The organism is Ramlibacter algicola (genome assembly GCF_016641735.1).
Lineage (GTDB): Bacteria > Pseudomonadota > Gammaproteobacteria > Burkholderiales > Burkholderiaceae_C > Ramlibacter > Ramlibacter algicola.
This window is the reverse complement of record NZ_JAEDAO010000001.1, coordinates 3,211,926-3,265,504: the sequence shown is the minus strand read 5'-3', so window position 1 is coordinate 3,265,504 and position 53,579 is coordinate 3,211,926. Positions and strand designations below refer to the sequence as shown.

At 70.4% G+C, this 53,579-nt stretch carries 60 protein-coding genes (2 of these 60 cut by a window edge); 23 read left to right on the top strand and 37 right to left on the bottom strand.

From position 1 onward, the window contains the following. The 3 genes in view from I8E28_RS15965 to I8E28_RS15955 are tightly spaced (at most 14 nt apart) and all read left to right on the top strand, a layout consistent with a single transcriptional unit that may run on beyond the window. On the top strand, positions 1-311 hold the 3' portion of the coding sequence (locus I8E28_RS15965) for a DUF6984 family protein (RefSeq protein WP_200789087.1). 22 nt of this gene lie to the left of the window's left edge; 311 of the gene's 333 nt are visible here — the last part of the coding sequence; its start codon lies beyond the left edge, outside the window; it ends in the stop codon at positions 309-311. A 14-nt stretch (positions 312-325) separates the two neighbouring features. Continuing rightward, positions 326-724, top strand: a complete 399-nt coding sequence (locus tag I8E28_RS15960) for a VOC family protein (RefSeq protein ID WP_200789086.1) — start codon at positions 326-328, stop codon at positions 722-724. Continuing rightward, complete coding sequence (locus I8E28_RS15955) at positions 721-1,008, top strand: DUF1330 domain-containing protein (protein ID WP_200789084.1); 288 nt, start codon at positions 721-723, stop codon at positions 1,006-1,008. The genes I8E28_RS15960 and I8E28_RS15955 overlap by 4 nt, the downstream gene beginning before the upstream one ends. 6 nt (positions 1,009-1,014) lie before the next feature. On the opposite strand, the gene I8E28_RS15950 is transcribed toward I8E28_RS15955, so the two are convergent. Both I8E28_RS15950 and gloA read right to left on the bottom strand, forming a co-directional pair. After that, complete coding sequence (locus I8E28_RS15950; RefSeq protein WP_338050792.1) at positions 1,015-1,416, bottom strand: DUF1801 domain-containing protein; 402 nt, start codon at positions 1,414-1,416, stop codon at positions 1,015-1,017. Then, positions 1,413-1,799: a lactoylglutathione lyase gene (gene gloA, locus I8E28_RS15945; protein ID WP_239027255.1), complete on the bottom strand. Its 387-nt coding sequence runs from the start codon at positions 1,797-1,799 to the stop codon at positions 1,413-1,415. The genes I8E28_RS15950 and gloA overlap by 4 nt, the downstream gene beginning before the upstream one ends. A gap of 158 nt (positions 1,800-1,957) precedes the next feature. Here gloA and I8E28_RS15940 point away from each other — a divergent pair, with 158 nt between their 5' ends. Further along, positions 1,958-3,541: a hybrid sensor histidine kinase/response regulator gene (locus I8E28_RS15940; RefSeq protein ID WP_275403462.1), complete on the top strand. Its 1,584-nt coding sequence runs from the start codon at positions 1,958-1,960 to the stop codon at positions 3,539-3,541. A gap of 44 nt (positions 3,542-3,585) precedes the next feature. After that, a complete protein-coding gene (locus tag I8E28_RS15935; protein ID WP_200789079.1) occupies positions 3,586-4,356 on the top strand; it encodes a Crp/Fnr family transcriptional regulator in 771 nt (256 codons plus the stop codon). On the opposite strand, the gene xth is transcribed toward I8E28_RS15935, so the two are convergent. Continuing rightward, on the bottom strand, positions 4,308-5,120 hold the full coding sequence (xth, locus tag I8E28_RS15930; protein WP_200789077.1) for an exodeoxyribonuclease III: 813 nt from the start codon (positions 5,118-5,120) through the stop codon (positions 4,308-4,310). The two genes, I8E28_RS15935 and xth, sit on opposite strands and share 49 nt — an antisense overlap. Further along, positions 5,117-6,031, bottom strand: coding sequence for a nucleotidyltransferase (locus tag I8E28_RS15925; protein ID WP_200789075.1), 915 nt, complete (start codon positions 6,029-6,031; stop codon positions 5,117-5,119). Before I8E28_RS15925 ends, xth begins: the two co-directional genes overlap by 4 nt. A 178-nt stretch (positions 6,032-6,209) precedes the next feature. Here I8E28_RS15925 and I8E28_RS15920 point away from each other — a divergent pair, with 178 nt between their 5' ends. Together I8E28_RS15920 and I8E28_RS15915 are read left to right on the top strand one after the other, a co-directional pair. Continuing rightward, positions 6,210-6,983, top strand: a complete 774-nt coding sequence (locus I8E28_RS15920; protein WP_239027254.1) for a metallophosphoesterase family protein — start codon at positions 6,210-6,212, stop codon at positions 6,981-6,983. Beyond that, a complete protein-coding gene (locus I8E28_RS15915; RefSeq protein ID WP_200789073.1) occupies positions 6,980-8,641 on the top strand; it encodes a CHASE domain-containing protein in 1,662 nt (553 codons plus the stop codon). Before I8E28_RS15920 ends, I8E28_RS15915 begins: the two co-directional genes overlap by 4 nt. Positions 8,642-8,769: 128 nt before the next feature. Here I8E28_RS15915 and I8E28_RS15910 read toward each other — a convergent pair whose 3' ends face one another. After that, complete coding sequence (locus I8E28_RS15910; RefSeq protein WP_200789071.1) at positions 8,770-9,303, bottom strand: PaaI family thioesterase; 534 nt, start codon at positions 9,301-9,303, stop codon at positions 8,770-8,772. A gap of 55 nt (positions 9,304-9,358) precedes the next feature. On the opposite strand from I8E28_RS15910, the gene I8E28_RS15905 reads away from it, so the two are divergent. The 4 genes from I8E28_RS15905 to bla all read left to right on the top strand — a co-directional run bounded on the left by I8E28_RS15905 (position 9,359) and on the right by bla (position 12,563). Continuing rightward, the gene (locus I8E28_RS15905) at positions 9,359-9,817 is read left to right on the top strand and encodes a MarR family winged helix-turn-helix transcriptional regulator (protein ID WP_200789069.1); all 459 of its coding nucleotides are present in this window, start codon (positions 9,359-9,361) and stop codon (positions 9,815-9,817) included. Continuing rightward, positions 9,810-11,039: an MFS transporter gene (locus tag I8E28_RS15900; RefSeq protein WP_200789067.1), complete on the top strand. Its 1,230-nt coding sequence runs from the start codon at positions 9,810-9,812 to the stop codon at positions 11,037-11,039. The genes I8E28_RS15905 and I8E28_RS15900 overlap by 8 nt, the downstream gene beginning before the upstream one ends. Before the next feature lie 80 nt (positions 11,040-11,119). Next, entirely contained in the window at positions 11,120-11,698 is a 579-nt protein-coding gene (locus I8E28_RS15895) for a hypothetical protein (RefSeq protein ID WP_200789065.1), read from the top strand. 19 nt (positions 11,699-11,717) lie between these two features. Next, the gene (gene bla, locus I8E28_RS15890; protein ID WP_200789063.1) at positions 11,718-12,563 is read left to right on the top strand and encodes a class A beta-lactamase; all 846 of its coding nucleotides are present in this window, start codon (positions 11,718-11,720) and stop codon (positions 12,561-12,563) included. Between the two features lie 60 nt (positions 12,564-12,623). Here bla and I8E28_RS15885 read toward each other — a convergent pair whose 3' ends face one another. The 5 genes from I8E28_RS15885 to I8E28_RS15865 all read right to left on the bottom strand — a co-directional run bounded on the left by I8E28_RS15885 (position 12,624) and on the right by I8E28_RS15865 (position 17,881). Further along, entirely contained in the window at positions 12,624-14,339 is a 1,716-nt protein-coding gene (locus I8E28_RS15885; RefSeq protein WP_200789061.1) for a PDZ domain-containing protein, read from the bottom strand. Positions 14,340-14,423: 84 nt separating this feature from the next. Further along, positions 14,424-15,842 (bottom strand): COG3014 family protein, encoded by a 1,419-nt coding sequence (locus tag I8E28_RS15880; RefSeq protein WP_200789059.1) that lies wholly within the window; start codon positions 15,840-15,842, stop codon positions 14,424-14,426. Between the two features lie 35 nt (positions 15,843-15,877). Further along, complete coding sequence (locus tag I8E28_RS15875) at positions 15,878-16,726, bottom strand: hypothetical protein (RefSeq protein WP_200789057.1); 849 nt, start codon at positions 16,724-16,726, stop codon at positions 15,878-15,880. Positions 16,727-16,749: 23 nt separating this feature from the next. After that, the gene (locus I8E28_RS15870) at positions 16,750-17,232 is read right to left on the bottom strand and encodes a hypothetical protein (RefSeq protein WP_200789055.1); all 483 of its coding nucleotides are present in this window, start codon (positions 17,230-17,232) and stop codon (positions 16,750-16,752) included. A 13-nt stretch (positions 17,233-17,245) separates the two neighbouring features. Beyond that, entirely contained in the window at positions 17,246-17,881 is a 636-nt protein-coding gene (locus I8E28_RS15865) for a penicillin-binding protein activator LpoB (RefSeq protein WP_200789053.1), read from the bottom strand. 170 nt (positions 17,882-18,051) lie between these two features. Here I8E28_RS15865 and I8E28_RS15860 point away from each other — a divergent pair, with 170 nt between their 5' ends. The 5 genes from I8E28_RS15860 (at position 18,052) to I8E28_RS15840 (ending at position 19,759) form a co-directional block, all read left to right on the top strand. Further along, positions 18,052-18,321, top strand: a complete 270-nt coding sequence (locus I8E28_RS15860; protein ID WP_200789052.1) for a zinc ribbon domain-containing protein — start codon at positions 18,052-18,054, stop codon at positions 18,319-18,321. Positions 18,322-18,383: 62 nt separating this feature from the next. After that, the gene (locus I8E28_RS15855; protein ID WP_200789049.1) at positions 18,384-18,668 is read left to right on the top strand and encodes a DUF6958 family protein; all 285 of its coding nucleotides are present in this window, start codon (positions 18,384-18,386) and stop codon (positions 18,666-18,668) included. Beyond that, complete coding sequence (locus tag I8E28_RS15850) at positions 18,665-18,925, top strand: DUF1653 domain-containing protein (RefSeq protein WP_200789047.1); 261 nt, start codon at positions 18,665-18,667, stop codon at positions 18,923-18,925. Before I8E28_RS15855 ends, I8E28_RS15850 begins: the two co-directional genes overlap by 4 nt. A 61-nt stretch (positions 18,926-18,986) precedes the next feature. Continuing rightward, a complete protein-coding gene (locus I8E28_RS15845) occupies positions 18,987-19,448 on the top strand; it encodes a thioredoxin family protein (protein ID WP_200789045.1) in 462 nt (153 codons plus the stop codon). Positions 19,449-19,450: 2 nt separating this feature from the next. Beyond that, a complete protein-coding gene (locus I8E28_RS15840; RefSeq protein ID WP_200789043.1) occupies positions 19,451-19,759 on the top strand; it encodes a hypothetical protein in 309 nt (102 codons plus the stop codon). 15 nt (positions 19,760-19,774) lie between these two features. Here I8E28_RS15840 and I8E28_RS15835 read toward each other — a convergent pair whose 3' ends face one another. Genes I8E28_RS15835 through I8E28_RS15785 form a run of 11 tightly spaced genes read right to left on the bottom strand, consistent with a single transcriptional unit; the run spans position 19,775 to position 30,700 of the window. Next, positions 19,775-20,308, bottom strand: a complete 534-nt coding sequence (locus tag I8E28_RS15835; RefSeq protein WP_200789042.1) for a DUF1003 domain-containing protein — start codon at positions 20,306-20,308, stop codon at positions 19,775-19,777. Continuing rightward, positions 20,289-21,338, bottom strand: a complete 1,050-nt coding sequence (locus I8E28_RS15830) for an NUDIX domain-containing protein (protein ID WP_200789040.1) — start codon at positions 21,336-21,338, stop codon at positions 20,289-20,291. Before I8E28_RS15830 ends, I8E28_RS15835 begins: the two co-directional genes overlap by 20 nt. Positions 21,339-21,357: 19 nt before the next feature. Continuing rightward, positions 21,358-22,188, bottom strand: coding sequence for a TIGR04290 family methyltransferase (locus I8E28_RS15825; RefSeq protein WP_239027253.1), 831 nt, complete (start codon positions 22,186-22,188; stop codon positions 21,358-21,360). Beyond that, the gene (locus I8E28_RS15820; protein WP_200789038.1) at positions 22,185-23,267 is read right to left on the bottom strand and encodes a CgeB family protein; all 1,083 of its coding nucleotides are present in this window, start codon (positions 23,265-23,267) and stop codon (positions 22,185-22,187) included. The genes I8E28_RS15825 and I8E28_RS15820 overlap by 4 nt, the downstream gene beginning before the upstream one ends. Next, positions 23,264-24,355, bottom strand: coding sequence for a CgeB family protein (locus I8E28_RS15815; RefSeq protein ID WP_200789036.1), 1,092 nt, complete (start codon positions 24,353-24,355; stop codon positions 23,264-23,266). The genes I8E28_RS15820 and I8E28_RS15815 overlap by 4 nt, the downstream gene beginning before the upstream one ends. Before the next feature lie 14 nt (positions 24,356-24,369). After that, positions 24,370-25,482 carry a CgeB family protein gene (locus I8E28_RS15810; protein ID WP_200789034.1) on the bottom strand — a complete coding sequence of 371 codons (1,113 nt, stop codon included), beginning with the start codon at positions 25,480-25,482 and terminating at the stop codon, positions 24,370-24,372. Further along, on the bottom strand, positions 25,473-26,594 hold the full coding sequence (locus tag I8E28_RS15805) for a glycosyltransferase family 4 protein (protein ID WP_200789032.1): 1,122 nt from the start codon (positions 26,592-26,594) through the stop codon (positions 25,473-25,475). Before I8E28_RS15805 ends, I8E28_RS15810 begins: the two co-directional genes overlap by 10 nt. After that, complete coding sequence (locus tag I8E28_RS15800) at positions 26,584-27,570, bottom strand: Gfo/Idh/MocA family protein (RefSeq protein ID WP_200789030.1); 987 nt, start codon at positions 27,568-27,570, stop codon at positions 26,584-26,586. Before I8E28_RS15800 ends, I8E28_RS15805 begins: the two co-directional genes overlap by 11 nt. Continuing rightward, on the bottom strand, positions 27,567-28,520 hold the full coding sequence (locus I8E28_RS15795; RefSeq protein WP_200789028.1) for an MDR/zinc-dependent alcohol dehydrogenase-like family protein: 954 nt from the start codon (positions 28,518-28,520) through the stop codon (positions 27,567-27,569). The genes I8E28_RS15800 and I8E28_RS15795 overlap by 4 nt, the downstream gene beginning before the upstream one ends. A 12-nt stretch (positions 28,521-28,532) precedes the next feature. Further along, positions 28,533-29,588 (bottom strand): SDR family NAD(P)-dependent oxidoreductase, encoded by a 1,056-nt coding sequence (locus tag I8E28_RS15790; RefSeq protein ID WP_200789026.1) that lies wholly within the window; start codon positions 29,586-29,588, stop codon positions 28,533-28,535. Then, entirely contained in the window at positions 29,585-30,700 is a 1,116-nt protein-coding gene (locus I8E28_RS15785) for an NAD-dependent epimerase/dehydratase family protein (RefSeq protein WP_200789025.1), read from the bottom strand. The genes I8E28_RS15790 and I8E28_RS15785 overlap by 4 nt, the downstream gene beginning before the upstream one ends. A gap of 183 nt (positions 30,701-30,883) precedes the next feature. On the opposite strand from I8E28_RS15785, the gene I8E28_RS15780 reads away from it, so the two are divergent. The 3 genes from I8E28_RS15780 to I8E28_RS15770 are packed head-to-tail and all read left to right on the top strand — an operon-like array spanning position 30,884 to position 33,561. Beyond that, a complete protein-coding gene (locus I8E28_RS15780; RefSeq protein ID WP_239027252.1) occupies positions 30,884-32,032 on the top strand; it encodes an inositol-3-phosphate synthase in 1,149 nt (382 codons plus the stop codon). Between the two features lie 3 nt (positions 32,033-32,035). Next, on the top strand, positions 32,036-32,974 hold the full coding sequence (locus tag I8E28_RS15775) for a glycoside hydrolase family protein (RefSeq protein WP_200789023.1): 939 nt from the start codon (positions 32,036-32,038) through the stop codon (positions 32,972-32,974). Then, complete coding sequence (locus I8E28_RS15770; RefSeq protein ID WP_200789021.1) at positions 32,971-33,561, top strand: histidine phosphatase family protein; 591 nt, start codon at positions 32,971-32,973, stop codon at positions 33,559-33,561. The genes I8E28_RS15775 and I8E28_RS15770 overlap by 4 nt, the downstream gene beginning before the upstream one ends. Positions 33,562-33,594: 33 nt before the next feature. Here I8E28_RS15770 and I8E28_RS15765 read toward each other — a convergent pair whose 3' ends face one another. The 4 genes from I8E28_RS15765 to I8E28_RS15750 all read right to left on the bottom strand — a co-directional run bounded on the left by I8E28_RS15765 (position 33,595) and on the right by I8E28_RS15750 (position 36,707). Next, the gene (locus tag I8E28_RS15765; protein ID WP_200789019.1) at positions 33,595-34,179 is read right to left on the bottom strand and encodes a DUF1003 domain-containing protein; all 585 of its coding nucleotides are present in this window, start codon (positions 34,177-34,179) and stop codon (positions 33,595-33,597) included. Further along, positions 34,176-35,180, bottom strand: coding sequence for a glycosyltransferase family protein (locus tag I8E28_RS15760; protein ID WP_200789017.1), 1,005 nt, complete (start codon positions 35,178-35,180; stop codon positions 34,176-34,178). Before I8E28_RS15760 ends, I8E28_RS15765 begins: the two co-directional genes overlap by 4 nt. A gap of 10 nt (positions 35,181-35,190) precedes the next feature. Further along, on the bottom strand, positions 35,191-36,153 hold the full coding sequence (locus I8E28_RS15755) for a UDP-glucuronic acid decarboxylase family protein (protein ID WP_200789015.1): 963 nt from the start codon (positions 36,151-36,153) through the stop codon (positions 35,191-35,193). 122 nt (positions 36,154-36,275) lie between these two features. Beyond that, positions 36,276-36,707 (bottom strand): DUF1810 domain-containing protein, encoded by a 432-nt coding sequence (locus I8E28_RS15750; RefSeq protein ID WP_200789013.1) that lies wholly within the window; start codon positions 36,705-36,707, stop codon positions 36,276-36,278. Between the two features lie 82 nt (positions 36,708-36,789). On the opposite strand from I8E28_RS15750, the gene I8E28_RS15745 reads away from it, so the two are divergent. Continuing rightward, entirely contained in the window at positions 36,790-38,229 is a 1,440-nt protein-coding gene (locus I8E28_RS15745; protein ID WP_200789011.1) for an NAD-dependent succinate-semialdehyde dehydrogenase, read from the top strand. 176 nt (positions 38,230-38,405) lie between these two features. On the opposite strand, the gene I8E28_RS15740 is transcribed toward I8E28_RS15745, so the two are convergent. Further along, positions 38,406-40,553: a TonB-dependent receptor plug domain-containing protein gene (locus I8E28_RS15740; protein ID WP_200789009.1), complete on the bottom strand. Its 2,148-nt coding sequence runs from the start codon at positions 40,551-40,553 to the stop codon at positions 38,406-38,408. Between the two features lie 2 nt (positions 40,554-40,555). On the opposite strand from I8E28_RS15740, the gene I8E28_RS15735 reads away from it, so the two are divergent. Then, a complete protein-coding gene (locus I8E28_RS15735) occupies positions 40,556-40,714 on the top strand; it encodes a hypothetical protein (protein ID WP_200789008.1) in 159 nt (52 codons plus the stop codon). Here I8E28_RS15735 and I8E28_RS15730 read toward each other — a convergent pair. The 9 genes from I8E28_RS15730 to I8E28_RS15690 all read right to left on the bottom strand — a co-directional run bounded on the left by I8E28_RS15730 (position 40,707) and on the right by I8E28_RS15690 (position 50,567). Then, complete coding sequence (locus I8E28_RS15730; RefSeq protein WP_200789005.1) at positions 40,707-41,492, bottom strand: SDR family NAD(P)-dependent oxidoreductase; 786 nt, start codon at positions 41,490-41,492, stop codon at positions 40,707-40,709. The genes I8E28_RS15735 and I8E28_RS15730 overlap by 8 nt on opposite strands. After that, positions 41,489-42,115 carry a 2-dehydro-3-deoxy-6-phosphogalactonate aldolase gene (locus tag I8E28_RS15725; protein ID WP_200789004.1) on the bottom strand — a complete coding sequence of 209 codons (627 nt, stop codon included), beginning with the start codon at positions 42,113-42,115 and terminating at the stop codon, positions 41,489-41,491. Before I8E28_RS15725 ends, I8E28_RS15730 begins: the two co-directional genes overlap by 4 nt. Continuing rightward, the gene (locus I8E28_RS15720; RefSeq protein WP_200789003.1) at positions 42,112-43,020 is read right to left on the bottom strand and encodes a 2-dehydro-3-deoxygalactonokinase; all 909 of its coding nucleotides are present in this window, start codon (positions 43,018-43,020) and stop codon (positions 42,112-42,114) included. The genes I8E28_RS15725 and I8E28_RS15720 overlap by 4 nt, the downstream gene beginning before the upstream one ends. Continuing rightward, a complete protein-coding gene (locus I8E28_RS15715; protein WP_200789002.1) occupies positions 43,017-43,946 on the bottom strand; it encodes a sugar kinase in 930 nt (309 codons plus the stop codon). Before I8E28_RS15715 ends, I8E28_RS15720 begins: the two co-directional genes overlap by 4 nt. A 484-nt stretch (positions 43,947-44,430) precedes the next feature. Next, positions 44,431-46,170 carry an IlvD/Edd family dehydratase gene (locus I8E28_RS15710; protein WP_200789001.1) on the bottom strand — a complete coding sequence of 580 codons (1,740 nt, stop codon included), beginning with the start codon at positions 46,168-46,170 and terminating at the stop codon, positions 44,431-44,433. 150 nt (positions 46,171-46,320) lie between these two features. Further along, the gene (locus tag I8E28_RS15705) at positions 46,321-47,196 is read right to left on the bottom strand and encodes a carbohydrate ABC transporter permease (protein ID WP_239027251.1); all 876 of its coding nucleotides are present in this window, start codon (positions 47,194-47,196) and stop codon (positions 46,321-46,323) included. Further along, positions 47,193-48,047, bottom strand: coding sequence for a carbohydrate ABC transporter permease (locus I8E28_RS15700; RefSeq protein WP_200790422.1), 855 nt, complete (start codon positions 48,045-48,047; stop codon positions 47,193-47,195). The genes I8E28_RS15705 and I8E28_RS15700 overlap by 4 nt, the downstream gene beginning before the upstream one ends. A gap of 92 nt (positions 48,048-48,139) precedes the next feature. Continuing rightward, positions 48,140-49,453, bottom strand: a complete 1,314-nt coding sequence (locus tag I8E28_RS15695; RefSeq protein ID WP_200789000.1) for an ABC transporter substrate-binding protein — start codon at positions 49,451-49,453, stop codon at positions 48,140-48,142. 34 nt (positions 49,454-49,487) lie between these two features. Then, a complete protein-coding gene (locus I8E28_RS15690) occupies positions 49,488-50,567 on the bottom strand; it encodes an ABC transporter ATP-binding protein (protein ID WP_200788999.1) in 1,080 nt (359 codons plus the stop codon). Between the two features lie 139 nt (positions 50,568-50,706). Here I8E28_RS15690 and I8E28_RS15685 point away from each other — a divergent pair, with 139 nt between their 5' ends. Together I8E28_RS15685 and I8E28_RS15680 are read left to right on the top strand one after the other, a co-directional pair. After that, the gene (locus I8E28_RS15685) at positions 50,707-51,453 is read left to right on the top strand and encodes a FadR/GntR family transcriptional regulator (RefSeq protein WP_200788998.1); all 747 of its coding nucleotides are present in this window, start codon (positions 50,707-50,709) and stop codon (positions 51,451-51,453) included. Between the two features lie 200 nt (positions 51,454-51,653). Further along, entirely contained in the window at positions 51,654-52,427 is a 774-nt protein-coding gene (locus I8E28_RS15680; protein ID WP_200788997.1) for a transglutaminase-like domain-containing protein, read from the top strand. A gap of 37 nt (positions 52,428-52,464) precedes the next feature. On the opposite strand, the gene I8E28_RS15675 is transcribed toward I8E28_RS15680, so the two are convergent. Then, positions 52,465-53,112 carry a Rossmann-fold NAD(P)-binding domain-containing protein gene (locus tag I8E28_RS15675; RefSeq protein ID WP_200788996.1) on the bottom strand — a complete coding sequence of 216 codons (648 nt, stop codon included), beginning with the start codon at positions 53,110-53,112 and terminating at the stop codon, positions 52,465-52,467. 102 nt (positions 53,113-53,214) lie between these two features. Continuing rightward, positions 53,215-53,579, bottom strand: partial view of a DEAD/DEAH box helicase gene (locus I8E28_RS15670; protein WP_200788995.1) — the 3' end only. It continues 1,396 nt past the right edge of the window; only the last 365 of its 1,761 coding nucleotides appear in the window; its start codon lies beyond the right edge, outside the window — the gene reads right to left on this strand; it ends in the stop codon at positions 53,215-53,217.

Here is a 53,579-nt window from a genome sequence, read left to right as displayed (position 1 = left end):
AGCGTCCGCTGGTCGATGCGCTCTTCGAAAACGCGGGGCTGCTGCCGCCGGTGACCGCCACGCTGGTGGCGGAGCGCGACGACGGCGGCATGGGCAGCCTGGCCTTCGAGCCGCTCGGCCGCCGCCTGGGCGGCACGGTCTCCGAGTGCCAGTTCACCGACGCCGACGGCGTCCTGGTCTGCGCGGCGCTCAACGTGGACGACGCCGGCTTCCCGCTCGAGCTCGACCTGTGGAAGGTGGACTTCGAGCCGCTGTTGCGCTGGCCGGAGAAGGCGCAACTGGTGCGCTGGTCGTCCGAGACGGGTCGCTGAGGGGAGGAGCCGACATGTTCTCCCACATCTTCGTCGGCGTCCGCGATTTCGACCGCGCGCTGGCGTTCTACCGCCCGGTGATGGCGGCCCTCGGCATCCCCGAGCGATTCTGCGAACCCGACCGACCCTGGGCCGGCTGGCAGACGCCGGGGTCGGTGCGGCCCTTGTTCCTGGTCGGCAAGCCCCATGACGGCCAGCCGCACGCGGCCGGCAACGGGCAGATGGTCGCCTTCACGGCGGCGAACCGCGCGCTCGTCGACGAGGTGTACCGGATCGCGCTGGCGCGAGGCGGCACGTCCGAAGGCGAGCCCGGCCTGCGCCCGCAGTACCACGCGTCCTACTACGGCGCGTACGTCCGCGACCCCGACGGCAACAAGTTGTGCGTGGTCTGCCATTCGGAGCCCCTCCCATGAGCAACGCCTACCTTGTCGGCAGCATCACCGTGAAGTCCCCACAGCACTGGGCCGAGTACACCAGCCGGGTGCCGGGCACGCTCGGCCCATGGGGCGCCGAGCTCGTCTTCCGCGGCAAGCAGGTGGCCGTGTTCGCCGGCAACGCGCCGCACGCCGACATCGTCGTGATCCGCTTCCCGGACGCGGCCGCGGTGCAGGGCTGGTTCGCGTCGACGTCCTACCAGGCGCTGATCCCGCTGCGCGAACAGGCGGCGGACGTCGACCTCGTCTGCTACCAGGCCTGACAGCCGTCAGCGCTTCGGCGCGGCGTTCGCCCGCACGGCAGCCTGCACCAGCGCCTTGAACGCCGCCGCATCGACGCGATCGCCCTCGCGGATGTCGAGCGCGCGGCGCGCGTTGCCGTCCAGGCTGGCGTTGAAGACATGCTGCGGATCGTCGAGCGCGGCGCCCTTGGCGAAGGTGAGCTTGACCTTGTCCTTGTAGGCCTCGCCGGTGCAGAGGATCCCGCCGTGGGACCAGACCGGCCCGCCCCATTTCCACTCCTCCACCACGCCCGGATCGGCCTCGTGGATGAGCTGGCGCATGCGGGCCAATGCTTCGCCGCGCCAGCCGCCCAGGGCGGCGATGCGCTCGTCGATCAGGTCCGAAGCGGGGCGGCCGGGCGCACCAGCCTTGGGCGTTGCGGGGCTCACGCGTCGCGCTGGATCAATTCGATCTTGTAGCCGTCGGGGTCCTGCACGAACGCGATGATCGTCGAGCCGCCTTGCACCGGGCCGGCCTCGCGGGTGATCCTGCCCCCGGCCGCGCGGATGCGCTCGCAGGCGCCAGCGACGTCCGGGACCCCCAGCGCGATGTGGCCGTACGCCGTGCCCAGCTCGTAGCTCGACACGCCGTGGTTGTAGGTCAGCTCCAATTCAGCATGGTCGGGATTCGTGCCGTAGCCGACGAAGGCCAGCGAGTACTTCTGCTCGGGCCGCTCGGTCGTGCGCAGCAGCTTCATGCCGAGCACGCGGGTGTAGAAATCGACCGACCTCTGCAGGTCGCCGACGCGGAGCATGGTGTGGAGGAATCGCATGGGACCATTATGTTCAGCTTTGCATAGGGTGCGCATCCAGCGCAACCGAATCATCTCCGTGCTCATCGCGGCCGTTGTTCACTGAACGTAGCTGGCCGTTACGTTTCTGTGTGAATCAACGAACGGACGGCGCGGCCGTTTCGCGGCAGTGTCGAGGCATGACTTCCGTGAACCCTGTCTCTGCTGCCGCCGTCGAGCCAGGGCCCGAGGCTGGTTGCGGCAAGGAACCGGCACCCGGGCATCTCTCCTGCGTGCAGGATTTCGATGAGGCGCGATGCAAGGCGCTGATGCGCGTGCTGACCTCCATCGTGTGGGTGGCCGACGTGGACGGCAGCTTCAACGCGCCGCAGGCGTCGTGGTCGGCCTACACCGGCCAAAGCTGGGGCGAGCAGGCCGGCTTCGGCTGGATGGACGCGGTGCACCCCGATGACGTGTCCGTGCTGCGCGAGTGCTACGTGCGGGCGCGGGAGAGCAAGGCGCCGTTCCTCGCGTCGGGGCGGCTGTGGCACGCGGGCACGGGGGCGTATCGCTACTTCGAGGCGCGCGGCGTGCCCATCGTCGACGCCCGCGGCGAGATCCGCGAATGGGTGGGCACCTGCAAGGACGTCGAGGAGCAGCGCCGCGCCGAAGTCGTGCTGCGCGAGGCGGGCCGTCGCAAGGACGAATTCATCGCCGTGCTGGCGCACGAGCTGCGCAACCCGCTCGCACCGATCCGCACCGCCGCCCAGGTGCTGCGGCTGCGCGGCGACGACGACATGCAGCTCACCTGGGCGCGCGGCGTCATCGAGCGCCAGGTGCAGCACATGGCGCGCCTGCTGGACGACCTGCTGGACGTCAGCCGCATCGGCCAGCAGAAGCTGGAGCTGAACGTCACCCGCGTCACGCTCGACGCCGTGCTCAACGCCGCCATCGAGCAGAGCCGGCCGCAGTGGGAGCAGCGCGGGCAGAAGTTCGACCTGAACGCGCTCGCGGGCCCGATCTACCTGAACGCGGACGCACCGCGCCTGACGCAGGCGTTCTCCAACGTCCTGAACAACGCCGCCAAGTACACCGACCGCGGCGGCCGCATCTCGCTCTCGGTCGGCGTCGACGGCCACCACGTTGTCGTCTCGATCCGCGACAACGGCGTGGGCATCAGCGCCGAGATGTTGCCGCGCGTGTTCGACCTGTTCAGCCAGGACAGCCTGGCGCGCCACCGTTCGCAAGGCGGGCTGGGGATCGGCCTGTCGGTCGTGCGCGAAGTGATCCAGAAGCACGGGGGCACGGTGCAGGCGTTCAGCGAAGGCCTGGGCCGGGGCAGCCTGTTCGTGGTCCGGCTGCCGGCGGAAGGGCGCGCGCGCTCGTCCGCGATGCGGCCGGCCAGCGGCGGGCTGCGCATCGTCGTCGCCGACGACAACCACGACGCCGCCGAAACCATGTCCGTGCTGCTGGAGATGCTGGGGCACGAGGTGCGCGCCGCGTACGACGGCGAGGAAGCGATCGAAGTGACCCGGACCTTCCACCCGCACATCGCGTTCATCGACCTGGGCATGCCCAAGCGGGACGGCTTCGCGGTCGCGCGCGAACTGCACGCGGCCACGCCGGGCACCATGCTGGTGGCCGTCTCGGGCTGGGCGCGCACCGATGACACGCGGCGCGCGGTCGAGGCCGGGTTCCGCCACCATCTCGTCAAGCCGGTCGAGTCGGACAAGCTGCAGGCCATCCTCACGACTGCTGCCGCGCTGGCCGAGGCGCAGGCGTGACATAAGGCACACTGCTCCGATGCGTCGGCGATTACCATCCAAGGATGACCTTCGGCCACGCCAGCGCTCCCAGCCTCCCCGCGAGCGCCGCGTCGAAGAACCTGTTCTTCCGGCTGCTGCCCGCGACGGTGCGCGCCGGCTGGATCAACCACCTGCAACTGGTGCACCTCGAGGCTGGGCGGCCCCTCCTGCCAGTCGCCGGGGGCGTGGCCTACGTCCATTTCCCCCTCGGGTCGGTCGTTTCGGTCTCGAAGACCACGCATGACGGCCGCGGCGCGCTGCTGGCCCTCATCGGCCGCGAAGGGCTGATCGGCCTCTCGGGGCTGATGGGTGGCCCGGTGCTCGATTCCATGCCCGACGTGCTGCTGCCCGGGCCGGCGGCGCGGGTGGACGCCGCGCTGTTCGCCGAAGCGTTCCACGCCAGCTGGCCCGTCAGCAACCTCGTGCTGCGCTATCTCAACGCCAGCTTCACGCAGGTCGGCCAGGCCGCGTATTGCTACCGCCACCACGGCCCGGAGGAATACCTGTGCACGCTGCTGCTGCGGCTGCAGGACCGGACGGGGCGGCAGTGCATCCACATGACGCAGGACCAGCTCGGCCGGCTCGCCGGGCTGCGGCGGGAGACCATCTCGCACGCGGCCACGCGCCTGCAGCACGCCGGCGTGCTGTCGTACCGGCGCGGCCAGATCGTGGTCGAGGACCGGAAGGCGCTGGAGGCGCATGCCTGCGACTGCTACCGGCTGGTCGAAGGGGCCTACCAGCGTGGCTACTTCGGCAACGAGAACCCCTGGGCCGAGCCGTTGCCGGCAGGCTGATCCAGCTCGATCCACACCGGCGCGTGGTCGCTGGGCTTCTCGCGCCCGCGGTGCTCGTGGTCCACGCCGGTCGCGCGCAGCAGCGCCAACGCGGCCGCGTTCAGCAGCAGAAAGTCCATGCGGAAGCCCGCGTTGCGCGCATGCGCGGCGGCATTCACCCAGAACGTGTAGATCCGGTCGGCCGGGTGCAGGTGCCGCGTGGCGTCCGTCCAGCCCTGCGCCAGCAGCTTCTCGTGCAGCGCGCGTGTCTCGGGCTGCAGCACCGCGTCGTGCTGCCACACCCACCAGTTGTAGATGTCGGCGTTGGTGGGCACCACGTTGAAGTCGCCGGCCAGCACCACGGGCTGCGACAAGCCCACCAGCGTGGCCGCATGCGCGACCAGGCGCTCGGACCAGGCGAGCTTGTAGAGGAAGTTCGGGCTGCCGGGCGGGTTGCCGTTGGGCTGGTACACGGACGCGATGCGCACACCGCGCAAGTCGGCTTCGAGATAGCGCGCCTGCAAGTCCGTCGGGCCGGCCGGCAAGCCACGCCGCACTTCCATCGGCGCCATGCCGCGCGCGAGGATCGCGACCCCATGGTGCGAAGGCTGCCCGTGCCAGATGGCGGTCCAGCCCGCGTCGCGCAGCTTGTCGCCGGGAAAGCGTGGATCGCTGGTCTTGATCTCCTGCAGGCAGGCGACGTCGGGCTGCGTCTTCTGCAGCCATTCGAGCAGGCGGGGCAGGCGTCCGTTGACGCCGTTGACGTTGAAAGTCGCGATCCTCACGCCGGCGGTGGCAGCACGATGGGCTCGCCGGCCGCCGTCGTGGGCACGCCCGGCGGCGTCAGCGCGCCCGGCCCATCGACGGCGTGCTGTTGCTGCCGCGCCGGGATGGCCTCGGTCCAGACCTGGATGTCCTCCGGCGTCATCGTGCTGGCCGGCGTCAGCCGGCCGTCGATGTAGCCGAGCTGCTCCACGTCGTGCAGGTACTGCTCGCGCGACAGCAGCGTGCCGGCGCACACGTGGGCGTCGACGGCCGGCGGCTGCGCGATCTCCGCGGCCAGCTTCTGCAGCAGGCGGTCCATCACCCAGGCCGGGACGCGGTGGCGCTCGCCGGGATAGATGAAGCCGAAGAGGGTCAGGTGCGCGAGCAGCACGCGCCAGTTGGGCCCGAAGCGTTCCAGCAGGCCGGCCCAGTCCAGGTGCTCCGCGTTCGCGTGCAGCAGGTGCGCGATGTCGGCGCCGTCGTAGCGCTCGCGCTCCATGATGAAGGCCTTGGACAGGAAGCCGTCTTCCATGTTGGCGATCTTCACCGGCACGCCCAGCACCTCGGCCTCCGGGTTGTCCTGGAACCAGAGGTCGTCGACCGGCGTGACGCCGTTGCCCGAGTTGTAGATCAGGTCGATGAAGTCCTCGCCCGCGTACACCTTGGCCAGCCAGTGCGGGTACGGCAGCTCGGTGCGCCAGCCCTCGGCGCGCACCAGGTCCTGCACGCGATCGAGGTGCTCGCGGCGGATGAACAGGTCCAGGTCCTTGGTGTTGCGCCGGATGCCGGTGAAGCACGCATGCGCGAAGGCGCCGCCCACCAGGAATGGGACGCCCGCATCGCTGAGCACCTGCAACGCGCGCCGGTAGAACGCGGCCGTGTCGGGGTGGACCTCTTCCTCGATGGATGGCGCGAGCGGGACGGTGCACATGGTCGTCTCCCCGTGTGGGTACTGCAAGGCACGCCAGTCTCGGTGAGCCGGGCCGTTCGCCGTGCGGAGAAGCAGCCCCATCGGTGGTCGGCATGCGCCTACAGCCGTGACGGTTGCTGGACGATGCACCCCGGCCGCGCCACGCGGCAGCATGTGGGACCGAATCCCGACCATTGGCATGGGCAAGTCCTCCACCACCGTCCGCTTCGCCGCCGTCGGCGACCTCCACGTCACCAAGGACTCGGCCGGCAAGCTGCGCGGCTTCCTCGCGCAGGCTTCGGACGCGGCCGACGCGCTGCTGCTTTGCGGCGACCTCACCGACTACGGCACGGCCGAGGAGGCCAAGATCCTGGCCGACGAGCTGAGCGCCGTCTCGGTGCCGATCGTGGCCGTGCTGGGGAACCACGACTTCGAGACCGGCACGCCGGAAGTGGTGTGCGCCACGCTGAAGAAGGCCGGCGTGCGCGTGCTCGATGGCGAGGCGTGCGAGATCGAGGGCGTGGGCATCGCGGGCGTGAAGGGTTTCGCCGGCGGCTTCGGCCGCGGCTCCCTGGGTGCCTGGGGTGAACCGGCGATCAAGGCCTTCGTGCAGGAAGCGCTGCACGAGGCGATGAAGCTCGAGTCCGCGCTGGCCAAGCTGCGCATGCGGCGGCGCATCGCGCTGATGCACTACTCGCCGGTGTTGTCCACCGTGCAGGGCGAGCCTGCGGAGATCCTCCCGTTCCTGGGCAGCAGCCGGCTGGAGGAGCCGCTTCTGCGCTACCCGGTGGACGCCGTGTTCCATGGCCACGCGCACCGCGGGACCATCGAAGGCCAGACGATCAGCGGCGTGCCGGTGTTCAACGTCGCGCGGCCGCTGCTGCTGCGCAAGCATCCCGACCGGCCGCCGTTCCGCCTGTTCGAGGTGCCGCGCGAGCCCGCCGACGAGCAGGAGCTCGTGGCCGCCAAGTGAAGCCCCTGCTCGCCGCCTGGCGCGGCCGGCCGCGCCGCGACACGGGGCAAGGGCGGGCGATCTTCGTCCTGGCGAGCGCACTGCTGCTGACGGCGATCGCGGCGCTGCTGTCGTGGCGCGTGGCCGAGGCGCGGCACGAAGCCGCGGTGGTCGCGGCGGTCGAAGCGGACCTCGCGCGGCTCGACCGCCGCATGACGTCGTCGGTCGCGCTGTTGCGGGCCACCCGTTCGTTCGTGCTGGCCGAAGGCGACGCCATCACCCCTCGCGCCTTCGGCCTGTTCGTCGGCGGGCTGCGGATCCGCAGCGACTTCCCCGGCATCCAGGGCCTGGCCTGGAGCCCGCGGGTGGGGCAGGGCGACACGTACCGCATCGAGCTGATCGAACCGATGGACGAGCGCAACCGCGCGGCGCTCGGCTACGACATGCACAGCGATCCGGTGCGGGCGGCGGCGATGGACCGCTCGCGCGACAGCGGGCGCTTCTCGGTGACGGGCAGCGTGGTGCTCAAGCAGGAGATCGACGCGCACAAGTCGCCCGGCTTCCTGGTCTACACGCCGCTGTACGAGCGCGGCGGCGTGCCGCAGACGCTGGAGGAGCGGCGCCGCCTGCTGCGCGGCTTCGTCTACGCCCCGTTCCGTGCCGTCGACTTCTTCGAGGGCGTGTTCGAGCCGGGCGTCGTGCGGCTGCACGCCGTGCACACGCAATCGGATGGCGAGCCCCCGCAGGTGCTGCATGGGTCCGAGGAGGCGCTCGCGCGCCCCGTGGCGACCCGGCGCATCGACTTCGGGGGCCAGGCCTGGCTGCTCCTCTACGCGCCCGGCACGGGCCGCGACTGGACCGACTGGGTCACGCCGGCGGGCGTGCTGCTGGCGGGGCTGCTGGTGTCGGTCCTGCTGTACCAGCTGACGCGCACGCAGGTCCACGCGCGGCGGCGGGCCGAGCTGCGGTCCAGCCAGCTCGGGCGGCAGGTGCAGTTCTCGCAGTTGCTGGTGGGCATCGTGTCGCACGACCTGCGCAACCCGCTGAACGTGATCCAGCTGAACGCCGCGCTGCTCGAGCGCGCGGGGCTGCGCGACGAATTCGCACGCTGCGTGCAGCGCATCCAGTCCAGCACCGCCATGAGCCTGCGCCTGATCCGCGACCTGCTGGACTTCACGCAGGCGCGGCTGGGCAGCGGCCTGCCCGTGGTGCGCACGCCCGGCGACATCGTGGAGATCGTGCAGCAGGCCGCCGACGCGGCGCGACTTGCGCATCCGGCGCGGCGCATCGAGGTGGACGCGCACGGCGATGGTGCGGGCACGTGGGATGCCGATCGCATGGCGCAGGTCGTGGGCAACCTCCTGAACAACGCGCTCGTCTACGGCGACCCCGACTCGCCCATCCACGTGTCGGTGCACGCCGAGCACTCGCGCGTGCGCATCGCCGTCCACAACGCGGGCGACCCGATCCCGCCCGCCCTGCGCGAAGCCCTGTTCGAGCCGCTGCAGCAGGGCGAGTCCACCGCGGGACGATCGGGGCGCAACATCGGCCTGGGCCTGTACATCGTGCGCCAGATCGCGCGCGCGCACGGCGGCGAGGTCCAGTGCCGCTCGACGCGGGACGAGGGGACGACGTTCACGGTCGACCTGCCGCGGGCGGAGGGAGCGGCATCGGTGTAGTCCGTCGAAGACGGACTCCCGAACGTAGAGGACACAGAGCAAGCGCAGAGGACGCAGAACGCAAAGGATTCTTCAATGGATTCTTCTGCGATCTCTGCGCTTGCTCCGCGACCTCTGCGTCAGGGAGTTCAACGCATCTCGACCACCAGGCAGGTCGTCGTCGCGTGCGCGTACAGCGTGCCGTCCGGGCCGTACAGGCGGCCCTCCGCCGTCGCCAGCTGCCGGCCGGCGTGCAGCACCTTGCCTTCGGCGCGCACGCGCTGCACCTTCGGGCCGATCGCGCGGACGATGTTGACGCTCAGCTCCGCCGTCGTGTAGCCGCGGCCGGCTGGCATCTTCGTGTGCACCGCGCAGCCCATCGCCGAATCGAGCAGCGTCGCGTACCAGCCGCCATGGATGCCGCCCATCGGGTTCAGGTGCGCGGGTCCCGGCGTTCCCTGGAACACGGCGCGGCCGTCCTCGGCTGCGAGCAAGAGGAAGTCCAGGGTCTTGGCGATGGTCGCGACCGGCAACTGGCCGGCGAGCATCGCCTCGAGCAACGCCAGGCCGCTGCGGCCCGCCACCTGCTCGGGTGTCGACACGCCGGGTCCGGGCCCCTTGTCGAAGATCGCCATCTGCTCGCGCTCCTGCGCCAGCCAGCGTTCCAGGTCATTGCCGTCCATCGCTCGTCCTTTCCAGTCACTTGCAGCTGCAATAGTTGCAGGTACACTAATTGCCATGGACACCGCCGTCAAGCCCCAGGGTTGCACCAACCTCAAGCTGCGACAGCTCGGCCGCCGCGTCGGGCAGCACTACGACGCCGAGATGCGCCGCGTGGGCCTGAAGACCACGCAGTACTCGCTGCTGTCGTTCGTGTGCAAGCTGGGCCCGATCCGGCCGACCGACCTCGCGCGCACGCTCGGCCTGCAGCCGTCGACGCTGAGCCGCAACCTCAAGCCGCTGGTCGCGGCCGGCTGGCTCGAGATGCTGCCCGGCGACGACGCCCGCAGCCTGCGCGTGGCGGTGACGCCCGCCGGCCGGGAGAAGCGCGCCGAGGCGCAGCGCCGCTGGCGCGTCGCGCAGGAGGGCATCAACGCCGCGCTCGGACCCCAGCGGGTCGTCGCGCTGCATGCGTTGATCGACGAGTGCACGGCGCTGCTCGCGCCGGTCGAGGACGAAGGGGACGTCGATGAGTGAAGCAAAAGCGCTCGTGCGCGCACCGGTGACGTGGCTCGTGCTGCTGGCCGCGGCCGGCGCGTTCGCGTTGACCATGGGCGTGCGCCAGACGATGGGCCTGTTCCTCTCGCCGCTGAACACGTCCACCGGCCTGGGCCTGGCCAGCATCAGCCTGGCCTTCGCCTTCGGCCAGCTGTGGTGGGGGCTCACGCAGCCCATCGCCGGTGCCATCGCCGACCGCATCGGCACCGGCCGCGTGCTGCTCGCGGGCGTTGCGCTGGTGGCGCTGGGGACCTTCATCACGCCCTACATGCAATCCACATGGGGGCTCGTCGTCGCGGTGGGCATCCTGGCCGCGGGTGGCGCCGGCATGGCCGGGCCGGCGGTGCTGATGTCGGCGACCACGCGCCTGGTGCCGCCACAGCACCGGGGCCTGGCCACTGGCGTCGTCAATGCAGGCGGCTCGACCGGGCAGTTCCTGCTCGGTCCCATTTCCGCCTCCCTGATCGTCGGCATCGGCTGGGTCGGCGCCATGCAGGTGCTGGCGGCGCTCGTGCTGCTCGCGTTGCCCGCCGCCTGGCTCCTGCGCGGCAACAACCAGCAGGCCGCGCCCGCCGGCAAGAAGCCGGTGACCACGCGCGAGGCCGCCGGCGAGGCGCTGCGCCACCCGGGCTTCCTGCTGCTCGCCACCGGCTTCTTCGTCTGCGGCTTCCACGTCGCCTTCCTCGCCACGCACCTGCCCGGCGTCGTCGCGGCCTGCGGGCTCGCGACGCAATGGGCCGGCTGGGCGGTCGCGGTCCTGGGGTTGTTCAACATCGTGGGCAGCCTGGCGATCGGCTGGGCCATCGGCCGCTGGCGCATGAAGTCGCTGCTGTCGCTGATCTACGCCGTCCGCGCCGTGGCCATCGTCGCCTTCCTGTTCGCGCCGAAGACCGGCCCGGTGGTGCTGGTGTTCGCCGCCGTGATGGGCATGACCTTCCTGTCGACGGTGCCGCCGACGGCGGGCCTGGTGGCGAAGTTCTTCGGGCCCGCGCACATGGCCATGCTGTTCGGGCTGGTGATGCTCACCCACCAGGTCGGTGGCTTCCTCGGCGCGTGGCTCGGTGGCACGGTGTTCCAGGCCACCGGCAGCTACGACGGCATCTGGATCGCCGACGCCTTGCTGGCCGTGGCCGCCGCGCTGGTCCACCTGCCGATCCGCGAAGCGCCGCTGGTGCCGCGCGCTGCCCCCGCCGCTGCCTGACTCCGCCACCATCCCCCGTTCGGGGAATGGGGCGGCCTCGCGCGCTCGGCGATGCTCCCGGCTCCATGCAAAGGAGTCCCATGTTCCGCATCCAGACCGCGCTCGCGGGCGCCTGCCTCGCCCTCGCTTCCCTCGCCGCCCACGCGCAGGTGGACGGCACCTACACGACCGGCACCGGCTACACCGTGGACGCGAAGTTCAGCGGCAACACGCTGGAGCTGTACGAGCCGTCGAACGGCAAGCGGTCGACGTACGTGCGCAATGCCCGCGGCGTGTACGAGTTCACCAATCCGGTCAACGGCATCGCGTACACGATGGAGTGGCGCAACGGCACGCTGTTCGCCAACAAGCCCGGCGCACCGGAAGCGAATGGCACCACGCTGCGGCGCGTCGGCACCGCCGGCGCAGCCACGCCGCAGACCCCCGGCGAGCGCGAGGGCCTGGAGCGCATCGCCAACCGCTACCTCGAGCGCTCCCAATCCGACCCGGCCAACGCGCAGGCCTGGACGTTCTGCGGCATGGCCGCGATGTCGCGTGCGCAGGGCGGGGACTCACAGGCGGTGCAGGCTGCGCAGGCGCTGCGCGTGATTGCCAACGCGCGCAGCAACCCGTGCCCGGACGCCATTCCCGCGGCCACCTGGAACGCTTCCGCACCCTGAGGCTGGCACACTGCGCGGCATGGAGTCCGTCTCTCGCCGCGCCTTCCTCGCAACATCCGCGCTCGCGGCCTGGCCCGCCCTGGCGGCCACCCCGTGGGCCGATCTGGAGGCCGCCTCCGGCGGCCTGCTCGGTGTCGCCGTGCTCGACACGGGCACGGGGGAACTGAAGGGGCATCGCCTCGACGAACGCTTCCCGATGTGCAGCACGTTCAAGTGGTTGCTCGCCGCCGCGGTGCTGCACCGGGTGACGCAAGGGCGCGAGTCGCTCGACCGCTCGGTGAGCTACACGCGCGAGGACCTCGCGGGCCATGCGCCGGTGACCGAAGCGCGCCTGGCGCAGGGGGCGATGAGCGTGCAGGCCCTCTGCGAGGCCGCGGTCGTGGAGAGCGACAACGGCGCGGCCAACGTGCTGCTGCGCGTCCTCGGCGGCCCGGCGGCGGTGACGTCGCATGCGCGCTCGCTCGGCGACCGCACGACGCGGCTGGATCGCATCGAGCCGGCGATGAACGACGTGCCGCCCGGCGATCCGCGTGACACGACGACGCCCCGCGCGATGGCGCGCTTGCTGCACCGGGCGCTGCTGCAGGAGGGCACGGACAAGACCGACCGCGCGCTGCTGCTGCAGTGGATGGAGAAGTCGACGACCGGCCGTGCGCGCCTGCGCGCCCAGCTGCCTCCCGGCTGGCGCGCTGCGACGAAGACCGGGACCGGGCCGCGTGGCACCACCAATGACGTCGGCGTGCTGTGGCCGGCCAGCGGCGCCGCACCGCTGGTGGTCGCGTGCTACCTCACCGGGTCCCCGAAAGACGGGTCCGCACGCGAAGCCGTGCTGGCGAGCGTCGGCGCCGCCATCGCTCGCGGCTGATCATCCCCAAAGGAAAAGCGCCCCGAAGGGCGCTTTCGTCCATGCGCGGTCGCGCGGCGCTCAGGCGCCGAACATCGCCTGGATCTCGCCGCGGAACGCCGGGTCGCGCGGATGCTCGCCGGGCTCGAGCGGGCCGGCTTCGCGCACGGTCGCCGCCGCCGCCGGCATGGCGCGGCCCCAATACAGCTGGCAGCGGGGCGCGTCCACCAGCCGCTTCAACGGCGCCGACGGGACCACCGGGTTGGTGATCGTGTCCCGCACGACGGGCACGTCCTGGGGCTCGCCGTTGCGCACGACGCGCAGGTTGACGGCGGTGCCGGCGTTTCCACGCACCTTGGCGGCGATGTCCTGCGGCTGGAGCGTCGCGACCGGTGCGCCGTCCACGGCCAGCAACTCGTCGCCCGACCGCAGGCCGGCGCGATGGGCCGGTGCTCCCGCCATGACGTTGACGAGCTTCACCGTCGAGCCTTGCCGTTCGAAGGACATGCCGACACCCACGAACTGGGTGAAGGTCTGCACGTTCGCGCGCACCGCCGGCGCTTCCAGCTTCGTGCTGCCCGTGCCCAGCCACAGCTGGCCCTGCAGCTGCTCCCATTCGCGGATGTCGGCCTGGGCTTGCGTGTTCTCGGCCATGCCCTGCGCGACGAGGCCGGCGAACATGCCGACCATGCCGAGGCCGGCCGCATCGCGATTGCCGGACAGCATCGCCACGTCGAGGCTGGCGGCGCCCACGGCCGTGGCGACGTTCGCGACACCTTCTGCGCCTTCGCGGAACGACGCTTTGCCTCCAAGCACGGCGTCGATCGGGCGGCCGCCGCGCGTCGTGGCCTGGAAGCCGACGTCGCCGCCGACGATGAACTTGCCCGGCACCGGCTTGCAGCCGTCGGCATCCGGGACGCATGCCCCCTGGACCTCGTACTTCGGCTCCTTCAGCACCGCCTCGTACTGCTGCCACTTGAGCAGCTCGCCGTACTTGCCGCCGCCGTACTTGAACGGGACGCGGCTGGTTTCGAACAGCACGAGCACCGGCTGCTCCGCGCTGATGCCGACGAACCCTTTGTCGACCTTCGCCGCCTGCTGCGCGAACTCCTTGGCCAATTGCTCGTTGCCGTCGCAGTAGCTCGCCCAGCCTGCCATGTAGGGCATCAGGCCGAAGTCGCCGGCATACGCCTCCGCTTCGGCGACGGTGTCCTGGTAGTCGGCCTGCTTGAACATCGCGCGGGCGTTCTGGAAGTCGCCTTTCGCCGCCCACACGATGCCGCGGTAGAAGTACGCCATCGCGCGCTCGTACGGCTCGCCCTTGAAGTCCTTGACCTTCTCGGCGGTCCACAGCGACTTGGCTTTCTGCGCTTCCGGGTTGTCGGCGTAGATCAGGTCGATGCGCGCGACCGCGGCCTCGAAAGCCTTCTCCGCCGTGTCGAGGTCTCCGGCCGACAGCGCCGCGAGCCCAATGCGCTCGAAGTTGAGCGTGGCGTTGCGCTCGCCTTCGATGAACAGGCGCTCGTACAGCGGGCGCATCTCGGCGCTCTTCGCGCCCGCGGCGAATGCCTGTGCCTGCGTCCGCAGGTCGGCGGGGACCGGCTTCACCGTGCCCCACCGTTTTGCCGGCGTGGCGGCGCGCTGCGCCGCTTCCTGCTGCGCGGCCTGCTGCTGCGCCTGCATCATGCTCTGGAGCAATCCGCCGAACTGGGCGTGGGCGGGCAGGGCGCAGGTGGCGGCGGCGGCCAGCGCGATCCTGGACAGGGCGCTGCACGCGCGCAGGGAAGGAGCTCGCATCGTCGTGGGTCTTTCTCGAAGGTTCGGATCCGGATGGAGAAGCGGCCGCACGAAGCGGCCGCCGATGGCTAGGGTGCGGAGGCCTCAGCCGCCGAACAGGCCCTGGAGTTCGCTGCGGAATGCCGGGTCGCGCGGATGCTCGCCCGCTTCCACCGGGCCGGCATCGCCGGCCAGCGACGCCGGGGCGATCGAGCGGCCCCAGTACAGCTGGCAGCGCGGCGCGTCGACGATGCGCGTGGCGGTCTGTGCGGCGCCGGCGTCGAGGGCCACGGCCAGCTTGGTCGCGGGCGACTTCGCGGGCGCGGTGCCCAGCCACACGGTGGAGGGCAGCTGCTCCCATTCGCGGATGTCGGCCTGCGCCTGCGTGCTCTCGGCCATGCCTTGCGCGACGAGGCCGGCGAACATGCCGACCATGCCCAGGCCCGCGGCGTCGCGGTTGCCGGACATCATCGCGACGTCCAGGCCGGCGGCACCCACGGCCGTTGCGACGGTGGCGACGCCCTCCGCACCTTCCTTGAACGAGGCCTTGCCGCCCAGCACGCCGTCGACCGGCCGGCCACCGCGCGTCGTGGCCTGGAAGCCGACGTCACCGCCGACGATGAACTTCTCGGCCTTCCAGTCGGTGTCGGCGGAAGCGGCCTTCACCATCTGCGCGGCGGGCGTCTCGTAGGGGGCCCACTTGAGCACCTCGCCGTACTTGCCGCCGCCGTACTTGAACGGCGCGCGGCCGGTCTCGAACAGCACCAGCACCGGCTGCTCGGCGCTCAGGCCCACGTAGGCCTTGTCGACCTTGGCGGCCTGCTGCGCGAATTCCTGCGCCAGCTGCGCGTTGCCGTCGCAGTAGCTGGCCCAGCCTGCCATGTAGGGCATCAGGCCGAAGTCGCCGGCGTACTGCTCGGCCTCGGCCACCGTGTCCTGGTAGTCGGCCTGCTTGAACATGGCCCGCGCGTTCTGGAAGTCGCCCTTCGCCGCCCACACGATGCCGCGGTAGAAGTACGCCATCGCGCGCTCGTACGGCTCGCCCTTGTAGTCCTTGACCTTCTCGGCGGTCCACAGCGACTTGGCCTTCTGCGCTTCCGGGTTGTCGGCGTAGATCAGGTCGATGCGCGCCACGGCGGCTTCGAAGGCCTTCTCGGCGGTGCCGACGTCGCCGGCGGCCAGGGCGGCCATGCCGATGCGCTCGAAGTTCAGCGTGGCGTTGCGCTCGCCTTCGATGAAGAGGCGCTCGAACAGCGGGCGCAGTTCCGGCGTCTTGGCGGTGGCGGCGAAGGCCTGCGCCTGGACGCGAAGTTCGCTGGGCACCGGCTTGACCGTGCCCCACTTCTTGGCCGGCTTGGCGGTCGCGCGCTGCTGCGCTTCCTGCTGCGCGGCCTGCTGCTGCGCCTGCATCATGCTCTGGAACAGGCTGCCGAACTGCGCATGCGCGGGCATGCAGGCGACGGCGGCGGCCGCCAGGGCGATCTTGGTCAGCGCGCTGGTGGCGCGCGAGGCGGTGGCTCGCATCGGGTACTCCTGGGTATTGGTCTTGCTGGCGGGACTCAGAGCGCGGTGCGCAGGCGGATCAGCGCCTGTTCGGCGACGTTGCGGGCCGAGTCGCCCGGCGTCACGGCCGGTGCGGCCACTTCGCGGAAGCCGCCGCGGGGATCCGCTTCGAACTTCGGGCCGGCCTTGGGCGCGGTGGATTCACCGGTGAGGTACCCCTCGGCGAGCACCACGCCGTCGGACAGGCGCTTGATGGAGACGTACGTGGCCCAACCCGTGGGCGCGGCGGCGTCCGGCGTGTTGAGCACTTCCATCAGCAGCTTGGCGTGCTTCGACAGCGCGTCGGTCTCGACCTGCTGCGTGTCGTGCGCGCCCTTGGACTTCGCGGCCGTCGTGCGCATGGTGACGTTGCGGTCGACCACTTTCACGCCGTTGGACGCCAGCGTCTGCATGAACGATGCGCGCATCTGCAGGTCGATGCGTTCGACCGGGCCGCTGCGCTCGCCTTGCGAGGACTTCACCTGGCCGGTGGTGATGGTGGTGCTGGAGAACGAGCCCCGCTCGGCCTGCGCCGCGGCGTAGCCGGGCACGCGCATCGCCTCGACGCGTGCCGCGCCGCCACGGACGTTGTCGATGGTCGTCTGCTGCGCGGTGGTCTGCTCCAGCATGTCCGTGAATTCACGGTTCCACAGCACGGCGATCGTCGGCCGGCCGGCGCGTGCGTACGCACTGCCGAACGCCGCGCGGTCGAACGTCGAGCCGGGGGCGGGCGCGACCGGCGCGGGCGTCACCACGTCGGGCATGCCCTTGCGGTACGCGCTCTCCGGGATCTGCGGGGCGGTGGTCTGGGCAACGGCGCTGGCGGCCACCAGCGACGCGCCGAGCAGTGCAAGGCGACGGTTCATGGCTGACTCCTTGGAAAGCCCGTTCAGCGGGCCTGCTGCATCGGGACCGTGTAGGTCTGTCCCGGTGCGAATTGCGACTGGCCGCGGTTGGCGTCGTAGATGTCGACACCCACGCTCCTCGTGGTGCCCGACACCGCGTTCTCGCCGTACGTGGCCTGGCCGCGCGGGGCCAGGTGCACGGTCTTCCACGCGCTCGGCGGCTCGGACTGGCCGCGGTCGCCGGTGAAGCGGGTGCGCATCAGCAGCACGACGTCCACGTCGGTGCAGTTCTGCACGGTGGTCTGCACGGCGGCCATGCCGGTGCCGGTGCGCGACGTCTGCATGTCCAGCACGCCGATCACCTTGGCGAGCTCGGGCGACTGCACGGACACGGCGCCGAGGTTCGGCTGGCCGACCTGCATGTCCCAGGTGCGGCAGCCCGCGAACGTGGGCGGCGTGGTCTGCTCCACGGCGCAGGCGCCCAGCAGGACCGCCGCGCCGGCGGCAAGAGTGAGGCTCTTGAACATGGTGCGGGCCCTTTCAGCGGTAGATGACGTCGTCCGCCGCGGCGCGGGAGAACTCGTAGATGCCGGACCAGACGATCTCGCCCGATTCCAGGTCGGTCATCTCGAAGGAGATCTGCGTGTAGCGCTGCACCAGGCCGCTCTTGGTGTTGCGGCTGTCCAGCGAATTGATCTTGCCGGAGAGGCGGTAGTCGGCGCCCAGCTGCGCCTTGGTCAGGCCGGTGGTGCCGACGTCGGTGGTGCCGCTGCGCTTGAGGGCACGCTCCTGCTCGATCATCGAGGAGTTCTGGCGGTTGATGAACTGCATGCGCTGGCGGGCGGCGCGGTTCAGGTTGACCATCAGCCGCTGCGTGATCAGGTTGCGGTTGATCGCCTGCGAGCTCTCGTTGACGAAATACTGGCTGTCGACGATGACGCGGGGACGCTTGCCCGTTTCCGCGAAGATCGGCTCGGCGAGCATGTCGCGCATCATCGAATCGGTCATCGCGACGATGTCCTGGCCTTCGACGCCGACGCCCGACACGGGGCCCTTGCGGCTGGGGTCGACGTCCATCGACGAGACGCCCGTGGCGTTCTGCAGCGGGGGATTGGTTTGGCACCCTGCCAGCGTGGAGACCAGCGCCAGGAGGAGGGCAGCGGAGCGGAAGTTCATGTCCGGGCAACCTGTTAACAAAACGTTGCGGAAGGTAACTGATGGCCCGGGGGCTGTCTACGGGTTTGCCCCGTGCCCCCCCAAACGGGGGACCCGCGCCGCCGCCTCGTGCGCACCGGGGATGCATCCCGGGACCGTGGGTCCCAGAGTCGCGCCGAAGGAGGTAACAAATGGACGAACGAACCGTGGCCGCAACGCACGAACGTGTGAACCATTTCACGGGCGTCGGGTGCGCGTTGCAGGGGTTGGCCCTGCTCGCGCCGTTCGCGCTCGGCGCGGGGTGGGGCGCCGCCGGCGTGTTGGTCGGCATCCCGGTCGCCATCGCCTTGTGGACGGTCGGCTCGAAGCACGCACTGACCTGGCGCTGCGGCCGCTGCAAGAACCCGCTGGCGTCGGACGACGTGCGCATCTGCCCGTCCTGCGGCGCGGCGCTGCACTGAGGCTCGACCCGCTTGCGGGTTCGCACGGCGCGGTCCACCATCGCGCTCCCGAGGAGAACCCCATGCCCACCCCACGTCCGGCGCGCACGCTCGTGCGCGGCAAGCAGTGGACCGCGCGCAAGTCGATCGACACCGCGAAGTTCGAGGCCATCGCCGGCGCCATCCTGGCGTCGCTCGACACCAAGCCCGTCCCGTTCGGGGAACTCTCGGCGCGCGTCGAGCGCCTGCTGCCCCGCTTCGACGGCTCGGTGTCCTGGTACACGATCACCTGCGTGCGCGAGCTCGAGGTGCGCGGCCAGGTCGTGCGGCAGGAGAACCCGGTGCGTTACCACCTGTCCGGCCGATGAGCGCGGACGACGACCTGCCGGCCCTGCCGTCCATCACGCCCGGCCGCTGGCGGCACTACAAGGGCGGCGAGTACGAGGTGCTCGGCGTCGTGCGCCACAGCGAAACGCTCGAACCGCTGGTGCTCTACCGCCCGCTCGGCCGCGACACCGGCCACTGGGTGCGCCCGTACGCCATGTTCTTCGAGACCGTGCCCGTGGGCGGCGAGCCGCGCCAGCGCTTCACCTTGCTGGAGCCGCAGGGCACGCCGCCGGGTTGAACCCGGTCGACCGCGGCACGCGAATGCGGCATCCTTGCGGCTTTCCACTTCGCCCGTCCCGATGACCCTCGCACGCCGCGCCTTGCTCCTGCTCGCCTTCGCCGCCACCGGCGCGTGGGCGGCCACCGGTCCGTACGACGAAGCCGCGGACGCGAAAGCGCAGGTGCAGGCGGCGCTGGCAGACGCGCAGCAGGCGAAGGTGCCGGTGCTGGTGGTCTTCGGCGCGAACTGGTGCCCCGACTGCCGCGTGCTGGACATGGCGTTCAAGGACGGCCAGTCGGCACCGTTGATCCAGAAGAACTTCCGCGTGGTCAAGGTCGATGTCGGCCGCTTCGACAAGAACACGGACATCGCCCAGCGGTATGGCGTGCCGCTGAAGAAGGGCATCCCGGCGGTGGCGGTGCTGGGTGCGGGCGGCAAGGTGCTGTACACGACCAAGTCGGGCGAACTCGCCGATGCGCGCGCGATGGGCGACAAGGGCATCTACGACTTCTTCACCAAGGTCGTCGCGCAGGCGAAGTGACGATGGAAGCGACGACCCGGCTGCCGATCGCGCGCCCCAGCTGGTGGGACTGGCTGCGCTGGGCCGCGGCGCTGGCCTTCAACGGCCTGGCGGCGTTTTTCTGGGCCCTGTTCGGGGCCGGTGCGGCCGCCAGTGGCGGCCATCCCGAGGGCGAGTTCCTGGTGCTGTGCGCCGCCGCTGCCGCGGTGCCGGCGGTGGTGTCGGCGGGCCTGGCGTTCAGCCGCCGCATCGAATGGGCGATCGCGTCCGCGTTCGCGACCATCCCGGCGCTGGTCGTCGGCATGCTCCTCTTCGCAGGTCTCGGCCGCTGACCGGCCGCTCGGCGCTCAGTGCGCCGCGAACGCCGTCTCGATCTCGTGCCCGATCGTCTCGGGCCGCACCGCTTCCAGCAACGCCGCCATCTCCGGGTCGTCCTCGTCGGACACGCCCAGCTTCTGCGCCATCGCGTGGATCAGCTTCAGCATCTTGGTGTTCTCCTGCTCGCACAGCAGGTCCAGCTGCAGTTCGAGCAGGTTGCGGCGCTCGGTCAGGCGCATCTCCTGGTTCTGGCTGATCAGGATGAAGGCGGACAGGAAGATCGCCTCCAGCGACACGCACAGCGTGAGGAACGTGAACGGGTACGGATCGAAATGCGGCAGGTCCGGCAGCGCGTTCCACGCGATCCAGCCGGCGAAGAACGCCGCATGCAGCCAGATGAAGGACATGCGGCCGCAGAACTGCGCGACCGGTTCGGCGATGCGTTCGCCCAGGTTGCGCTTGCGCTTGGACCACTGCTCCATCCGCCGGATGCGGTCGACGTTGCGGTGGATCAGGTCGCGTGCTTCCTTGCGGGCGCGGGTTTCACGATGCGTGGCGGTCATTCGGCACCTCCGGGGTCACGAGCCCGAAGCTTGCCATCATGTGGAAGTGATCGTCGTGCAATTGCGCTTCCATCGACGGGAGGCGGGCCAGGGGGATCCAGCGTGCTTCGGCGGCGTCGTCGCCGCCCTGCACGCGCGGCGGCGGCGCATCGCCGAGGTCGAAGAAGTACGTGTGCGTGATGACGCGCCCCCGCTGGCTGCGCTCGGGATGGTCGAACACCTTCACGCCGCGCAGCTTCTCGCGCGCCTGCCCGATCGTCAGCGGAATGCCGGTCTCCTCCACCAGTTCGCGCACCGCCGCTTCCTGCACGCCTTCGCGCGTCTCCAGGAAGCCGCCGGGAATCGCCCACAGTCCCTTGCCGGGCGCGCGACCGCGCCGCACCAGCAGCACGTGGCCACCCGCGTGCACCAGCGCGTCGACGGTCACGAGGATGACGGGGTAGGGCACCACCGACCAGATGCGGCGCTCCTTCCGGATCTGCCGCCAGTCGTCGCGCACGGTGGCGAAAGTGCCGCTGCGGATCCACTCGCGCAGGAACGCGGCGGCGTCGCGGGGCAGGTTGGCGTCCAGCGCCGCGAGCCCGCGCGACGGTTCCTCCGCGGCATAGAGCTGCTCCAGCCAGGCGCAGGCGGCGACGTCCGGATCGGTGCCGGCCACGCTGTCGAAGCGCCAGCCCGCCGGCAGGTCGTCCTCGTGCACTGGGGGCTCGCCCGCCACCACCCACTCGACGCCGCGCGCGCCGGAGGTGAGTGCGGCGAGGTCCTGCACCAGCCGCTGCCCGTCGTAGTGCTCGCGCACCGGCCGCACCTGCACGCGCTCCCGCTCGTCGTCGCGCAGCCCGGCCAGCAACATGCGCGCGCGCTCGTCCCAGGAAAACGGGTTCGCGGGCGTGGCGGCCTGGTGCGCGCGGCGCAGCGCGACGACGCAAAGTGGCGCACGTCCGAGCGCCGCCCGCACCAGCGCGAGATGGGCAGCCGTCGGCAGCACGAAACGGCCGGCGCACAGCGCGAGGGACGCGGAGGGTGTCATGCCGCGCCCGTCCACCACATCATTTCTCCACGAGGGTCTTGAGCGCGCCGGCCGCGTGGCCGGCCAGGCCGTGCGCGATCCAGTGGCGCGATTTGCTCGCCGGGTCCGGCTCGCACAGGTACATCTCACCCGCGGGCCGTGCACGCACGCGCAGGCCGGCCGAGCGCAACATGGCTTCGACGCCCGCGTGGTTGGCGACCCACCAGTTGCTCTCGTCGCCCGCGAAGCGGTGCTCGATGAAGGCCATCTTCGGCCAGCCCGGCGCGAGGAACGCGTCGCGCTCGTCCAAGGGACGGTCGCTCGTGTCCGCGGCCACGTCCTCGCCCGGCATCTCCAGCGTCTGGAACATGAGCAGCCGCCGGGTCTTCTGCGCCAGGATGTCCAGCGCCAGCAGCGGGTAGCGCAGGTGGTAGAAGACCCCCATGAACCACACGAGGTCGAAGCTCTCCTGCAGCGTGGCGACGTCGTAGACGCCCATCTGCCGGAACTCGACCTGCCGCTCGAGCCCGAACTGCCTCGCCGCCCAGCGCGCCTGCGCGAGGTACAGCGCCTCGACATCGATCGCCAGCACCGACGCACCGCGCTTCGCCAGCTCGAAGCTGTAGAAGCCCGCGTTGCAGCCGACGTCCAGCACGCGCCAGCCCGCCATGTCCAGCGGCAGGTGCGGCACGATGTCCAGCCACTTGAAGCGCGGGAAGTCGCCGCCGATGAAGCTGTCCGGCAGCGTCTGCACGCCGCCGGGGAGATGCAGGTTGTGGAACCAGGGGCCGAGCGCTTCGATCTTCCGCCGCAGTGCCGCCTCGCGCGGCGCGCGCGCCGCGCGTTCCAGCGTGTCCTGCTCCATCGTCATCGTGCCGGCTCCACCTGCAGGTCCAGCGCGTACCCCACGAGTTGCGCGGCGCGGTGCGCCGCCGTGTGTTCGGCCAGGATGCGCGCGCGCGCCCGTCGGGCCATCGCCTGGCGCTCGTCCTCGTCCATGCCGCGCAGCACGGCCAGCACTTCCGCCGGCGTGTGGGCCAGCACGATCTCGCGGCCCGGTGCGAACAGCGTCTCCAGCCCTTCCCAGCGGTCGCTGATGATCGGCACGCCACAGGCGGCCGCCTCGAACAGGCGCACGCTGGGCGACCAGCCGGCCGCGACCATGTCGGCGCGGGTGATGTTGAGCGTGAAGCGCTGGCGGTTGTAGAAGGCGCGGTGCTCCGCCGGCGGCAGGTGCGGGCGGTACTCGACGTTGCCCGGCCACTGGATGCTCACCGGGTACTGCGGGCCGGCGACGATGAAGCGGCCCTGCGCCCACTCGCGCGCGGGCTGCAGCAGCAGCCGGTCGACGCCGGGCTGGCGATCGTCGCTGTAGGTGCCCATGTAGCCGAGGTCCCAGGCCGCTTCCTGCGGCTCGGTGAAGTACAGGTGCGGATCGACGGAGCAGTACAGCACGCGCGCACGCGGCGAGCCGAACTCGCGCTCCAGGCGGCGCAGTGTCGGGCCGCCGGTGAAGGACAGGTACAGGCCGTAGCCGGCGACCTGGTCGGGCCGCAGGTAGTCGTGCTCGCCACGCGCCAGCCGCGCGAGCGTGACCGGCGTGTCGATGTCGTAGAAGGCCGCGGTGCCCGTCGCTTCGCGCTGCACCCAGTCGCCGACGGCCGCGCCTTCGGGCACGAACGAGCCGACGATGACCAGGTCGGCCGCGCGCACGTCGCCGGCGAACCGATCCTGCAGCTCGTCGCGCGTCGCGTAGAGCCCGGTGCGGCCCCACGGCGGGTCCGGCAGGTCGCGGTGGCTGGCGTACCAGGGCTTGTCGTGCTCGAGGAACAGCACGTCGTGGCCGGCGGCGACCAGTTCGCGCACCAAGGCCCGGTACGTGGTCGCATGCCCGTTGCCCCACGAGGACGTGATCGACAAGCCAAGGATGACGATGGACAGGCGCGTCATGCGAGCGTCTCCACTTCCGTGGCGCGGCCTTGCAGGACCTCGTCGAACAGCGCGGCCCGATGCGCATACGTGTGTTCGGCCAGCACGCGCTTGTACGCCGCCTGGCCTACTGCGCTGGCCCTGCTCGCGTCCAGCGCATCGACGATCGCGGCGACTTCGGCGCCGTCGTGCGCCACCAGCATCTCGGCCCCCGGCTCGAAGAACGTCTCCAGTCCTTCCCAGGCATCGGTGATCAGGCAAGCCGCGGCGCCCGCGGCCTCGAACACGCGCGTGGCGGGCGAGAACCCGTAGCGCGCCATGCTTTCGCGGCTGATGTTCAGCACCGCCAGCGGCGTGCAGTTGAACGCGTTGTGGTCGGCCGTGTAGACGTGGCCGAGGTTCTGCACGTTGGGCGGCATCGGCTTGTCGCCCCAGCCGCTGCCGCCGATCAGGAACCTGCGCTGCGGCAGGCGAGTGGCCGCGCGCAGGAAGAACTCCTCGACGCGTGCTTCGCGGTCAGGCAAGCGGTTGCCCAGGAAGCCGAGGTCGCCCTCGAAACTGGATTGCGGTGGCACCGGGTGGTGCGTGCTGGGGTCGAGCGCGTTGTAGATCGGCACGCACTCGCGCGCGCCAAAGCCGCGGTAGGCGCGCCGCACCGGCTCGCCGCCGCCGTAGGTCAGCACGAGGTCGTAGCGAGGAACCAGCGCGCGGAACGGGTCCCGCGCATCCGACTGCATGCGGTCCAGCGTGGCCGGCGCGTCGACGTCCCAGAACACGACCAGCGTGGACGGCCCCTGCAGGTCCAGGACCGCGCGTTCGAGCAACTCGTCATACACGCCGACGCCGCTGGCCTTCACCACCAGGTCGGCACCGCGCGCACTTTCCACCGTGCGCAACACCTCGGCTTCGTCCTGCGCGGAGTACACGACCACCTCGGCCCACGGCGGGTCGGGGATGTCGCGGTGCTTCTGCCGGTCGTACGCATCGGGCTCGTAGAAGGTCACGCGGTGGCCGCGCTCGTGCAATGCACGCACGATGCCGCGGTAGTACGTCGCCGCGCCGTTCCAGTAGGCCGACACGAGGCTGGAAGCGAAGAAGGCGATGTTCATCCGGGCTCTTTCATTCAGGCGGCGAGGATGGCGCGGGGCGCGCCCAGCTCGGCGTAGATGCCCAGCAGTTCGTCGACGCGATGGCTGCAGCTGTGGCGCGCCAGGATCGTCCGGCGGCCGTGGTCGGCGAGCGAGCGGGCCAGGCGCGGTTCGTTCAGCACGTTGCGCAAGTGCTCGCGCATCTGCGCGCCGTCGCGTGCGACCAGGAAATCCGCCCCCGGCTCGAACAGGCCCTCGACGTCGTCCCAGGGCGCGGACACCAGCGGGATGCCGCAGGCGAGCGCCTCGAACACGCGGATCGTCGGGATGCCGGGCAGCGCCTGCACGTACGGCCGTCGTGGCACGTGCACCGTGACGCCGTGGCGCGCGAAGACCGCCGGCGCTTCGTAGTTGGGCAGCCAGTTGCCGTAGGCGATGCCCGCGCCGCGCAGCGCGTCGAGCGCCTGCTGCGGATAGCGCACGCCATGCACCCTGGCCTTCAGGCCGAGGTCCTTCACCGGCCCCAGCAGGAATTCGTGCAGTTCGGCGGTGCGTTCGTCGTCGCCCCAGTTGCCGATCCACACCAGGTCGCCATCGCGGGCGCGCGCGGGGAGCGGCTTGAACATCCGCGTGTCCGCCGCCTCATGCCAGGTCCACGCGCGCTCCGCCCACCCGTGATGCCGGTACAGGTCGCGGATGACGGACCCGAAGGCGAGCACGCCGTCGTAGTGGCGCAGGTCGTAGGCGGCCATGCCCTGCGGCTCGGTCACGCTGCGGTGGTGCGTGTCGTGGAACAGCAGGCGGTAGCCGCCGTGGGCGCGCCGGTGCTCGCCGATGCGCTTCACCAGCGCGTGGTCGTTCCACTCGTGGACGATTACGAGGTCGGCGCGGTCCAGCGCGACGTCGAGGTCCAGGCGTGCGAGGTCGTAGGTGTGGCTGCGCAGGTGCGGGTAGGCGGCCGCGAATCCGCCCAGCGGCGCCTGGCCATGCTCGGCCACCAGGTTCCGCACGCTCCACGCGTTCGCGGGTTCGTACACCGCCACATCGTGGCCGCGTGCGAGCAGTTCCGTGCACACGCCGCGCAGGAAGTGCGCGTTGCCGTGGTTCCAGTCCGAGACCAGCGAATGGCAGAACAGGACTAGGCGCATTGCGCCTCCTCGACGAGCGGGGCGAAGACCGGCGAGAGGTCCGCGTAGGTCTGCAGGCAGGCGTCGGCCATCGCCTCCGTGGTGAAGTCCTGCGCGCGCTCGAGCGCGGCCAGCGCCAGTCGCCCGCGTGCGCCGTCGTCGCGGACCAGCCGCTGCAACGTCGCCCGCAGCGCGGCGTGGTCGTCGGGCGGGACATAGGTCGCCGCGTCGCCCCACACCTCGCGCAGGCTCGGAATGTCGCCCAGCACCAGCGCGCAGCCGGACAGCGCAGCCTCCAGCACCGACAGGCCGAATGGTTCGTAGCGCGCGGGATGGGCAAGGACCGACGCGGCGGCGAATTCGCGAGCCAGTTCGTGGGTGGCCAGCTCGCCCAGCGGCGTGACCGCGCGCGGTTCGATCACGCGACCGTCGGGCCGGGTGCACGAGCCGGCAAGGCGGACCGGCCACGGCAGTCCCGGCGCGACGGCGTCGAGCGCCGCGAGGTTCTTGGCGTCGTCCCAGAAGCGGCCCGCCGCCAGCACCACCGGGCGCTTGCCGCCGGGACGGAACAGCGCGGGACTGCGCCCGTTGGGCAGCACGCGCGCGCGCCGCAGCGACAGGCTGTAGTTGGGGGCGAGCGTGTCCAGCATCGCCTGCGTGGGCGCGGCAACGAGGTCGGCCCCGGACAGGCCCGCGGCGACGCGCGCGCGGTACAAGCCCCAGCTCGCCGGCGGCAGTTCGCCGTGCACGGCCTGCCACCAGGAGTAGACGCAGGAGTGCGCGACCACCACGCGCGGCGCGAGGAACGGCAGGCTGCCGAACGTGAACTGGTTCAGGTGCAGCAGGTCCGGCTCGACCTGGCGCTCCAGCCCGAGCAGCCACGCGCCGGCGAGCACCACGTCGTCCCAGGGATCGTCCATCCACTCCAGGCGCCACTCGCTGGCGTGCACCGTGACGCCCTCGCAACCAGCCACCTGCATGCGCTGGTGCGGCCGCATCGGCGCGCCCATCGTCGCCAGGTGCACGTCCACGCCGCGCCGGGCGAGCGCCCGCGCGAGATCCACCGCGTAGGTCCAGACGCCGCCGACGGTGTCGGCGGTCATCAGCACGGTGGGCCGTCGTTCAGCGTCCATAGATCGCATCCATCAGGGTGGCCACCTGCTGCAGGGATTCGATGGCGGGCTCGTAGCGGGCGCCGGCCTGCAGCCGCCGCGCCCAGTCGCACGCGGCGCGGCCGCCCCAGGCGTCCGGCGGCTGCGACAGCGTCGTCACCCGCGAGCCGTCGTAGCGCTCGGCGACGAAATCGAAGAAGGAGCCGTTGCGGTTGCGCATCGAGGCGCCGCCGCGCTCGCCATGGAAGTGCGCTTCGATGATCGCGTCGCGGCCGGCGGAAATCTCCCAGGAGCAAGCCAGCCGGATGGCCGTTCCCTCCGCCGTCTCGATCGTCGCGATGGCGTAATCCTCGACTTCGTCCGGTCGCACAGGCAGCCGCCGGCCGCGCGCGAACAGGCTGCTCGACACTTTCGCCGCCGGCGGTGCGCCCAGCACCCACAAGGCGAGATCGACCAGGTGCGTGCCCAGGTCGATCGCGCAGCCGCCACCGGCCAGCTGCATGTCGCGCGCCCACCCCTTGTTGGGGCCGTACGCGTTGTGGAACACCAGGTCGATCGCATAGACCTTGCCGATGGCGCCTTCCACGACCTCGTTGCGGATGCGGCGCATGGCTTCGGTGTGGCGGTACGACAGGTCGCAGCCGAGAAGCCGATCGGCCTCGCGGGCCGCATTGAGGATCGCCCGCGTTTCCTGCGCCGTGCGTGCGAGCGGCTTCTGGCAGAACACCGCGACCTTGCGCTCCAGCGCCTGCATCGCCTGCTGCGCATGCAGAGCACTGGGCGTGGCGATCACGACGCCGTCGAGCGTGTGCGCCAGCAGCTGGTCGAGCGTGTCGACGACGGCGGCCTGCGGCGCGAGCTCGCGCGCCTTGGACTGCACCTCGGGCGAGGGATCCGCGATGGCGACGACCTCGCACAGCTGCTCGTCGAGCAGCGCCTGCAAGCGGTGCTGGCCGATCCAGCCGATGCCGAGGAAACCGAGTCGGGGCAGGCTCATGCGAGCACCAATGCCTTCATGAACCCCTGCGGCCGCGTGCGTGTCAGCTCCAGCGCGTCGCCCAGCTTGTCCAGCGGCAGCCGGTGCGTGTACAGCGGTTCCGGGTCGAGCACGCCTTCTTCCATCAGCCGCACTGCTTCGTGCATGCCGTCGATGTAGGCCTGCGGGTCGCGCTCGTGCGCGTTGATGACGTCCAGGCCGCGCCAGTTCCACAGCTGCACGTTGACCTGCCGCATGCCGTCCTGGTGGTAGCCCGCGATCACCAGCCGGCCGCGGACGGCGCACATCTCGCTGGCCAGCTGCAGTGGCCATTCCAGGCCGGTGCATTCGATGACCCGTTCGCACCACCGCTCGCCGGTGAGCTGCTTCACCTGCTCGAGCACGCGATGGTGGTCGTCCATCACGACGGCGTGCTGCGCGCCGAAGCGGCGCGCGAACCCGAGCGAATCGGCGCGGCGCGAGACGGCGATCACGCGCGCGCCGGCATGCGTCGCCAGCTGGGTCAGCAGCGCGCCGAGAAAGCCGATGCCGACGATGGCCACCGCCTGGCCGGCGCGGATCTCGCTGCGTTGGAAGATGTTCACCGCGCAGCCCAGCGGCTCGCCGGGCACAGCCTTGCCGTCGAGCGAAGCCGGCAGCCTCACCACCGCCTTCGCGTCCGCGAGGTCGTACTCGGCATGGGCACGGTAGGTGAGGGCGGCGACGCGGTCGCCGACGGCGAGCCCCGTCACGCCGTCGCCGAGCGCGGCGACGCGGCCCCAGCCTTCATGTCCCGGGCCGCCCGCGTCCTGCGGGTACCGGAACCACTCGCGTCCTTCCCAGACCGGGATGCTGGACGCGCACACGCCCGAGCCTTCGAGCCGCAGCAGCACCTGGCCGGGGCCGGGCTCGGGACGGGCGGCGTCCTGCAACTGCGCGACCTGGGGCGCCGTGATCACGCATGCCTGCATCCGGTCGATCCTTCAGTGCACGGCGTGCAGCGGCGCCGGCTGCGGGCGGCGGTGCACCAGCAACCATTCGTACAGCCGCGCGATGCCTTCGCTGGCCCGCACGCGTGCGCGCCAGCCCGTGGCGTGCTCGTAGGCACGGGTGTCGCTCACGTAGTAGCGCTGGTCGCCGGTGCGCCAGGCATCGAACGAGGTCGCGGGGCGGCGGCCCGACAGCGCCTCGATGCGGTCGAGCAGGTCGAGCAGGCTGATCGTGTTGGCGGGCCCGCCACCGATGTTGAAGGCACGGCCCGCCAGCTGCTCCGCGTGCTGCTCGGCCAGCAGGAACGCGTTGACGAGGTCGTCGATGAACAGGATGTCGCGCACCTGCTTGCCGTCGCCGTACAGCGTGATCGCCTCGCCGCGTTGCGCGCGCAGGATGAAGTGCGCCACCCAGCCCTGGTCCTCGGTGCCGAACTGCCGCGGGCCGTAGATGCAGCTCATGCGGAACACCATGGTCAGCAGGCCGTAGCTGCGCGCGTAGTCCAGCACGTACTGGTCCGCCGCGCCCTTGGAGCAGCCGTAAGGGCTGTGGAAGTCGAGTGGCCTTGCCTCCGACACGCCACGCGCGCGGATGGCCAGGTCGGTCGGCTGGTAGTGCTGGTCCAGGCACTGCAGTTGCAGGTCGCCCAGGCCGCCGTAGACCTTGTTGGTCGACGTCATGAGCACGAAGGGCGGTACCGGGCGCGCGCGCGCTGCTTCCAGCACATTGAGCGTGCCCTGCGCGTTGACGAGGAAGTCTTCGCGGGGAAGGTCCAGGCTGGTGGTCACCGCCACCTGGGCCGCGAAATGGAACACCTGCGTGGTGCCGGCGACGGCCTGCGTCACCGCCTTCTCGTCGCGGATGTCGGCGATGACGACCTGCACCCGGTCGCCGTGCTGCTCGCGCAGCCACTGCAGGTTCAGCTCGACGCCGGGACGCGTGAGGTTGTCCAGCACCCGGACCTTGCGGCCGGACGACAGCAGGCGATGTGCGAGGTTGCAGCCGATGAAGCCCGCGCCACCGGTGATGAGCGTGAGTTGTTCGCTCATACGGTCAACCCCCGCCGGGCCAGTTCCGCCGCGGCCTGCGACACGCGGTCCACGGCGGCCTGCCCTTCCAGCCACGCGGCGAGTTCCGCCATGCCGTCCTCGATGGTCACCTGCGGCTCGTAGCCCAGCACGCGCCGCGCCCTGGAGATGTCGGCGAAGCAGTGGCGGATGTCGCCGACGCGGTACTTGCCGACGATCTCGGGCTCGATGCCCTGCTTGCCCATCACCTGCGCCAGCTTGCCAGCGACGTCACGTACCGTCAGCGGCCGGCCGCTGCCGATGTTGAACACGTCGCCGGTCGCCTGCTGCGACTCGAGCGCGAGCCGGCAGCCGCGCGCGACGTCGTAGACGCTGACGAAGTCGCGCTGCTGCAGGCCGTCCTCGAAGATCTTCGGTGCACTGCCGTTGAGCAGGCGCGACGCGAAGATGGCGAGCACGCCGGTGTATGGATTCGACAGCGCCTGCCGCGGCCCGTACGCATTGAAGAAGCGCAGCGCGACGGCCGGGAAGTTGTAGGCGCGGCCCGTCATCAGGCACATGCGCTCCTGGTCGTACTTGGACAGCGCGTAGATGGAGGCCAGCGCCGGCGGCTTCGTCTCCGGCGTCGGCACGGGCATGAGCACGCTGCCATCCGGCGCGTGCAGTTCCCAGTCGGCCTGCTTCAACTGCTCGAGCGATCGTTCACCGGCTTCGCAGGCCTGCCCAGCCGTGTTTCGATACAGGCCTTCGCCATAGAGGCTCATGCTCGAAGCGACGACGAGCTTGCGTCCCGGCTCCTGGATCATCTGCTCCAGCAGGACGGCGGTGCCGAGATTGTTCACGCGCGTGTAGTGCGCGAGTTCGTACATGCTCTGGCCGACGCCGACGGCGGCCGCGAAGTGGAACACCGCGTCGATGCCCTGCAATGCCTTGCGTACCGCTTCCTTGTCGCACACGTCGCCGACCTGGACTTCGACGTCCGGCGCGAGATAGTCGGGGCGTTTGCGCTGCTCGCCGTGCACCTGCGGATCGAGGCCATCGAGCACCCGAATGCGGTATCCGTTGGCGAGCAATTCGTCGGCCACGTGCGACCCGATGAAGCCTGCTCCGCCCGTGATCAGAACGTGTTTCATCTCGGCCGTACTTCCGGTTAAGTGCTCGATCCATGTTATGCAGGTAAGTACCTCGCGTGGCGATCCTTGGCAGCTCGGCAGAAGAAAATATTTGCAGTGATGAGCAGGAAACCTGCATCGCTGCGCACCCTCGCTGGCTACGATGAAGCAACCGGTGTTCGCGGCAGCGGGAAGGAGCAGTCCATGTCCAGGATCAGGGTGGCCATCATCGGCGTCGGCAACTGCGCGTCGTCGCTCGTCCAGGGCGTGCACTTCTACCGTGATGCGAAGGCCGACGAATTCGTGCCGGGCCTGATGCACGTGGACCTCGGTGGGTACCGCCCCGGCGACATCGAGTTCACCGCCGCCTTCGACGTCAGCGCGCACAAGGTCGGCCTCGATCTCGGTGCCGCGATCTACGCCGAGCCAAACAACACGATCCGCTTCGCCGACGTTCCGCCGCTGGGCGTCGAGGTGTCGCGCGGCATGACGCACGACGGGCTGGGCAGCTACCTGAAGGACGTGGTGCCCAAGTCCACGCGCAGCACCGACGACATCATCGGCATCCTGAGGGCGACGAAGACGGACGTCGTCGTGTCGTACCTGCCCGTGGGTTCGGAAATGGCGACCAAGTGGTACGTCGAGCAGGTGCTCGAAGCCGGCTGCGCGTTCGTCAACTGCATCCCGGTGTTCATCGCATCGCAGCCGTACTGGAACAAGCGCTTCGCGCAGCGCCGGCTGCCCATCATCGGCGACGACATCAAGAGCCAGGTTGGCGCCACCATCGTGCACCGCATCCTCACCGACCTGTTCCGCAAGCGCGGCGTGCGCCTGGACCGCACCTACCAGCTCAACTTCGGCGGCAACACCGATTTCCTCAACATGCTGGAGCGCGAGCGGCTCGTGTCCAAGAAGGTGAGCAAGACGCAGGCGGTGACCAGCCAGCTGGGAAACGCCATGGACGCGAAGGACGTGCACGTCGGCCCGAGCGACTACGTGCCGTGGCTGCAGGACCGCAAGTTCTGCCACATCCGCATGGAAGGCACCGGCTTCGGCAACGTGCCCCTGAGCGCCGAGGTGAAGCTGGAGGTGTGGGACTCGCCGAACTCCGCCGGTGTCGTGATCGATGCGATCCGCTGCGCGAAGATCGCGCTGGATCGCGGCATCGGCGGCGCGCTGAACGGGCCCTCCAGCTACTTCATGAAGTCACCGCCGCTGCAGTTCACCGACGACGAGGCGCGCGAATTGGTCGAGGCCTTCATTCGTGGGGACGAGCTCACGCTCAAGCCGCGCGCTCCTACGACCGCGCCCACCGACGAACCCAGCCCCGCCGAATCGCCGAAGGCCGCCTGACCCATGCTCGAAGCCGTCAAGTTCTGGAACGAGCCGAACAACAAGTCGCACTGGGACCTCGAGCTGGACCCGGGGTGGCCGAAGTTCGCGCAGATGGTGCAGCTGGCTGCGACGGCGGTGAAGGCCGAGAGCCCGTCGCTCACGCGCGTGCTCGGCGGCATCTCGCCGATCGATCCGACGTTCCTGACGCTGCTACGGGAGCAGGGCGCGCTGGCGGACATGCACGCGGTGGCCGTGCACGGCTTCCCGCTCGACTGGAACCACTGGACGATCCACGAGTGGCCGGAGAAGCTCGCCGAGATCCAGGCGGTGACACCCTTGCCGGTGTGGGTCACCGAAGTCGGCGTGTCGACCTTCGGTGCGGAGGAAGTCCAAGCGTGGGGCCTGAAGCGCACCGCCGAACTGCTGATCGGCCGCGCGCCGCGCATCCACTGGTATTCGCTGTATGACCTGCCCAAGGCCTGGCCGGCGACGACGCGGCACCGCGAGGCGGAAGGCTCGAGCTACTACCGCCACTTCCACATGGGCCTGCTGCTCGAGGACGGCACGCCCAAGCTGGCGGCGAAGCACTTCCACGAGTTCGCGCCCGAACTGGGCATCTGCCAGTGGTTCCACTTCGAGGATCACCGGCTCGAGGACGCGGTGCGGTGGCTCAAGCGCCTGGGCGTGACCAGGCTGCGCACCGGCCTCTCGTGGGCCGACAGCTTCCGGCCCGGCTGCGACGCCTGGTTCGACCGCCAGATGCAAGCGCTGGACGGCTTCGACGTCACGGTGACGTTCTGCTTCACGCCCGAGCAGCGCGGCCTGCAGCCGCACCACACCAGCGCGCCGCAGGTGCCCGAGGAGTTCGCCGAGTTCTGCGCGCGCATGGTGCGCCGGTATGCGCCGGCCCAGGGCGCGGCGGCCGCCGCCGAACCCGCGGGCGCGGCCGCCCTCGCGTGACCACCTTCCTGCTCGTGCGCCACGGGGCGCACGACTGGCTGGGCCGCGGCATCGCCGGCCGGCTCGGCGACGTGTCGCTGAACGCGCAGGGCTGGACGCAGGCCGAGGACCTCGTGCACCGGCTCGAGGGGCGCGAACTGCACGCCCTCTACAGCAGCCCGCAGCCCCGGGCCCGGCAGACCATCGCACCGCTTGCCGGCCGCCGGCGGCTGAAGGTGGAGGTGGCCCCTGCGTTCGACGAGATCGACTTCGGCGACTGGACCGGCCGCGAGTTCGGCCAGTTGCAGGGCGACCCGTTGTGGCAGCACTGGAACGAGCGCCGCGGCAGCGCCCGCCCGCCGAAGGGGGAAGCGTTCGCGGAGGTCCAGCAGCGCGCCGTGCACGGCGTCGAAGACCTGCGCCGCCGCCACCCCGGCCGCACCGTGCTGGTCGCTTCGCACGGCGACGTGATCAAGGCGATCGTCGCCACCGTGCTGGGCATGTCGCTGGACCTGCTCGAGCGGTTCGACATCGCCCCCGCCTCGGTGTCCGTGCTGGAAGCCGGCGACGGCTGGTTGCAGTTGAAGCTGTTGAACTGCGTGGCCTGACGTGGAGAGGCGCTGCGCGAAAGTGCCGCGCACTCAGCGTGGCGCGCGTGTGGCAGCAGCCGGCGCAGGCTCTTCGTAGGCTTCGTCGATCTGGCGCGCCAGCATGTCGGGTTCGGCCGCTTGCACGAGCACGCCGACTTCCGGGTCGTCGCCTTCCAGCGCGCCGACGCGGCGCGCGATTTCCTCCAGCAACAGCAGCATCTTCGAGTTCTCCTGCTCCGCCAGCAGGTTGATCTGCAGGTCCAGCTGGTTGCGCCGCTCGGACATGCGCATCTGGTAGTTCTGCGAGATCAGCACGAACGACGACAGGAAGATCGCCTCCACCGACGCCCACATGGTGAGGAACGTGAACGGGAACGGGTCGATGCGCACCTCCTCCGGCGCGAGCGTGTTCCACAGCACCCACGCGACCAGGGCCACGAAATGCGTGAGCACGAACACGATGTGGCCGCAGGCGCGCGCCACCAGGTCCGCCACGCGGTCCGCAAAGCTGCGCTTGCGGGTCTGCAGCTCGTCGAGGTGCCGCATCGCCTCCACGTTGGCGCGCGTGACGTCGGCGACATGCCGCGCATCAGGGGGCGGCGGCCTGCCCGGCGGCGCAGGGGCAGAGGTGGTCATCCGGCCACTGTGGATGCGGTGGCTCGCGCGGCGGGTCGGCCCGCGTCGCCGCTCGCTGTCGGCGCCCCCTGCAGGTCCTGCAGCCCGCCTGCGACGCGCGCGATGACGCCCTGCCAGTCGCCGGGTTCGTCCTGGCGGAACAGCCGCATGGCCGGGTACCACGGGGTGCGCGCCGGGTCGCCGCCCCAGCGCCAGTCGGCCTCATGCTGCAGCAGCAGCCACGTGGGCCGGCCGAGGCTGGCGGCCAGGTGGGCAGGCATCCCGTCGACGCAGACGACGACGTCCATGGCGAGCATCGCGTGCGCGGCGTCCTCGATCGCGTCCGTGCGCTGCCATAGCGGCTCGAGGGGCCAGCCCGCCGCGATCGGATCGAGCGCCGCAGGGCCTTGCTGCAGCGCGAACAGGCGCAGGCCGGGCATGTCGAGCAGTGGCAGCAGTTCAGCGAGGGGCAGCGACCGCGAGTGATCCCAGTTGCTGGCGGCCCAGAGCAGGCCGACGTGCAGCCGCCGGTCCTCGCGTTCGCGCACGCCGGGCAGCGGATGCACGTGTTCGGCCAGGGGCAGCGGCGGCGGCACGGTCCGCGCCGTCACGCGCATCGCATAGGCGAGCTCCATCACTTCGACCTCGAGCTCGTGCGCGGGCCAGTCCGGCCCGGCCCAGCCGTCGTGCACGGTGCCGATGCCCGGGACGGCGCGCAGCAGGCGAAGCAGGTGCGGCTGCGCCATCACGTGCGCTTCACGCGCCTGTTGCGCAAGCGCGGGCAGGAAGCGCGAGAACTGGAGCGTGTCGCCCAGGCCGTGCTCGCAGCGCACGAGCACGCTGCGATCGCTCAACGGGCTGCCATCCCAGACCAGGTGCCATGGTTGCCGTTCGAATCCGGGCCGTGCCTGCGCTTCGCGTCGCGGCCGTTCGAGAAGGTCGGTGTGGCGCCACGCCGCTTCCCAGTCGCCTGCGTGCATCGCGGCGGTCCAGCCGGCGGCGACCTGCCCGGGCGTGGTCATGCGGCGCCGCTCAGTGCCCGGCCTTCAGCATCGCGTCGAACCAGGTGATGGTGCGCGCCAGGCCTTCCTTCAGTTCGACGGTGGGCTGCCAGTCGAGCATCTCCCTGGCATGCCGGATGTCCGGTTGGCGCTGCTTGGGATCGTCCTGCGGCAGCGGCCGGAACACGATCTTCGAGGCCGAGTTGGTGAGGTTGATCACCTGCTCGGCGAGCTGCAGCATCGTGAACTCGCGCGGGTTGCCCAGGTTGATCGGGCCGGGCAGCGGGCCGTCCTTCTGCATGAAGCGCACGAAGCCTTCGACGAGGTCGTCGACGAAGCAGAAGCTGCGCGTCTGCTCGCCCTTGCCGTAGATGGTGATGTCGTCGCCGCGCAGCGCCTGGACGATGAAGTTGCTGACCACGCGCCCATCGTTGGGATGCATGCGCGGGCCGTAGGTGTTGAAGATGCGCGCCACGCGGACGTCGACGCCGTACTGGCGGTGGTAGTCCAGGAACAGTGTCTCGGCGCAGCGCTTGCCCTCGTCGTAGCAGCTGCGCACGCCGACGGGGTTGACGCGCCCCCAGTAGCTCTCGGGCTGCGGGTGGATGTCGGGGTCGCCGTACACCTCGCTGGTCGAGGCCTGGAACACGCGCGCGCCGCAGTGCTGCGCGAGGTTCAGCACGTTGATGGCGCCGTGCACGCTGGTCTTGATGGTCTGCACCGGGTTGTGCTGGTAGTGCACGGGCGATGCGGGGCAGGCCAGGTTGTAGATCTCGTCGACTTCGACCACCAGCGGCTGCGTGACGTCGTGCCGCACCAGGTCGAAGCGCGGATGGTCCAGCAGGTGCTCGATGTTGCGGCGCGCGCCGGTGAAGAAGTTGTCGACGCACAGCACCTCGTGGCCGTCCTGCAGCAGGCGTTCGCACAGGTGGCTGCCCAGGAACCCCGCGCCGCCCGTCACCAGGATCTGGCTTCTCCCGTTGTAGCGGCGCATGGGGCGGTCCGTGGATCCGGTTGTTCTTCCAACCTTTATAGGGACCTATTGCACGTGCGTGGTGCTTCCGGGCTCCTGCCGGGCAGGTTTATTTCGCGGTCGTGCCGCGCTTCCTGCGCGGCTCAGGCAGCCGAGCCGAGCAGCTGCAGGGTGCGCGCGTCCGGCGCGCCGGCGTAGAAGCGCGCGAGCACGTCGCGGAACAACGGCTCGGCCGGCGCCACGGCCGAGAACAGCGTGAGGCACGAACGCAGCTTCATGTCGTCGGGCGAACCGAAGATCGCGTGCGCGTCGCTGGTGGGCGCCTCGAGCAGGAGTTCGCAGCACTCGCGCAGCCTGTGGCCGAGCACGGGATGCGCGAGATAGGCGCGTGCTTCGTCGAGCGAGCGGATCGCATAGCGCTGCGCGGTCGGGCTGCTGCCGAGCCCGGCGAGCTGCGGGAACACGAACCACATCCAGTGCGTGCGCTTGCGGCCTTCGCGCAATTCCTGCACGGCGTCGGCCATCACGCCATCCTGCGCGGCCACGAAACGGTCCAGTCCGTCCTCGCGTTCCATGCGGCCACTGTAGCCGCGCGGGAGGGGCCCGCGCGGTTTGGGACAGAATCGAGGATTCCGGACCCACCCAGCACGCAGAGCCATGACCTACCCCAACACGCAACTCTTCATCGCCGGCCAGTGGCAGGACGCCGCGGACGGCAAGACCCTGGCGGTCTTCAACCCGGCAACCGGCAAGGAGATCGGCCGCGTCGCGCATGCGTCCACGGCCGACCTGGACAAGGCGCTGGCCGCCGCGCAGAAGGGCTTCGAGACCTGGCGCGACATGACGCCCGCCGCGCGCAGCGTGATCATGCGCAAGGCCGCCGGCTTCATGCGCGAGCGCGCCGAGGCGATCGGCCGCCTGCTGACGCAGGAGCAGGGCAAGCCGCTGGCGGAAGCCAAGGGCGAGGCGATGGCCGCCGCCGACATCATCGAGTGGTTCGCGGAGGAAGGCTTCCGCGTGTACGGCCGCACGGTCGCTTCGCGCTGGAAGCCCGAAGTGCGCCAGCTCGTGGTGAAGGACCCGGTCGGCCCCGTCGCCGCCTTCACGCCGTGGAACTTCCCGATCAACCAGGTGGTGCGCAAGGTCGGCGCCGCGCTGGCGGCGGGCTGCTCGATGCTGGTCAAGGCACCGGAAGAGACGCCGGCCGGTCCTGCCGAACTGATTCGCGCGTTCCACGACGCCGGCCTGCCGCCCGGCGTGCTGGGCCTCGTGTACGGCAACCCGGCCGAGATCTCCAGCTACCTGATCCCGCACCCGACGATCCGCAAGGTCACGTTCACCGGCTCGACGCCGGTGGGCAAGCAGCTGGCCGCGATGGCGGGCCAGCACATGAAGCGCGTGACGATGGAACTGGGTGGCCACGCCCCGGTGATCGTCTGCGAGGACGCCGACATCGCGCTGGCGGTGAAGTCCGCCGGCGCCGCCAAGTTCCGCAACGCGGGCCAGGTGTGCATCTCGCCGACGCGCTTCCTCGTGCACGAGAGCGTGAAGAACGAGTTCGCCAAGGCGCTCGCCCAGTACGCCGAAGGCCTGAAGGTCGGTGACGGCCTCGCCGAAGGCACGCAGATGGGCCCGCTGGCCAACCCGCGCCGCCTCACCGCGATGGCCGAGTTCCACGAGGACGCGGTGAAGAAGGGCGCGCAGGTGCTGACCGGCGGCGCGCGCATCGGCGACGCCGGCAACTTCTGGCAACCCACCGTGCTGGCCGACGTGCCCCTCGAAGCGAAGATCTTCAACGACGAGCCCTTCGGCCCCGTCGCCGCGATCCGCAGCTTCAGCAAGCTCGAGGACGCGATCGCCGAAGCGAACCGCCTGTCGTACGGCCTCGCGGGCTATGCGTTCACCAAGTCGCTGAAGAACGCCGACCTGCTGACCCGCCGCGTCGAAGTCGGCATGCTGTGGATGAACATGCCCGCCATGCCCAGCGCCGAGATGCCCTTCGGCGGCATCAAGGACTCCGGCTACGGCAGCGAAGGCGGCCCCGAAGCGCTCGAGGCCTACCTCAACGTGCGTTCGGTTTCCATCGCCAACGTTTGAGGCAGTGCGCCGCGCGGGCAGCGGAGGCGCTGCGCGCGGCTCGACACAGAAGTCACGGAAGAAGCGCAGAAGTCGCAGAAGGGATATCCAAGGATGTCTTCCTTCCGTGACTTCCGAGCGCCTTCCGTGACTTCTGCGTTTGGGAGTTCACGAAGCGGCGCGACTGCGCCGCGCACTCAGAACTGCGTCCCCATCGTCAAGTAAGCGCGTGGCGTGAGCAGCAAGTCCCCCTCGCTCGTCGTCGTGCCCGCCACCGGGTCGTCGTAGCGCCGCGTGCGACGGTACGGGGCGTCGGTGATGTTCTGCAGGCCGACGCGCCAGTAACCCAGGCCGGCCACCACGCCGCCGAAGTGCACATCCAGCGTCGTCCGCGGGCGATCGCGGCCGGTGCGGCCGGGGGAGGTGTTCAGGTCGGCGGCGCCGGTCACGTTCAGCGTGAAGCCGCCGAACAGCCCGCCCGAGCGGCGGATCGGCTTGGCGACGTTCAGGCTGCCGGTGTAGCGCGGCTGGCCCGGGATGCGCTGGCCTTCGTTCGCACCGCTCGTCATGCGCGAGTGCAGCAGGCTGAAGTTGGCGTTGAGCGTCCAGTCGCGCGGCAGCCCGAGCCAGGTCAGTCCCGTGCGCGCGTCGAATTCCAGGCCGGTCACCATCGCATCGCCCACGTTGGTCCGCTGCTCGAACCAGCGGCCGCCGGCCTGCGACACCAGCGTGCCGATGGCGTCCTGCACGCGGCGCACGAACAGGTTGCCGCCCGCCTGGCCTTCGTCGCCGAGACGCCGCTCGACGCCCGTGTCCAGGGCCCAGGTCGTCTCCGGCCGCAAGGCCGGATTGCCCACTGAGTCCGGGTTCAGCAGCGTGTTCGTGCCGGCACTCGGGTTCGTGCGGTCGATGAGGTCCCACACGCGCGGGTTGCGCGTGGTGCGCGCGAGGTTCGCGCGGTACTGCCACGTGGTGCCAAGCGGCTGGCGCAGGTGCACCGACGGCTGCACGACCGGAATGTGGCGCTCCACCGTGCCCAGGGTCGGGCCGCTGGTGGTGATGCGGATCGACTCGCCGCGCAGGCCGGCGGTGAGCGTGCCGCGCTCGCCCCACGCCCATTCGTCCTGCGCCCACAGCACGCCGCGTTCCAGCCGCGCATTGGCGCGGAACGGGTCGACGCCGGTGCGGGCGGTGTCGATGCCGAGCGTCCAGCGTTCGAGTTCGAAGCCGCCCATGCGCAGCAGCGGCGACCCGGTGGTCGAGACCTTGGACTTCAGGTTCACCACGTCCTCGCGGCGGCGGTCGTCGAACAGCGAGCCGGTGCCGGCGGACGCGCCGGTGAGCACCGAGCCGAGGCGTCCCAGGTGCTCGCGCGATCCGTTGCGCATGACGCTGGTCTCGACCTTGCTGCCATCGAACCCGTGCGTCCAGTCCATCGCGAAATGCGCGAAGTGGCGCATCTGGTCCTGCCGGTCGAGCGTGCCCACCGGTGTGCCGCCAGCTGCCTCGGAGGCGGTGCCCAGCGTGCCGCCGAAGGTGGAGCGGTTCAGCACGGCGGCCAGCCTGAGCTGGTCGCGCGGACCGAGCTTGCCGCTCACGCGCGGGATCAGTGCGTATTCCTGGCGGCGGTAGCGCGACACGCCGTCGCTGACCGTCGTGCCCGCGGGCCCGTCGACGCGCGAGTGCGAGTCCGAGCCGAGCACGACGCCGGTGCTGGAGGCGGCGAGGAAGTAGGCCCACGGCGATTCCGCCGGCTCGCCGGCCGGCGCGGGCGGTGGCGAGGTGAGGGGCCCGGTGCGTGAGAAATGGATCTGCGCCGCGTGGCGCCCCCAGACGGTGTTGTCGGTCACGCGCAGCGTCGTTTCACGCCGCACCGTCGCCTGTCGCAACACGATGTTGATCGTGCCGCCGGTCGCGCCCGAGAACTCCGCCGACGGCGAACGCACGACCTCGATGCGTTCGACCATCTCCGGCGGCAGCTGGTCGAGCGCGAGCTGCCCGCGGCCCGTCGCCTGCCGCTGGCCGTCGACCAGGATCTGGGTGGCGCTGCGTTCCATGCCGCGCATGCGGATCTCCACGCTGCCGTCCGCATTGGTGGTGGCGACCACGCCCGGCAACTGCCGCAGCACGTCGGCGATGGAGAACGCGCCGAGCTTCTCGATGTCGCGCCGGTCGAGCACGACCATGGAGCCGGGCGCGAAGAAGCGGTCCTGCAGGGCGCGCCGGCCGGTGACGTCGACCTGTTCGAGCTGCACGCCCTCGCCGCCGCCGTCCGGCCCTTGCTGCGCCTGCGCGGTGCCCAGCGTCGCCAGCACCAGCGCTCCCACGCGCCATGGGTGTCCCATGGATGCTCCTCGTCGTTGTGCCGGCATTGTGCCGTCCGCGCGGCGCGGTCCGGGGCCGGGCCCTAGCGCGAATTGCCTTTGCCGCCGGCGAGGCGTTCTGGGCCCAGGACCTGCCGTTCTTCATGGAGCGGCACGGCTACCTGGAGGCGCGATCTAGTTGACGGGGACCGTGTAGTTGAGCGTCATGCGGCCGCCGTCGACGACGACGATCTCGCCGGTGACGTAGCTGGCCGCGTCGCTGGCCAGCCAGGCCACCACGTCCGCGATCTCGGACGGCTCGCCGAGGCGCTTCATCGGCGTGCGGCCCAGGATGCGCGCGCGCGCCTCGTCGCTGGTGAGCACCGCCTTGGCGGCCAGCTCGGTGGCGATGGTGCCCGGCGCCACCGCGTTGACACGCACGCCCTTGTCGGCGAGCGCCAGCGCCATCACGCGCGTGAGCTGGTTGATGCCGCCCTTGCTGACGTTGTAGCTGCTGATGGTGGGGATGGCGAGCACGCCGTTGACCGAGCTCATGTTGACGATGGCGCCGCGGCCGGCCCTGGCCATCTCGCGCGCGGCGGCCTGGCCGGCCAGGAACGCGCCCTTCAGGTTGACGCGCAGCACGGCGTCGAAGTCGGCTTCGGTGACGTCGAGGAACTCGGCGGCCTTGAAGATGCCGGCGTTGTTCACCAGCACGTCCAGGCGGCCGTGCTGCTTGAGCGTCTGCGCGATGAGCACGTCCACCTGCGCCTTGTCGCCGACGTCGCAGGCGACGAAGGTGCCGCCCAGTTCGCGCGCCAGCGCCTCGCCGCGCTCGCGGTCGATGTCGGCGATGACGGGAACCGCGCCGTCGCGCGCGAAGCGGCGCGCACATGCCTCGCCGATGCCCTGCGAGCCGCCGGTGACGATGCACACGCGGCCCTGCAGGCCGAAGGACACGGTGGAGGAGGGCGTGGTCATGCCTGGATCGTACCGGTCCAGGCGCTCATGAACGCCTGCGCGCGACGCGTGAGCTCGTCGATGGCGATGCCGGGCTGGTAGAGCGCGGAGCCGATGCCGAAGCCGTCGGCGCCGGCGTCCAGGTAGGGCGCCAGGCGCTCGGGCGTGATGCCGCCCACCGGCAGCAGCAGCGTGTCCTTCGGCAGCACGGCGCGCCATGCCTTGACCACGGACGGTCCCATCATCTCCGCGGGAAAGAGCTTCAGGCCGGTGGCGCCGGCTTCGAGGGCGGTGAACGCTTCCGTCGGCGTCGCGACGCCGGGCAGCGAGGCGATGCCCAGCTCGCGGGCTTCGATGACGACGTCGGGGTTGATGTTCGGCGCCACCACCAGCGTGCCGCCCGCGGCCTGCACCGATCCCACTGCCGTCCGGTGCAGCACGGTGCCGGCGCCGATGCACGCCTGCGGAAAGGCCTGTGCGAGCGCCGCGATGCTGGCGTGCGGATCGGGCGAATTGAGCGGCACCTCGATGATGCGAAAGCCCGCATCGACCAGCGCCCGCCCGACGGGCACGGCCTCCGCCGGCGTGAGGCCGCGCAGGATGGCCACCAGTGGGCAGGCGTCGAACGCTTCGTCGAAATTCATTGGGTGGACTCCAGGGCACGCGCGATGTGGTGCAGGCCGCTCCAGGCCGGCTCCCCGGGCGGAACCACCGCGTGCAGGCCGTACGCGGACAGCCCGAGCTGGTAGCGCCGCGTGAGGGCGGGGTTGCCGACCACGACGGGATCGAGGCCGGTGTTGGCGAGGTCGCAAGCGCGCAGTTCCTCGCCGATCACCAGGCCCGACAGGTACGAAGGCGCCGCATCGGCCGCCAGCCAGTCGAACAGCGCCAGCGTGCGCGCGCTGAACGCGCCGTGCAGCAGGCCCTGCGCGCGACGCGCGTGCTGCACGCCCTGCAGGAAGGCCGCTTCGTCCAGCGGCCCGTCGTCCTCGGGCATGGTGCGCGCGAGGATCGAATGCCGCCGCAGCAGCCCATAGACCTCGCCGGTCATGAAGGTGGAGAAGGCGGCGAGGCGGCCGCCGCGCACATCGACCCACTTGCTGTGCGTGCCGGGCAGCACGAAGGTGCCGTCCTCCCGGCCGAGCAGCGCCAGCGCGCCCAGGACCTGCACTTCCTCGCCGCGCAGCACGTCGGGCAGGCCGCCGGTGTCGGTCGACACACCGGGCACGATGCCCACGCGCAGGCCGCCCGGCGCATCGTCGATCCATGCAAGGCGCGCTGCGAGGTCGGACGGGCCGGCGGGGCAGGGAGCGTAGGGCGCCTCGCGCCAGCCTTGGCGGCTGCCCACCATGCCGCTGGCCAGGCACAGCGTGCCGCGCGGCAAGGACCAGCGTTCGACCGTCGACGCGAACACCTTCGGGTAGCCGCCGGCGGAGACGTGCAGGATGCCCTGCGGCGCCTCGTGGTGGTCGAGGACCGTCCCGTCGGCGTCGAGCAGCGCGGCGCGCAATGACGACGTGCCCCAGTCCAGCGCGACCCAGCGGCTCACGCGAGGCCCCGCACGGCGTCCGGCCGCGGCAGCGGGTCGACGGCGCCCCAGCCCTGCACCGCGAGCGCGGCGGCGGCATTGGCGTAGCGCGCGGCAACCAGCGTGTCGTCGCCGGCCGCCAGGCGCGCGAGCAGGTTGCCCGAGAAGCAGTCGCCGGCGCCGGTGGCGTCGAGCGCATGCACGCGGTGGCCATGCACGTGGTGCAGCCGCCCGCCTTCGCTGACGACGCAGCCGTCGGCGCCGAGCTTGACGACGACCGTGCACACGCCGGCGCGGTGGGCGCAGTCCGCGATGGCCGCAGGATCGCTGGTGCCATGCAGCGCCGTCGCGTCCTCCAGGCTGGGCAGGTAGACGTCGCAACGCCGCAGCGCATGGTCGATCGCCTCGCGGGCGTGCTCGAGGGGCCAAAGCTTGGTGCGCAGGTTCGCATCGAGGCTGACGCGGGCGCCGCCGTCGCGCGCATGGCGCATCGCGACCAGCGTGCACTCGCGTGCATCGGGCGAGATCGCCAGCGAGATGCCGGACACGTGCAGGAATTTCGTCGAGCGCAGCACCTGCTGCACCTCGGGCCGCTCGATCCAGGCGGTGGTCATGCGCGAGGCTGCGGAGCCGCTGCGCCGGTAGCTGAACGAGTGGCCGCCGCAGCTGTGCGTCACGAAGTACAGGCCGGTCGGCGCGTTCGCGTCCTTCTCGATCGCCGAGGTGTCGACGCCTTCGGCACGCCAGAGGTCCAGCAGCAGCGCGCCGAACTCGTCGCCCCCGACACGCGACAGGTACGCCGCCCGCGCCCCGGCCCGCGCCGCCGCGATCACCGCATTGCTGGTGTCGCCGCCAAACCCCTGGAGCCACGCACGCTCCCCCGGCCGGGTCTGGTTGAACTCGACCATGCCTTCGCCGAGGGCGGTGACGTCGTACACAGGTTGCATCGTACTTGCCCGCCTTGTCATTTCCGGCTTCCGTCTTTGCCATTCCGGCGAAAGCCGGAATCCATGCGCGTATCACCGCGGTAGTGCTCGCGCGCGCCGGCGAGCGCGCCAGGCGATGCCTGCCGGGTCCTCATGCTCCGCCTCTCCGTTGCGCGGCCTCTCGCTGGCGCGAGCGCCTCTGCGAACAGTCGCGCTGTGCTTGGCGGGCGCGGGGCCGCGCGGTCCGGACTCGCTGTGCGCTGCGCGCACTGCTCAAACAGGGCCCGCGAGTCAGTAGGCAGCCAAAGAGGTTTGCTCCCGCTGGTCGCGCCCAGGCCCCGCGCCCGCGCGCGTCACTCCGACTCCGGAAATCGGACCCGGCAGGCACCGCCTGACGCGCCCGCCCGGAACCCGTGGCGCTTGTGCAGCGATGGATTCCGGCTTTCGCCGGAATGACAGGAGGGGAAGCCGCGGGTCCCCGCCTTCGCGGGGACGACGGGTATGGCTAGTGGTTGTCGCGCGGCACGAATGCGCCGCGCTTGCCGACCAGGAAGTCGAGGTCGACGCCTTCATCGGCCTGCAGCACGTGGTCGACGTACAGCTTCCAGTAGCCCGACGACAGCGGCGGCTTCGGGGGCGTCCAGGCCTGGAGGCGTTTCTGCAGTTCGTCGTCGGAGATGTGCAGCTGCAGCTTGCGGTTGGGGACATCGAGCTCGATCAGGTCGCCGTTCTGCACGATCGCGAGCGGGCCGCCGGCGGCGGCTTCGGGGGCGGTGTGGAGGACGACGGTGCCGTAGGCGGTGCCGCTCATGCGGGCGTCGCTGATGCGGACCATGTCGGTGATGCCCTTGCGCAGCACCTTGGGCGGCAGCGGCATGTTGCCGACCTCGGCCATGCCGGGGTAGCCCTTGGGGCCGCAGTTCTTCAGCACCATCACGCAGGTCTCGTCGATGTCCAGCGACTCGTCGTCGATGCGCTTGTGGAAGTCCTCGATGTCCTCGAACACCACGGCGCGGCCCTTGTGCTGCATCAGCGCCGGCGTGGCGGCGCTGGGCTTGATGACCGCGCCCCGCGGCGCGAGGTTGCCGCGCAGCACGGCGATGCCGGCCTTGTCCTTGAACGGCTGCTCCAGCGGCTGGATCACCTCGGTGTTGTAGTTCACCGCCTCGGCGATGTTCTCGCGCACCGTCTTGCCGCTGGCCGTGACGACGTCCAGGTGCAGGTGCTGCTGGATCTCCTTCATCAGCGCCGGCAGCCCGCCGGCGTAGCAGAAGTCCTCCATCAGGTGCTTGCCCGAGGGCTGCAGGTTCAGCAGGCAGGGCATCTCGCTGCCCAGCTTGTCGAAGTCCTCGATGGCGAGTTCGACGCCGATGCGGCGCGCGATGGCGATCAGGTGGATCACCGCGTTGGTCGAGCCGCCGATCGCCGCCAGCGTCTTGATGGCGTTCTCGAAGGCCTGGCGCGTGAGGATGGTCGACAGCTTCTGGTCGCTGTGCACCATGTCGACGATGCGGCGGCCGGCCATGCGCGCGAGCACGTTGCGGCGGCCGTCGACGGCGGGGTAGGCGGCGTTGCCGGGCAGGCCCAGGCCCAGCGCCTCGACCATGCTGGCCATCGTCGACGCGGTGCCCATCGTCATGCAGTGGCCGTGGCTGCGGTGCATGCAGCTCTCGGCCTCGAAGAAGTCCTGCAGCCGCAGCGTGCCGGCGCGCACCTGCTCACTCATGCTCCACAGGCCGGTGCCGGAGCCGAGTTCCTGGCCGCGCCACTTGCCATTGAGCATCGGGCCGCCGGACACGCCGATGGTGGGCAGGTCGACGCTGGACGCACCCATCACCAGCGAGGGCGTGGTCTTGTCGCAGCCCATGAGCAGCACGACGCCGTCGACCGGGTTGCCGCGGATCGATTCCTCGACGTCCATGCTCGCCAGGTTGCGGTACAGCATGGCGGTGGGGCGCAGCAGCGTCTCGCCGAGCGACATCACCGGGAACTCGAGCGGGAAGCCGCCCGCTTCGTACACGCCGATCTTGACCTGCTCGGCCAGCGTGCGGAAATGCGAGTTGCAGGGTGTGAGCTCGCTGAAGGTGTTGCAGATGCCGATGACGGGCCGCCCGTCGAACTGGTCGTGCGGCACGCCCTTGCCCTTGACCCAGCTGCGGTACGCGAACCCGTCGCGGTCCATGCGGCCGAACCATTGCTGCGAGCGCAGCTCTTCGGGTTTCTTCTTGCGGGGGGAGTCAGACATGGTGGCTCGATTGAAGCAGGAAAACGGACTGCCGAACGCAGAGGACGCAGAGCAAGCGCAGAGGACGCAGAAGAGACAAGAACAATCTTGTTGCCTTCTTCTGCGTCCTCTGCGTACTTCTGCGTCCTCTGCGTTCGGAAGTTCGGCTGTTTACTCTTTCACGGCGCCGGTCATGCCGGAGACGTAGTACTCGACGAAGAACGAATAGATCACCGCCACCGGCAGCGAGCCCAGCAGCGCGCCGGCCATCAGGGCGCCCCAGTGGTAGACGTCGCCCTCGACCAGCTCGGTGACCACGCCCACCGGCACCGTCTTGACCTCGGACGAGGAGATGAAGGTGAGCGCGTAGATGAACTCGTTCCACGACAGCGTGAACGCGAAGATGCCGGCCGAGATGAGGCCGGGCACGGACAGCGGCAGCACGATCTTCCACAGGATCTGCAGGCGGGTGGCACCGTCGATCAGCGCGCATTCCTCCAGCTCGAAGGGGATCGAGCGGAAGTAGCCCATGAGCAGCCAGGTGGCGAAGGGGATCAGGAAGGTGGGGTAGGTGAGGATCAGCGCCCACTTGGTGTCGAACAGCCCGAGCTGGAAGACGATGGCCGCCAGCGGGATGAACAGGATCGACGGCGGCACCAGGTAAGCCAGGAAGATGGACAGGCCCACCTGCTTGGAGCCGCGGAAGCGCAGCCGCTCGATCGAGTACGCGGCCATCACCGAAGCCAGCAGCGACACGAAGGTGGACACCACCGACACCACCATCGTGTTCCACAGCCACTCGGGGTACGAGGTGTGGAACAGCAGCTTGTTGAAGTGCGCCAGCGTCGGGTTGATCACCCAGAACGGGTTGCCCTCGCGCGAGAGCAGTTCGTTGTCAGGCTTGAACGACGTGATCGCCATCCAGTAGAACGGGAACAGCAGCACGAACACGAAGATGCCCAGCGGCAGCCACGTCACCACCATCTGGCGGGGCAGCGAGGTCAGGAACCCCATCCCCTCGTTGTCGTGGTCGACCTTGTTTGTCATTTGTCGCTGCCGCCTTGCTGCCACGCACGGCGCTGCAGCCCGAAGTAGGAGAAGAGGATGGACGCCAGCAGGAACGGGATCATCGCCACCGCGATGGCGGCGCCCTCGCCGAGCGCGCCGCCCGGGATGGCGCGCTGGAACGACAGCGTGGCCATCAGGTGCGTGGCGTTGAGCGGGCCGCCGCGCGTCAGCACGTAGATCAGCTGGAAGTCGGTGAACGTGAACAGCACCGAGAACGTCATCACCACCGCGATGATGGGCGTCAGCAGCGGCAGCGTGATGAAGCGGAACCGCTGCCAGCCGCTGGCGCCGTCGATGGCGCCGGCTTCGTACAGCGAAGGCGAGATGGTCTGCAGCCCGGCCAGCAGCGTGATGGCCACGAAGGGCACGCCGCGCCAGACGTTGGCCACGATGGTGGCGAACCGCGCGTTGTACGGGTCGCCCAGGAAATCGATGTAGGTGCTGATGAGGCCGGTCTTCACCAGCACCCAGCTGATGATGGAGAACTGCGAGTCGTAGATCCACCAGAACGCGATGGCCGACAGTGCGGTCGGCACGATGTACGGCAGCAGGATGACCGTGCGGAAGAAGGTCTTGAACGGGATCTTCTCGTTCAGCAGGATGGCCAGCCACAGGCCCAGCACGAACTTCACGATGCTGGCCACCACCGTGTAGAACAGGGTGTTGAACAGCGCGAGGCGGGTGACCGAATCGCCCCAGAGGAACTGGTAGTTCTCCAGGCCGATCCAGCCACCGCCGCGGCCGATCTTGGTGTCGGTGAACCCCAGCCACACGCCCAGGCCGAGCGGGTAGGTGAGGAACAGGAGGAGGAGCACCGCCGCGGGCAGCATGAACGCCAGCCCGAGAAAGTTGCGGTTGTTCTGCAGGCGGGCGGTCGACACGCGGAGGGGGTCCTTCCTCTACTGCTGGTGCGAAAAGGCGATCAGACCTTGTAGTAGCGCTCGGCTCGCTGGGCGGCGCGTTCCATCGCTTCCTTGGGCGACTTCGAGCCGCTGACGGCTTCGGCGACCATGTTCACGATGATGAAGTCGGCGCCGGCGCCCGCCGAGGCGTAGCCCAGCTTGCCTGCGTAGCCGGCGGGACGCATGTTCTTGACGGCGTCGCGGTACGGGGTGTTCTTCGGATCGGCCGTCCACACCGCGATCTTCGCGTAGGCGTCCAGCGGGGGCGCGACGTAGCCGCCGGCACCGGTGAGCCACGGGTCGAACTGTTCCTGCTCCATCATGAAGCGCACGAACTCCTTGGCGGCCTTCGGGTACTTCGTGTGCTTGAAGATCATCTGGTTGAAGAACAGGTGGGACTCGGTCGGCACGCCGACGGGGCCGACCGGGAACGCGGCGTGCTGGATGTCGGAGGCCATCTCCTTGACCTTGGGGTCGGTGGAGTTCTTGGCGGCGTAGTAGATCGAGATGCCGTTGTTGGTCACCGAGCACTGGCCGTCCAGGAAGGCCTTGTTGTTGTTCGGGTCCAGCCAGCTCAGCGTGCCGGGCACGAAGCTGGCGTACAGCTCCTTGCCGTACTCCAGCGCCTTCTGCGTCTCGGCGCTGTTGATGACGACCTTGTTGTTCTTGTCGACCAGCATGCCGCCGAAGGCCCACACCAGCCAGTTGCACCACAGGCCGTCGCCGGTGGCGTTGCCCAGCGCCATGCCGCCGGGGGTGCCCTTGTCCTTCAGGGCCTTGAACATCTTCAGGAAGCCGTCGGTGTCCTTGGGGAAGGCGTCGAAGCCGGCGGCCTTCACCTGGCTGCCGCGGTAGACCATCATCGACCCGGCGCAGCCCAGCGGCACGGCGATCCACTTCTTGCCGTCGGGGCGGCAGTAGGCCTGCGCGCCCTGGTACCAGCCGCCGTACTTCTTGCCCAGGTACTCGGCCAGGTCGGTGACGTCGACCAGCTTGTCCGGGTACAGGTTGGCGTCGTCGTTGGTCGACAGGATGATGTCCGGGCCGGCGCCGGTGTTGGCGGCCACCGCGGCCTTCGGGCGCACGTCTTCCCAGCCTTCGTTGTCCACGCGGACTTCGATGCCGGTCTTCTCGGTGAACTTCTTGACGTTCGCCATGTACGCGTCCTCGTCACCCTGCACGAAGCGCTTCCAGCGCAGCACGCGCAGCTTGGCGCCCTTTTCCGGCTGGTTGTTCCACTGCGCGCTGGCCAGGCCCGGCCAGAGCATCGGCACCGTGACGGCCGCCGCCGTGGCGGTCGTCTTCTTGATGAATACGCGACGGTTGTCGGACATGGTTGTCTCCTAGGGGGGTGGGAAAGCGCGCGGATCAGGCCGCCAGCCGGTTGCCGGTGGCCGCGTCGAACAGGTGGGCCCGCTGCGGGTCGGGCCGCAGGCGGATGACGTCCCCGGGGCGGAACGCGTGGCGGTCGCGGAACACCGTGGTGACCTCGACGCCGGCCAGCTTGGTGAACACCTGCGTGTCGGCCCCGGTGGGCTCGATGACGACGACTTCGGTGGGCACGCCGTCGGCGCCGGTGGCCAGTTCCATGTGCTCGGGGCGGGTGCCGTAGACGACGCTGCGGCCGTCCTCGACGCCGGCCGCGTTGTCCGGCACCGGCAGCGAGATGCCGCCGGCGAATTCGACGCGGGCGGCCCCCGCGGCCAGGCGGACCGTGCCGGGCAGGAAGTTCATCGCCGGCGAGCCGATGAAGCCGGCCACGAACTGGTTGGCCGGGTTGTCGTACAGCTCCAGCGGGCTGCCGGTCTGCTCGACGATGCCGTCGCGCATCACCACGATCTTGTCGGCCATGGTCATGGCCTCGATCTGGTCATGGGTGACGTAGATCGAGGTGGTCTTCAGGCGCTGGTGCAGTTCCTTGATCTCGGTGCGCATCTGCACGCGCAGCTTGGCGTCCAGGTTGGACAGCGGCTCGTCGAACAGGAACACCTGCGGGTCGCGCACGATGCAGCGGCCCATGGCCACGCGCTGGCGCTGGCCGCCCGAGAGCTGGCGCGGGTAGCGGTCGAGCAGCTGTTCCAGCCCCAGGATGGCGGCGGCCTTGCGCACGCGCTCGTCGATGAAGGCCTTGGACTGCTTGGCCAGCATCAGGCTGAAGCCCATGTTGTCGCGCACCGTCATGTGCGGGTACAGCGCGTAGTTCTGGAACACCATGGCGATGTCCCGTTCCTTGGGCATCATGTCGTTGACGACGCGCCCGCCGATGAGGATCTCGCCCTTGCTGATCTCCTCCAGCCCCGCGATCATGCGCAGCAGGGTGGACTTGCCGCAGCCGGACGGGCCGACCAGCACGCAGAACTGGCCGTCCTCGATCTCGATGTCGACCCCGCGGATGATGTGTGCGGGACCGAAGAACTTCTCCACACCCCGGATCTGGACGTTGGCCATTGCGTGCAGGCGACCTCTTGGTTGAACCGCGACCTTGTAGCACGCAGGCCGGCCATTCCGATCCGGAAAAACGCTGGGGTGCGGGGAAACCCCGGGGGCCCAATCCTCATATCGTCATACCTTTGGCTGCCTCGATGCCATGATCAAGAACGTCCACGGCAACACGGTCGACCACCTCGGCGCCGCCATCGTCGCCGGGCGCTGGGCCGCGGGCGCGTCGCTGCCGCCCGAGCCGGCGCTGTGCGAAATGCTGGGGGTCAGCCGCACCGTGGTGCGCGAGGCGGTCAAGTCGCTGGTCGCCAAGGGCCTGGTCAGCAGCGGTCCCAAGGTGGGCACCCGCGTGCAGCCGCCGGAGCAGTGGAACTGGTTCGATCCGGACGTGGTGGTCTGGCAGTCCCGCGCCGGCCTCAGCCGCGAGTTCCTGCGCGACCTGCAGGAGCTGCGCCGCATCGTCGAGCCGGCTGCCGTGCGGCTGGCCGCCGAGCGGGCGACGGCCGAGGACGTGGCCGGCCTGCGCGCCGCCTTCGAGGGGATGCGCAGCGCGGTCGAGGAGGGCGGCGACTACGTCACCCACGACCTCGCCTTCCACCAGGGCCTGCTGCGCGCGGCGCACAACCGCATGGTGGTCCAGATGAGCAAGGCGATCGGGGCCCTCCTGCGCACGAGTTTCGAGATTTCCACGACGCGCAAGGGCGGCCCGCGCGATTCGCTGCCGCTGCACCGTGCCGTGCTCGATGCCGTCGCGGGCCGCAACCCGGCCAAGGCGGAGAAAGCCATCGTCGCCCTCATCGACGATGCCCGCGAGGACATCGACATGGTGCTGGCCTCGCGCAAGCGCCTCCCGAAGCTGGACCAGCCGGCGCCCTGGCTGCGCGCCGAGACCTGAGGCGGCCCGGCTCGCCAGAACCCGCGCCCCACGGCGGGGTGCGAGCGATGCCGCGAATGCATCAACCTCGACGGGTCCTGCAACGGGGACGCACCTAAAATCATCAGGTGTCCATGGCGCACGGGCCCACGCGAAGGCCCGGCGCTCCCAGAGGGGGTCCGGCGGCGCCGGGTCCGCGTGCCGCCTGCCTTGCATCCCAATTGAACGACCTGTCCGTCCCGTCCGGGCGCAGCGACGACGCGCCCCAGGCGTGGCTGCGCTCGACCTCGCTGCTCGATCTCGATGACCCGCGCCTGCGGCTGCGTGCGCGTTCGCTCACCCAGCTGGGCAAGAACGACCGTGAGCGCGCGCTCGCCGTCTACGCCTTCGTCAAGCGGATGCCCTTCGCCAAGCCGCTGAAGCTGCACACGCGAACCGCGCGCGAGGTGCTCGATGCGGGCTGCGGGGACTCACCCGACAAGGGCACGCTCATCGTCGCGCTGCTGCGGCTGGCCGGCATCCCCGCGCGCCTGCATTGGTACGAGATGAAGGGCGACATCCTGCGCGGCCTGGTCACGCGGCTGGAAAGCGGCTCGCGACCCTTCGTGGAAGCCTGGATCGGCGAGCGCTGGGTGATGACCGACACCTACATCTTCGACGCGGCGTACATGGCCGCCGCGCGCCAGCGGCTGCGCGAGTACGGCTGGTCGCACGGCTTCGGCATCCACCGCGACGGCCATGCGATCTGGAACGGCCTGGACGGTGCGTACGTCAACTCGCTGCCGCCCGCGTCCGACCCGATGGTGCTGGCCGACCATGGCTGCACGCACGACCCGGCGCAGCGGATCCATTCCGACGCGTACCGCAGCCAGCACCACCGAGTGGTGCGGTCCATGCACTGGAACCTGCTCGCGCCCGGCATGCAGCGCGCCATCACCGACTTGCGTGACGGCCGGCCGCCCTTGCCCCCTTCGATCGAGCGCAGGGCTTCCTAGTCACCCTCGCGCTCGGCGCTTCGGGTGTCCGCCTTCATCAGCGCCGCTGCATCTGGCCCGACAGCATGACGTGCACGCCGTGCGCTTTCGGCACGGCTTCCAGCAGGGCGGCGGCGACGTCGGCGGCGGGGATGGCGCGGTAGTTGGCGGGGATCACGGGGCGCAGCCAGGTGCTGACCACGCGCGCGACCTTCTCGCCGCCGCGGCGCGGCTGCCCCAGGGCTTCGCGGTCGCCGACCAGGAAGGACGGCCGCGCGATCACCAGGCCCGGGAAGGCGAGGGCGGCGAGGGCGTCCTCGGTCTCGCCCTTGACGCGGTTGTAGAAGATCGACGAACGCGCATCGGCGCCCATCGCGCTCACCAGTCCCACGCGCAACGCACCCGCGGCCTGCGCCGCCTTCGCGACGGCCAGGTTCGCGTCGTGGTCGACCGCGCGGAACGCGGCCTGGCTGCCTGCCACCTTGATCGTGGTGCCCAGCGCGAGGTACGCCTCGTGCACCGGCGGCAGCATCGGCAGCGCGGTGAAGTCGACGACGTGGTGCGCGTGCTTGTCGCCCTGCGCCGCGAGCGGCCGGCGGCCCAGCGTGTGGACCTCGCCAACCAGCGGATCGGCCAGCAGTCCCGCGAGGATCTGCTGGCCGACAAGGCCGGTCGCGCCGGCAAGGAGGACGTTGCGGGGCGTCATGGCCCCATTGTGCGCTGCTGAGTGCGCGGCGCATCGCGCTTGCTCCGCGCCCTCTGCGTTGGGCCGCGCGCAGCGCCTCAGCGCGAAGCGCGCCGAGTCGGCTCAGCGACCGCCGTAGCGGGCGCCGCCGGTGCGCTGGCCGTAGCCACCGCCGCCACCGCCACCGCCGCCGCCACTGCGGCCGCGGTTCTTGCTGCGATTGCTGGCGCCCATGGTGTCGATGCTGGTGCGCGTCGGGTCGGGCTGGCCGTTGGTGTTCACGCGCTTGACGCCGGTCATGTCGCGGCGCGTCGGCAGGCTGGTGCGCAGCGGGTCGATGTTGCGCGGGATCCGGTCTTCGCCATCGTCACGGTCGTCGAAGTCCTCGCGCGGCGCCGCCGGCTGCGGGCGCAGCTGTTGCGGCGGACGCTGGCCATTGCCGTTGCCGTTGCGCCCGTCCTGGCGCGGGCCGCGCTGGCCAGTGCCGT

Coding starts and splice junctions, on each gene's coding strand:
- I8E28_RS15805 (WP_200789032.1), bottom strand. CDS start 26,594: ATGGACGCTGAACGACGGCCCACCGTGCTGATGACCGCCGACACCGTC.
- I8E28_RS15740 (WP_200789009.1), bottom strand. CDS start 40,553: ATGGGACACCCATGGCGCGTGGGAGCGCTGGTGCTGGCGACGCTGGGC.
- I8E28_RS15735 (WP_200789008.1), top strand. CDS start 40,556: ATGCTCCTCGTCGTTGTGCCGGCATTGTGCCGTCCGCGCGGCGCGGTC.
- I8E28_RS15725 (WP_200789004.1), bottom strand. CDS start 42,115: ATGAATTTCGACGAAGCGTTCGACGCCTGCCCACTGGTGGCCATCCTG.
- I8E28_RS15685 (WP_200788998.1), top strand. CDS start 50,707: ATGATCAAGAACGTCCACGGCAACACGGTCGACCACCTCGGCGCCGCC.
- I8E28_RS15925 (WP_200789075.1), bottom strand. CDS start 6,031: ATGTGCACCGTCCCGCTCGCGCCATCCATCGAGGAAGAGGTCCACCCC.
- I8E28_RS15790 (WP_200789026.1), bottom strand. CDS start 29,588: ATGAGCGAACAACTCACGCTCATCACCGGTGGCGCGGGCTTCATCGGC.
- I8E28_RS15830 (WP_200789040.1), bottom strand. CDS start 21,338: ATGACACCCTCCGCGTCCCTCGCGCTGTGCGCCGGCCGTTTCGTGCTG.
- I8E28_RS15795 (WP_200789028.1), bottom strand. CDS start 28,520: ATGCAGGCATGCGTGATCACGGCGCCCCAGGTCGCGCAGTTGCAGGAC.
- I8E28_RS15845 (WP_200789045.1), top strand. CDS start 18,987: ATGACCCTCGCACGCCGCGCCTTGCTCCTGCTCGCCTTCGCCGCCACC.
- I8E28_RS15855 (WP_200789049.1), top strand. CDS start 18,384: ATGCCCACCCCACGTCCGGCGCGCACGCTCGTGCGCGGCAAGCAGTGG.
- I8E28_RS15875 (WP_200789057.1), bottom strand. CDS start 16,726: ATGAACCGTCGCCTTGCACTGCTCGGCGCGTCGCTGGTGGCCGCCAGC.
- I8E28_RS15820 (WP_200789038.1), bottom strand. CDS start 23,267: ATGACGCGCCTGTCCATCGTCATCCTTGGCTTGTCGATCACGTCCTCG.
- I8E28_RS15765 (WP_200789019.1), bottom strand. CDS start 34,179: ATGACCACCTCTGCCCCTGCGCCGCCGGGCAGGCCGCCGCCCCCTGAT.
- I8E28_RS15760 (WP_200789017.1), bottom strand. CDS start 35,180: ATGACCACGCCCGGGCAGGTCGCCGCCGGCTGGACCGCCGCGATGCAC.
- I8E28_RS15715 (WP_200789002.1), bottom strand. CDS start 43,946: ATGCAACCTGTGTACGACGTCACCGCCCTCGGCGAAGGCATGGTCGAG.
- I8E28_RS15955 (WP_200789084.1), top strand. CDS start 721: ATGAGCAACGCCTACCTTGTCGGCAGCATCACCGTGAAGTCCCCACAG.
- I8E28_RS15900 (WP_200789067.1), top strand. CDS start 9,810: ATGAGTGAAGCAAAAGCGCTCGTGCGCGCACCGGTGACGTGGCTCGTG.
- I8E28_RS15880 (WP_200789059.1), bottom strand. CDS start 15,842: ATGCGAGCCACCGCCTCGCGCGCCACCAGCGCGCTGACCAAGATCGCC.
- I8E28_RS15695 (WP_200789000.1), bottom strand. CDS start 49,453: ATGTCCGACAACCGTCGCGTATTCATCAAGAAGACGACCGCCACGGCG.
- I8E28_RS15710 (WP_200789001.1), bottom strand. CDS start 46,170: ATGTCTGACTCCCCCCGCAAGAAGAAACCCGAAGAGCTGCGCTCGCAG.
- I8E28_RS15755 (WP_200789015.1), bottom strand. CDS start 36,153: ATGCGCCGCTACAACGGGAGAAGCCAGATCCTGGTGACGGGCGGCGCG.
- I8E28_RS15825 (WP_239027253.1), bottom strand. CDS start 22,188: ATGACGATGGAGCAGGACACGCTGGAACGCGCGGCGCGCGCGCCGCGC.
- I8E28_RS15730 (WP_200789005.1), bottom strand. CDS start 41,492: ATGACCACGCCCTCCTCCACCGTGTCCTTCGGCCTGCAGGGCCGCGTG.
- I8E28_RS15895 (WP_200789065.1), top strand. CDS start 11,120: ATGTTCCGCATCCAGACCGCGCTCGCGGGCGCCTGCCTCGCCCTCGCT.
- I8E28_RS15960 (WP_200789086.1), top strand. CDS start 326: ATGTTCTCCCACATCTTCGTCGGCGTCCGCGATTTCGACCGCGCGCTG.
- I8E28_RS15940 (WP_275403462.1), top strand. CDS start 1,958: ATGACTTCCGTGAACCCTGTCTCTGCTGCCGCCGTCGAGCCAGGGCCC.
- I8E28_RS15910 (WP_200789071.1), bottom strand. CDS start 9,303: ATGGACGGCAATGACCTGGAACGCTGGCTGGCGCAGGAGCGCGAGCAG.
- I8E28_RS15850 (WP_200789047.1), top strand. CDS start 18,665: ATGAGCGCGGACGACGACCTGCCGGCCCTGCCGTCCATCACGCCCGGC.
- I8E28_RS15780 (WP_239027252.1), top strand. CDS start 30,884: ATGTCCAGGATCAGGGTGGCCATCATCGGCGTCGGCAACTGCGCGTCG.
- I8E28_RS15815 (WP_200789036.1), bottom strand. CDS start 24,355: ATGAACATCGCCTTCTTCGCTTCCAGCCTCGTGTCGGCCTACTGGAAC.
- I8E28_RS15860 (WP_200789052.1), top strand. CDS start 18,052: ATGGACGAACGAACCGTGGCCGCAACGCACGAACGTGTGAACCATTTC.
- I8E28_RS15840 (WP_200789043.1), top strand. CDS start 19,451: ATGGAAGCGACGACCCGGCTGCCGATCGCGCGCCCCAGCTGGTGGGAC.
- gloA (WP_239027255.1), bottom strand. CDS start 1,799: ATGCGATTCCTCCACACCATGCTCCGCGTCGGCGACCTGCAGAGGTCG.
- I8E28_RS15750 (WP_200789013.1), bottom strand. CDS start 36,707: ATGGAACGCGAGGACGGACTGGACCGTTTCGTGGCCGCGCAGGATGGC.
- I8E28_RS15800 (WP_200789030.1), bottom strand. CDS start 27,570: ATGAGCCTGCCCCGACTCGGTTTCCTCGGCATCGGCTGGATCGGCCAG.
- I8E28_RS15705 (WP_239027251.1), bottom strand. CDS start 47,196: ATGACAAACAAGGTCGACCACGACAACGAGGGGATGGGGTTCCTGACC.
- I8E28_RS15865 (WP_200789053.1), bottom strand. CDS start 17,881: ATGAACTTCCGCTCCGCTGCCCTCCTCCTGGCGCTGGTCTCCACGCTG.
- bla (WP_200789063.1), top strand. CDS start 11,718: ATGGAGTCCGTCTCTCGCCGCGCCTTCCTCGCAACATCCGCGCTCGCG.
- I8E28_RS15775 (WP_200789023.1), top strand. CDS start 32,036: ATGCTCGAAGCCGTCAAGTTCTGGAACGAGCCGAACAACAAGTCGCAC.
- I8E28_RS15885 (WP_200789061.1), bottom strand. CDS start 14,339: ATGCGAGCTCCTTCCCTGCGCGCGTGCAGCGCCCTGTCCAGGATCGCG.
- I8E28_RS15905 (WP_200789069.1), top strand. CDS start 9,359: ATGGACACCGCCGTCAAGCCCCAGGGTTGCACCAACCTCAAGCTGCGA.
- I8E28_RS15870 (WP_200789055.1), bottom strand. CDS start 17,232: ATGTTCAAGAGCCTCACTCTTGCCGCCGGCGCGGCGGTCCTGCTGGGC.
- I8E28_RS15935 (WP_200789079.1), top strand. CDS start 3,586: ATGACCTTCGGCCACGCCAGCGCTCCCAGCCTCCCCGCGAGCGCCGCG.
- I8E28_RS15810 (WP_200789034.1), bottom strand. CDS start 25,482: ATGCGCCTAGTCCTGTTCTGCCATTCGCTGGTCTCGGACTGGAACCAC.
- I8E28_RS15700 (WP_200790422.1), bottom strand. CDS start 48,047: ATGCTGCCCGCGGCGGTGCTCCTCCTCCTGTTCCTCACCTACCCGCTC.
- I8E28_RS15690 (WP_200788999.1), bottom strand. CDS start 50,567: ATGGCCAACGTCCAGATCCGGGGTGTGGAGAAGTTCTTCGGTCCCGCA.
- I8E28_RS15785 (WP_200789025.1), bottom strand. CDS start 30,700: ATGAAACACGTTCTGATCACGGGCGGAGCAGGCTTCATCGGGTCGCAC.
- I8E28_RS15675 (WP_200788996.1), bottom strand. CDS start 53,112: ATGACGCCCCGCAACGTCCTCCTTGCCGGCGCGACCGGCCTTGTCGGC.
- I8E28_RS15920 (WP_239027254.1), top strand. CDS start 6,210: ATGGGCAAGTCCTCCACCACCGTCCGCTTCGCCGCCGTCGGCGACCTC.
- I8E28_RS15835 (WP_200789042.1), bottom strand. CDS start 20,308: ATGACCGCCACGCATCGTGAAACCCGCGCCCGCAAGGAAGCACGCGAC.
- I8E28_RS15745 (WP_200789011.1), top strand. CDS start 36,790: ATGACCTACCCCAACACGCAACTCTTCATCGCCGGCCAGTGGCAGGAC.